Origin of the sequence: Mycolicibacter minnesotensis, from assembly GCF_010731755.1 — a bacterium.
In the GTDB taxonomy this organism is placed as follows: Bacteria; Actinomycetota; Actinomycetes; order Mycobacteriales; family Mycobacteriaceae; genus Mycobacterium; species Mycobacterium minnesotense.
Window position 1 is genome coordinate 1539879 of the sequence record NZ_AP022589.1, and the last position, 57671, is coordinate 1597549.

Consider the following 57671-nt stretch of genomic DNA (forward strand, 5'->3'; position numbering starts at 1 on the left):
GAGTCCGCTCATGTCGGGGAGCATCACGTCGAGCACCACGACATCGGGGCGTTCGGTTTTCGCGGCAGCAATCGCCGAGGCCCCGTCGCCCGCGGTCGCGGTGCTCCAGCCCTCGTAGCGCAGCGCCATCGCCACCATCTCGGCCAAGACCGTTTCGTCGTCGACCACCAATACGGTGATGGGCTTGCCGTCGGCACGCTCCATCACGACACGGTCCACCGATCCTCGTGGCGCAGTCATCGCATTCCAGTATGTCGCCGGCGATGGGTGCTCGCTGTATAGACACTATGCGTGCGCTGTGGACCGGAACCCACCTAGTACCCACACCCAGGCATAGCGAATTCACAGTTCGGAGCTATCTGACGCCCATCCGGCCGCTCTAGCTTCGATTGGGACGGAACCTGATTCGTCAAGAGCGGAAAGGCATCCCAATAATTATGAATTCTGCGTATCTACGTCATCGGCTGCTGTGGTCAGCTGCGCTGAGCGGGGGCATCGCCCTGGCCGGCGTCGGGATTAGTGCAGCTGTCGCAGGCGCCGAACCGCCGCTCCCGCCCCCAGGTCACTGCCAACCATTCCAGCACTGCCCCGGCGGTCCGGGCGGCCCGCACACCGGCGGTCCCGGCGGTCCCGGCGGCCTGGGCGGCCCCGGCGGTCCCGGCGGCCCCGGCGGCCCGCACACCGGCGGTCCCGGCGGTCCCGGCGGTCCGGGCGGTCCCGGCGGCCTGGGCGGCCCCGGCGGTACGCGTCCCTAACCACGCCCATCGCGAGCCCTGGCCGATTCCCCCGCGACCGGGGCTCGCTTGCGGTGTAGCGCCCTCAGCGGCTCATCCCGATATGTTCATCCCATGGCACGCTCACCGCAGGAGATCTTCGACCACCACCTCAAGGCACTGCTCGCCGGCGACGTCGAGGAGTTGCTCGTCGACTACACCGACGAGTCAGAACTGATCACCGCCGCCGGCGTCGCTCGGGGACTGGCCGGCATCCGCGCCGCGTTCAGCCAGCTGTCCGCCGCGCTGGCCGACGCTGAATTCGCGATCAAGTCGCAGACCCACAGCGGTGACGTCCTGCTGTTGGAGTGGACGCTGGACGCAGCGGGTTTCGGCGTCGACGGGGTCGACACCTTCCTGTTCGGCGACGACTCGATCCGGGTCCAGACGATCTCCCAGCAGGCGCGTCCCAAGAACTGACCCGCCCGACGGCCAGGCCCGCCAATCACCGCAACCGACACGGGGTTCGCGGGTAGGTTTCCACCCGTGGACCTCGAAGCGGTGGCGCAGTGGATGTCCGACCAAGGCCTGGGAGAGGGCCCGCTGGATGACGTCACGGAGTTGGCCGGCGGAACACAGAACGTCATGCTGCGGTTCACTCGCGCCGACCGCAGTTACGTGCTGCGGCGCGGCCCGCAGCACCTGCGGCCGCGCAGCAACGCGGTGATGCTGCGGGAAACCCGGCTGCTGGCGGCGCTGGCCGGCACCGACGTGCCGCACCCGGGACTGATCGCGGTCTGCGACAACCCCGCCGTGCTCGGTGACGCGGTGTTCTATCTGATGGAGCCCGTCGACGGGTTCAACGCCAGCGGCGACCTACCCGCCCTGCATGCCAGTGATCCAACGGTGCGCCACGGGATGGGGCTGTCGATGGCCGATGCGCTGGCCAAGCTGGGCGCCGTGGACCACATCGCGGTAGGGCTGGCTGATTACGGCAAGCCCGACGGCTTCCTGGAACGTCAGGTACCGCGGTGGCTTGCCGAACTGGACTCCTATCGCCAGTTCGAGAACTATCCGGGACCCGATCTGCCGGGCCTGCACGACGTCGCCGACTGGCTGCAGCGCAACGTACCGGCATCCTGGAAGCCGGGAATCCTGCACGGCGACTACCACGCCGCCAATGTGATGTTCTCCCCCACCGGCCCCGAGTTGGCGGCCATCGTGGATTGGGAGATGTCGACCATCGGCGATCCACTGCTGGACCTGGGATGGTTGCTGGCCACGTGGCGTCAGGACGACGGATCCAGCGTGTTCAGCCACACCCTGACTGGCATGGATGGGCTGGCCTCCCCCGGCGAACTGGTGGCGCGTTACGCCGCAGGCAGCTCTCGCGATCTGTCCCACATCGGGTGGTACACGGTGATGGCCGGTTTCAAGCTGGCCATCGTGATCGAGGGCACGCTGGCTCGGGCTTCGGCAGGCATGGCGCAGCAGGAAGTCGGCGATCAGTTGCACGAAGCAGCCGTTTGGCTCTTCGAGCGGGCTCAGCTCTGGATGGACAGCGCGGCATGACCGGCCAGGCCGACCGTATCGACGAGATCGTCACCGCGGACGCTCGGCGCCTGGTCGACATCTTCAAGGACCTGCATCGCAACCCCGAGTTGGGGTTTGCCGAAGTACGCACCGCGCGGACGATCGCCCAAGCGCTCGGCAACCTCGGCATGACGGTGACCAGCGGGATCGGCGGTACCGGGGTGGTGGCGGTGCTGGCCAACGGGCCCGGCCCGGTGGTGATGTATCGCGCCGACATGGATGCGCTGCGCGTGCCCGAGGCCACCGGCCTGGACTACGCCAGCAGTAACCCGGCGCTGGGCCACATGTGCGGCCACGACGCGCATGTGACCTGGATGCTGGGGCTGGCCAAGGTGCTCACCGAGACCACCGATTCCTGGTCGGGCACCGCGGTGCTGATCGGCCAGCCCGCCGAGGAACTGATCACCGGCGCGAAGGCCATGGTCGACGCGGGCCTCTACGACGTGGCCCCCCGACCGGATGCATTCCTCGCCATGCACACCGCCCCGGTGCCGGTGGGTATGGTCGCCGCGGTCGGCGGCGAGCGGATGGCCGGCACCGACCAACTCGACATTGTGTTCCACGGCGTCGGCGGGCATGGCTCGATGCCACAACTGACCCGCGATCCGGTGCTCATGGCGGCGCAGGCCGTGATGCAGTTCCAAAGCATCGTCAGTCGCTCCGTCACCCCGGGTGAGATCGCGGTGCTGACGGTCGGTTCCCTGCAGGCCGGCAGCACCTACAACGTGATTCCGGACCGGGCACAGCTCCAGGTCAACCTGCGGTGGTTCAACCCCGAGGTGCGCGACACGCTGTTGACCGGGATTCGGGCGATCTGCGCGGGCATCGCGCGCAGCTTCGGCGTCGACGAGGACCAGCTGCCCGAGATCACCCTGGCCGGCGGTGCGACACCGCTGGTCAACGACACCGCGCTCACCGAGCGAGTGGCCACCGCACTCGGTGACCTGCTCGGGAAGGACAACGTCGTACGCCAGTTGCCCGCCCTCACCGGCTCGGAGGACTGTCACCTGCTCAAGGGGCCGCACCTCGACATGCCGTTGACGTATCTGCTCGTCGGAGTGGCCGACCCGCAGGTGTACGCACAGTCCGCTGAGCGCGGTCAATTGTTCCCCTATACCCCGCACGCTCCCGACTACGTGGTCGACCTTTCCGCCATCCCCCTAGGAACCAAGATTGCAGCCCGTGCAATGCTTGAGTTGCTGACTCCCGGTCGGTTTTAGCGCCATTTACACGCCGCAGAGTTTCTGAAGTACTTGTGCGGTCCACGAAGACGAGCTAAGGTTTATTGCTGTGGACGATCGTCACAAAGATCCAACCGTAGTGCTGCCCTACCTTGTGGGCCGGCCGCTCGGAGCGACCGAGGTCTACGAGGCATTCGGCTACCGTAAATCGGCCTATTACAAGGCAGCGCACGAAGGTCGGCTGATCAGTGCCGACAACCTGATCCGCGTCGCCCGGTACTTCGGGCTCAACCCGGTCGACCTGCAGGTACGGTTCGGATTAATCGAGCACGACGCGGTTGCCGAATACCTGGAGTCGTCCGAGCGCCCCCTGCGTCTGGGTGATCTCAAGGCGGATCTGGGCAAACCGCCCGTCTAAAACCGCCATTAGCAAGTACCGTCGGACGCATGACGCCGGCGTTAATTGGCGCCACCGTGGTGGTCGCGCTCTACAGCCTGTGGGTGCGTCGTGATACCTGGTGGTCGCGGTGGGAGATCGGCATCACCCTGGCCATCGCACTGGAGACCATCGCACTGGTGCTGATGTCGCCGTGGGCGGCCCAGACCCTGGGCCCCTGGGCGCACCGGGCGCTGCGGATATGGAACACGCAGCAGCTGGCCGGGCACATCTGCTTCGTGATCGCCGTCGCCGCCAACATCTACCACGTGCTGGCTCGGCTGGCCGACTTCGACAAAGTCCGTCCGCTGTTCCGCCTGCAGGTGCGATTGCCCATCCAGCTCGGCGTGATGGCGCTGGTGGTGACGTTCGTGATCGCCGACGCGGGCTACCGCCCGGATGGATTCTCGACGCTCGGGGGCGGTGGCGCTTGGGCACGTGCGTACTGGGTGCTGTTGTCCCTGCTGATGATCTACCTCGCCGGCTACGCAACACGCGTGCTGTCGATGCTGCGGTCTGATCCGCGCGCCAAGGAGACCGTCGAGCTCTACACCGCCTCGACGGCTTTCGCGGTAGCGGGCATCATGGCGATGATGAGCAACGCCTGGACCAAAGACGGTGTGAGCCAGCTGATCTGGCTGTGCGCATGCATCTCCGTGACGATCTTCGCCTATGGTTCAGCCCGCTCCTGGCGAGCCAAAGCCGCATGGTTCGCCAGCAGCGCGCGTCCGCTCGCAGAACCCCGTCCCCCGCAAGCGCTGTCGTGAGAACCCTCGATGACCTCAGGAATCATTGTCACCACGCTGGCGGTTGCCGCCGGTAACCGCTGGGCCCACCGGGTCGCAGACGACGAGACGGTGAACGGCGCTCCATGACAACAGCGTTCATCGTGACCACCCTGGTGATGGTCGCCTACTGCTTGTGGGTTCGCCGCGACACCTGGAGGTCACGCTGGGAGGCCGGTGCCACCTTTGCCATCGCCATGGAGGGCCTCGGCCTGCTGCTGCTGTCGCCGTGGGCGGCGACCGAGCTGAGCCCACCCCTGCACACCATCCTGGGACTGTGGAACACCCAGCAGGTGCTCGGCTGGCTGTGCCTGCTGGCGGGAGTGCTGGGCAACATCTACCACATGCTGGTGCGCTTGACCGATCCCGCGCACGTGTGGCCGATCATGCGCAGGCACCTGCTGATACCGGTGGGGCTGAGCCTCACCGTCATCCTGGTGGCCTTCGTCAATGCCGAACGCGGATTCGAACCAGACCTGTTCGCCCGCCTCACCGGCGACCCATGGGTGACCGTCATCGAGGCGACCGCCGCCGCGATCGTGCTCTATCTGAGCGGGTACGTCGCCCGACTGCTGCTGTCACTGCGACACGATCACCGGGCCAGAACCACCCTGGGCATGTACGTGGCGGCGATGGGTTTCGCCGTGGCCGGTTGCGTGGCCGCCGTCTTCTCGATCTGGACCGGGCACTACGTCGGACCGGCGATCTGGGCCTGCGTATGCCTCTCGGTGGCGACCTTCGCCTACGGGCTGGCGAGATCCTGGCGGGCCAAGAACGCCTGGTTCACCGCCGACGGCGGCGAATCGGTGACCGAGGCGCAATGACTGCGGTGTTCATCGCGGTCACCCTGATGATCGTCACCTACAGCCTGTGGGTTCGTCGCGACACCTGGTGGTCGCGCTGGGAGGCCGGCGCCACCCTTGCCATCGCCCTGCAGGGTTGCGCACTGCTGCTGCTGACCCCATGGGCGGGCACGGAGCTGGGCCCACCGCTGCACAGCCTGCTGGGGCTGTGGAACGTCCAGCAGGTACTCGGTTGGTTGTGCCTGATCGCGGCGGTGATCGGGAACATCTACCACATGCTGGTGCGTCTCGCCGATCCCACGCATGTGTGGCCGATCATGCGCAACCATCTCCTGATGCCGGTGGGCGCGGGTGTCGCGGTGGTCGTGGTGGCGTTCGCCAATGCCAAACGCGGTTACGAACCAGATATGTACGCGCGCCTAAGCGGAAACCGTTGGGTGACCGTCGTCGAGGTGACGTCCGTTGCCCTGATGCTCTATCTGGCCGGGTACGTCGGCAGACTGATGGTGTCGCTGCGCCACGATCAGCGGGCCAGGACCACGCTCGCGCTGTATGCGGCGTCCATGGCTTTCGGGGTGACAGCCTGTGTTGTCGCGGTCACCTCAAGCTGGGTGGGCGGTTACGCCGGCCCCGCCATCTGGGCCGGCGTCTGCGCGTCGGTGGCGGTCCTTGCCTATGGGCTGGCACGTTCCTGGCAGGCTAAGAAATCCTGGTTTGCGCCGGACACCTCCGCGCCCCGCAACGGTTGATAGGCGCCGCCTCGCCGTCGGCGATTCACCCGCGCCACCAAGGACTTTGCAGGGCAAGGCGCTTCGTCACGCATCGTTGAGGTCGGCAAGAGCGCGCCGCAGAGCGGTGGCTTCGTCGGCGCCGACACGCTCCACAAAGTGGACCAGCGCAGCCTCCCGGCCGCCGGAATCGGCCACCTGATCGAGCGCATCGGACATGAGCTCAGCGACCAACTCGGCACGGCCACGCCTGGGCACATAGCGGTGCGCGCGATGGTCACGGCGCTGGATCACCAGGTTCTTCTTCGCAAGGCGTTGCAGCACAGTCATGATCGTCGTATAGGCGAGGTTTCGCTTGACCGACACCGATGAGTGCACCTCACGGACGGTCAACGAACCCGACGCCGACCACAGGCACTCCATGACGGTGCGTTCGAGATCGCCCAACCCAACACGCGCAGCCATAGCCGGTTACCTCCTACGGCGTTTCACCGCCGTCCTTGTCAACCACGGGCGGCAACCCAAACGCACCACCCCGTCAGTAGGTAAGGCTAACCTAATTGTGCATGGGGTGGGGTTGTCCGGACCCAGAAAACAGAAAAAGCCCCGGCCTGAGCCGGAGCTTTTCTGTATCCACAGTGCGCCCGAAGGGATTCGAACCCCCAACCTTCTGATCCGTAGTCAGATGCTCTATCCGTTGAGCTACGGGCGCCGGTCTTCAGTTGTCGGTCGAGCAAGCCCGGCCGTTGCGGAGGCGAGAGGATTTGAACCTCCGGTCCCCCGTAAAGGGGACAACTCATTAGCAGTGAGTCCCATTCGGCCGCTCTGGCACGCCTCCCGAACTCGTTGAGGGTACCGGATCACTCCCCCAGTTCTGAAACCGCGGGCCAATAGACCGCACACGCTCCACATATGCTGTGGTCCGTGACCGTGAGACTGCGCCCGGAGATCGCCGCACTGCCGGCATACGTCGAAGGCAAGACGGTCCCGGGATCGATCAAACTCGCCAGCAACGAGACGGTGTTCCCGCCGTTGCCCAGCGTGGTCAAGGCCGTCGATGCCGCCCTGTCCACCACCAACCGCTACCCGGACAACGGCTATGCCGCCCTGCGTGCCCGGCTGGCCGAGCACGTCGGATTCACCCCGGCGCACATAGCAGCGGGGTGCGGATCAGTGAGCCTGTGCCAGCAGCTCATCCAGATCAGCAGCGGCACCGGCGACGAGGTGCTGTTCGGCTGGCGCAGTTTCGAGATCTATCCACTGCAGGTGCGTACCGCCGGTGCCGTGCCCGTGCAGGTTCCGCTTCGCGAGCACACCTACGACCTGGACGCGATGCTGGCGGCTATCACCGACCGCACCCGGCTGATCTTTGTCTGCAACCCGAACAATCCGACCTCCACCGTGGTCGATCCGGATGCCCTGGCGCAGTTCGTGGCCGCGGTGCCACCACACATCCTGATCGCCATCGACGAGGCGTACGTCGAATACATCCGCGAGCCGCTCCTGCCCGACAGTCTGGGACTGGTCCGACGCCATCGGAATGTGGTTGTGCTGCGTACATTTTCGAAGGCATACGGTTTGGCCGGTCTGCGGCTGGGCTATGCGGTCGCAAGTCCGGAGATCATCACCGAACTGGGCAAGGTCTACGTGCCGTTCACCGTGTCCAGCGTGGCGCAGGCCGCCGGAATAGCCTCGTTGGACGCCGCCGATGAGCTGATGGCCCGAACCGACGCCGTGGTGGCCGAGCGGGCCCGCGTCTCGGCGACGCTGCGCGACGCCGGATTCGAGCTACCGGATTCGCAGGCCAACTTCGTCTGGCTACCGCTGGCGGAGCGCACTTCCGACTTCGTGGCGGCCGCCGCCGCGGCCCGCATCGTGGTCCGCCCGTACGGGCAAGACGGGGTCCGGGTGACCATCGGTGCGCCAGAGGAGAACGACGCGCTGTTACGGTTCGCACAGACGTTCCGCTGAGGAGGAAAGCTATGCACGCGACCGCGACCACCACCGTCGCCGCATCCCCGTCTCGGGTGTGGGAGGTGCTCTCGGACTACGAGGGCATGTCCGGCTGGGCCCCCGGACTGAAGATCACCGTGATCCAGCCCGGCGCTCCCGAGCCCAACGGCGTCGGCGCCCAGCGCCGCATCCAGGCGGTGCCGGGAATGGCCCCGCTGGTGGAGGAGATCATCGCTTTCGAGCCGGAACAGCGGCTCAGCTACCGAGGCGTCTCGGGTGTCCCCTTCCGCAACTACGTGGGCAACGTGGCCCTGCGGTCGACGGGATCCGGTACCGAGATCAGCTACACCGTCAGCGCCGACAACCGTCTCCCCGCCGTCGCCTCGGTGCTGGCACACGGCCTGCTCTTCGGCCTCAAGCGGGCCGTGAACAAGGGCGCCTGACTCTTCTCCGACTCCCCCGCCGAGCGTGACGCCAGCTGCACACTCGACCAGCGATCGTGAAGCTAACTTCACGTTCGGCGGATGACACCAAAGGAAATGGCCACCATGAATGACGAACAGGCCCGCGCGACGTTCACCGCACTCAAGGAGCGCACCGGGCAGATCCCCGATGCCGAGATCGACGAGTTCTGGGCGGCGCTGCCGCCGGCCACCCTCGAGCTGATGATCGGCGAGTGGCGTGGCGGAGAGTTCGTCACCGGCCACAAGATGAATGGCCTGTTGGAGAAGGCTCGCTGGTTCGGCAAGACGTTCAACTCGGTCACCGACGTGCAACCGCTGGTATGCCTTGACGAGGACGGCAACAAGTTCTCCAACGTCAAGCTCGGCAAGGGCGAGGCAAGCCTGTGGTCCGAGGAGTTCCGTGGCGAAGTGGTGGCCACCATGGTCTACGACGGCCAGCCGACCCACGATCACTTCAAGCGGATCGACGACAACACCGTGCTGGGCATCATGAACGGCAAGGGCGGAGTCCTGGATTACCAGGACGGGGTGGGCCGCTACTTCTACTTCTACCTGGAGCGGATCTAACCCCTCACGGCCGCAGCACGAGATCGTCCTGACGATCGCGCACCGCGGCAGTCTGGTTTCGACTTTCACCGCTCAGCAACGAGGCGACCACGGTGACGCCGAGCACGCCGACGATCACCAGCAGCGAAAGTCCCGTCCCGATCTCCACCACCGGGACCGGCCTGCCGTCGTTGATGAACGGCAGGTTGTTGTCGTGCAGTCCGTGCAGCACCAGCTTGGCGCCGATAAACGCCAATATCACGAACAGACCGGTCGAGAGATAAACCAACCGGTCCAGCAGGCCGTCGACCAGGAAGTACAGCTGCCGCAGCCCCAGCAGCGCGAACGCAGTCGCGGTGAACACCGTGTAGGTGTCTCGGGTGAGGCCGAAGATCGCCGGCAGTGAGTCCAGCGCGAAGATCACGTCGGTGCCGGCGATGGCGAGCATCACCACCAGCATCGGGGCGCGGGCGACCTTGCGGGCCAGGCGGGTGACGGCGGTGTCGCCCGTGGGAGCCTGATGGTCACTGCCTGAGCGCAGCATCCCGGCGGCACTGAGCAACAGGATCAGGCCCAGCACGTAGAAGGCCCAGCTGAAGGTGTTGATCAACGCCACCCCGACGAAGATGAATCCGGTTCGGGCGATCAACGACAAGATGATGCCGAACAGCAGAATCCTCTGCTGTTCGGCGGCGGGCACCCGGAATCGGGCCATGATGACCAGGAACACGAACAGGTTGTCGACGGAGAGCGCCTTCTCGGTGACGTAGCCGGCGAAATACTCGGAACCGGCATCCACGCCACCGAAGGCGAACATGCCGAACCCGAACGCGACGGCGATGCCGACGTAGCCCGCCGACCACACCGCAGATTCCCTCAGGGTCGGAACGTGGGGCTGACGAACGTGAAAGACGAAGTCGAACACGAGCAATCCGACGAGGCCGACGATAGTCAGCCCCCAGGCCCAACCAGCAACGTTCATGCCCCACCGACGCTACGTGAAGTGAACGACGCCGGGTTGGCGCGCAGGTGGCGGGTCTATGACCGGCCGGTGAAGGCGAGGAGCCTTTCCAGGCTCGATGCCGAATCGTCGACGTCGATCGGGTCATCGAAGCCCGCTCGCACTCGGCCCTCCGGCGTGATGATCGCGCGGACCAGGCCCAGCACGTACTCGGCCAAGGGCTCTGCCACGTTCACGGTGCGACCGGTGGCCGTCGCGTAGTCCCAGGCATGCACCAGGAACTCCAGCGACAGAATCCCCGCCGCCATCCGCGCAGGCAGTTCACTGGGACCGATGGTGACCGTGCCGTCCAGGCCGCGGCCGTGCCAGGCGTCCAAAGCGGGCCGGGCCACGGAGGTGACCTGCCGGGCCACCGCAGCGCCTGCGTCGCGTGGGGGCAACTGCGCGCCCGCTGCGCCTCCGATCACGGTGATGGAGTGCAGCAGATGCTCCGTCAGCTGCGCGACGTCGAACTCCGAGCACGGTGTCTGGTTGGACCATTGGTCGCCGGTGATGCTGTCGAGCACCTGCTCCAGCACCGCCCATCCGGCCTGGGCGGCGGCGAGCTCGTCGACGGGAGGCGCATCAGGGCTGGGTCGCATCTCGGGGGCCATGCGACCACGCTACGGTCTGGGGTATGGCTCAGACCTACGAATCCGTCACCGTCGAGATCAAAGACCACGTCGCGCAGGTCACGCTCATCGGCCCGGGCAAGGGCAATGCGATGGGCCCGGCGTTCTGGGCCGAGCTGCCGGAGGTCTTCGCCGAGCTGGATGCCGACCGCGACGTGCGGGCGATCGTGCTGACCGGCTCCGGCAAGAACTTCAGCTACGGGCTGGATGTGGCCGCCATGGGCGGCACGATGACGCCGATGCTGGCCGACGGGGCGCTGGCCGGGCCGCGCGCGGAATTCCACCGCGAACTGCAGCGCATGCAGGGTGCGATCACCGCGGTGGCCGACTGCCGGACACCGACGATCGCCTCGATCCACGGCTGGTGCATCGGCGGCGGGGTCGACCTGATCTCCGCGGTCGACATCCGCTACGCGTCGGCCGACGCCAAGTTCAGCGTGCGCGAGGTCAGGTTGGCTATCGTCGCCGACGTCGGCAGCCTGGCGCGGCTTCCGCTGATTGTGTCCGACGGACACTTGCGTGAACTGGCGTTGACCGGCAAAGACATCGACGCGGCCCGCGCGGAGAAGATCGGCCTGGTCAACGACGTCTACGCCGACGCCGACGCCAGCCTGGCCGCGGCGCACGCCACTGCCGCCGAGATCGCCGAGAACCCGCCGTTGACCGTGGCCGGTATCAAGGACGTGCTCGATGAGCAGCGCACCGACCGGGTGTCGGCCAGCCTGCGCTACGTGGCGGCCTGGAACTCGGCATTCTTGGCGTCGAAGGATCTGATCGAGGGCATCGGCGCCATGATGGGCAAACGCAAACCCGAGTTCACCGGCGAGTGATGGCCTGGATCCTGCTGCTGGGGGCGATCGGTTTCGAGGTCACCGGAACGCTGTCGATGCGTGCCTCCGACGGCTTCAGCAGATGGCAGTGGGTGATCCCAGTGGCCATCGGCTACGTGGTCTCCTTCGTGTTGCTGGCGATGGTGCTCAAGCGCGGCATTCCGGTCGGCGTGGCGTACGGCGTCTGGTCGGGTATCGGGGTGGCGTTGACTGCGGTGCTGGCCCGATTCCTGTTCCACGATCCCTTCACTCCGGTTATGGCCGGCGGCGTGGTGCTGATCGGAGCCGGGGTGTACCTGATGGAGATGGGTGCGCACGCGTGAGCCACGACATGCCGCACCGCCAGCCGGACCTGGCCGACATCGTCGCCACCCTGGACGTCGACCGCATCGACGACGAGCACTTCGTGGCCACCCAGATGGACAACCCGATCCACCACATCGTCGGCGGGCACATCGCGGGCCAGGCGCTGATCGCGGCGAGCCGCACCGCGCCGGGGCGCGTTCCGCACAGCATGCACGTGTACTACCTGCGGGCCGGAGACGCGCGCCGCCCGGTCGAGATGCATGTGGAGGTGGCCCGCGACGGCGGGACACTGTCGACGCGGCAGGTCACCGCTCGCCAAGACGGCCAGATCCTGCTGGAAGTGCTGTCGTCGTTCACCACCGCGGTAGAGGCACCCGAGTACCAGCAACCGCTGCCGGATGTCCCCGACCCGGATTCGCTGCCGTCCTCTCAGGACCAGCACGCCGCCTACGCCGACGAGCTGGGCGGCTACTGGGTGCAGGCCCACCCGTTCGACGTGCGCTATATCGACGCACCGCCGCGCGTGGCCATGGACTCCAGCGAACCCTCGCCGCGGCTGCGCATGTGGTGGAAGCCGGTGGAGGCGGTGCCCGCGGATCCGGTGATGCATAGTGCGCTGCTGACCTACCTGTCCGGCACGAAGATGGTCGAGGCGGCTCTGGCCATGCGACGCACCAACCAGGCCGCCACCTTCAATGCGCTGATCGACCACGCGCTGTGGTTTCAGCGGCCCGTCGACCTGTCGGACTGGGTGCTTTCGGACCAGTTCAGCCCTAGCGGCATCAGCGGGCGCGGCCTGACCACCTCGACGATGTACAACCGGGCGGGGCAGCTGGTCTGCGTGGCGACCCAGGAACTGTATTTCGGCCGAGGCGCAGCCCGGCGGCCCACGTAACCTGGCGGGCATGACACCTGACGGCACCGTCCGTATCCCCGCTGACCTCGACGCAGTCACCGCGATCGGCGACGAGGACCACTCCGGTATCGACCCGGCGGCCGTGGATCGCATCTGGCAGGCCGCCCGGCACTGGTATTCCGCGGGCCTGCACCCCGCCATTCAGCTGTGCCTGCGGCACAACGGACGGGTGGTGCTCAATCGCGCGATCGGGCACGGCTGGGGCAACGGCCCGGAGGATCCCGACGACGCCGAGCAGATTCTGGTGGGCACTGACACCCCGTTCTGCGTCTACTCGACCGCCAAGGCCATCACCAGCACCGTTATGCACATGTTGGTCGAGCGCGGTGCCTTTTCTCTGGATGATCGGGTCAGCGACTACCTGCCCGACTACGGCCGACACGGCAAGCAGCGCACCACCATTCGGCACGTGATGACTCACAGCGCCGGGGTACCGTTCGCCACCGGCCCCAAACCGGACCTCAATCGCGCCGACGACCCGGAGTACGCCCAGGCCCAGCTGGCCAATCTGCGACTGGTGTATCCGCCGGGATTCATGCACATGTACCACGCCTTGACCTGGGGGCCGCTGACCCGCGAGATCGTGCGCGCAGCCACCGGTAAGGACATCCGGGACGTACTGGCCACCGAGATCCTGGACCCACTCGGATTCCGTTGGACCAATTACGGCGTTGCCCCGCAAGATATTCCCTTGGTGGCACCCAGTCATGCGACCGGCAAGCAGCCGACCGGCGCGGCGGTGGCGGTGTTCCGCAAGGCGATCGGTGGGTCGGTGTACGAGATCATCCCGGTGACCAACAGTCCGTTCTTCCTGACCACGGTGGTGCCGTCGTCGAATACCATCTCGACTGCGTTCGAGCTGTCGCGATTTGCCGAGATCTGGCGCCGCGGAGGTGAACTCGATGGGGTTCGGGTGCTGTCGCCGGAGACGCTGCGGGGCGCCACGGCCCCGTGTCGGCGGCTGCGACCCGATGTCGCCACCGGACTGGCGCCGCTGCGGTGGGGCACCGGTTACATGTTGGGATCCAAGCGTTTCGGCCCGTTCGGCCGCAACGCCCCGGCTGCTTTCGGGCACCTCGGGCTGGTCAACTGCGCCATCTGGACCGACCCGCAGCGCGGCCTGTCCGCGGGGCTGATCTCCAGCGGTAAGCCCGGCCAAGACCCGGAGGCCAAGCGCTACAGCGCGCTGATGAACACCATCGCCGCGGAGATCCCGCTCTCTTAAGCGTTGACTCTGCGCTCACCAGGCAGAAGTGCGAGTGGGATGCCTGGTGAGCGCAGAGTCAACGGGATAGGCACCCGAGCGACCGCGGCCGCCGAGTCCGGTGAGGGACCCGACGGCCGCGCTACGCGCCCTGGCGGCGTCAGCCGGGGCTGCCGTTGGTTCCGTTGGCGCCGGTTGCACCGGTGGTGCCGGGGATCGCCCCGGGACCTCCTGCCGCACCGCCGGTTCCGCCGGTCCCGCCGGTCCCACGGGTGCCGCCGGCACCGCCGGGGCTGCCGCCGTTACCGCCGTTACCACCCTTACCGCCGGCGGGTCCAGCACCGCCGTTGCCGTTAGCACCGTCGGTACCGCTGGTGCTCTCACCACCGGCACCACCCTTGCCACCGGTACCGCTGTTGCCGCCGTTGCCGCCCGCGCCGCCGGCCTGGCCGACACCGGCGTTGACGCCGCCCTTGCCACCGGCGGCACCGATTCCACCGGCGCCACCGGCGCCACCGACGCCGCCTTTGCCACCGGTGCCGGTAACAGACGTGCCGCCGTTACCCGCGGCCCCGCCCGTGCCGCCGGTGCCGCCGTCGGTTCCGTTGCCGCCGACCCCCGTAGTTCCAGCGGTTCCGATCGTGCCCGCCCGGCCGGCGCCACCGGCACCACCGTTACCGCCGATACCTCCATTACCGCTGGTGGATGCGCCACCGACACCACCGAGGCCGCCGTTGCCACCGACACCCCCGGGTCCGCCCGTGGCTGCCAGGGCCCCGATGCCTCCGGCACCACCGATCCCACCGTTCCCGCCGTTGCCAGTTCCAGAGGTCCCACCGGCACCACCGTTGCCGCCGTTTCCGGAGGAAAGGCTGCTGCTTCCGATACCACCGCCACCGCCGGCGCCGCCGACGCCGCCGTTGCCGTCGAGACCGCCGTTGACGCCGGCACCACCGGCCCCGCCGGTGCCACCGTTGCCACCGTTCAGGCCGTTACCAGCGACGTCGACCCCGCCAGCACCGCCGCCGCCACCGGCGCCACCGACGCCGGCTTTGCCGTCGGTTCCAGTGCCGGACAGGCCGGCGACGCCGCCCTTACCGCCGTTGCCGCCATTACCGCCGGCGTTCGTGGTGCCAGTACCGCCATAGCCGCTGCCACCGGTTCCACCGGTGCCACCGTTGCCGGCGGTGCCGCTGGCGGAGGTACCGCCGTCGCCGGCGTTACCGCCGTCACCAGCCGTACCGCCGAGGGCTCCTGTGCCGCCTGTGCCGCCGGTGCCACCGACGCCACCGTTACCGGTGCCTGAGGTGCCACCGGTACCACCGTTGCCACCGTCACCGGAGTTCCCGCCGTTGGCCGCAATGCCGCCGACGCCGCCAGCTCCACCGCCGCCGCCGGTTCCGTCGAGGCCACCGTTACTTCCCGAGCCACCGGCCCCACCGCTACCGCCGTCACCGCCGTTGAGGCCATTGCCTGTGGAGTCGACGCCGCCGACGCCACCAGAACCACCGACGCCACCGGTGCCGGCGTTTCCGTAGCTGCCGGAGGTGGACGCACCTCCGGCTCCACCCTTCCCGCCGTTACCGCCAGCGCCACCAGCGGTTCCTGCGACGGTGCCGCTGGCAACCGCACCGGCAGAGCCGGTGCCGCCACTGCCGCCTGTTCCGCCGACACCACCGTTACCGGTGTCGGAGGTACCGCCAGCACCACCGTTACCGCCATCACCCGAGTTAGCTCCATTGACCCCGACCCCACCGGTTCCGCCGGAACCACCGGCGCCACCGTTGGCGTCGATACCGCCGTTGCCGCCGCTGCCACCGGCACCACCATTACCGCCGTCGCCGCCGTTCAGGCCAATGCCGGCCGCGGTGACACCACCGACACCGCCGACACCGCCCGCGCCACCGACACCGGCGTTGCCCCAGGTGCCAGTGGTGGAGGCACCGCCGACACCGCCCTTACCGCCATTGCCGCCGTCACCGCCTGCGGTTCCCGCGACGGTGCTGGTGCCGACCACACCGGCAGAGCCAGCCCCGCCGGAACCGCCGACACCGCCGACACCGCCGTTGCCGGTTCCTGAGATGCCACCACTCCCACCAGTGCCACCGTCACCGGAGACCCCGCTGGTTCCGGCGCCGCCGGCTCCACCGGCGCCCCCGGCTCCACCGTTGCCATCGAGGGCATCGGTACCGGCAGCACCACTGGTGCCGCTGGTGCTGACGCCGCCGTCGCCACCTTCGCCGCCGGTGCCACCGACACCGCCCGTGCCACCGTTACCGCCCCTGAGGCCGTTGCCGTCGGCGTCGACGCCGCCCTTACCACCGGCCCCGCCGACACCGCCGATACCACCGACGCCACCGTTACCGCCCAGACCTCCAGTACCGGTGACCGCGGTGCCACCGACGCCGCCCTTACCGCCGGCCCCGCCGTTGCCGGCGGTGTAGCCGTCGCCGCCGGCCGCTCGCGGATGCGGTATTCCCGTGGTCCCGGCAAGGGCGCTACCACCGGAACCGCCGGAGCCGGCGTTACCGCCGTTGCCAGTGCCCGTTGCCGCGCCGCCGTTACCCCCATCGCCAGCATCGCCGCCGGTGGTTCCGCCGCCGCCTAAACCGCCGGCGCCGCCGGTACCGCCGTTGACCGCGCCGGCCGCGGTGCCGCCAGCACCGCCGTTACCGCCGTCACCACCCGGTCCGACCGGCATCTTGGAAGTACCGGGGTTACTGACGCCTCCGGAACCGCCAGCACCGCCGTTACCGGCGCGACTGGCGCCGAACGGGTTGCCGACGCTGGTGGCACCGGCACTGTTGCCGCCGGCACCGCCATTGCCGCCGTTACCGCCAGCCAGCTGTGCGGCGCCGCCGGCACCGCCGGCACCGCCATTGCCGCCAGAGGCAGTACCGTCGCCGCCAACACCGCCATTACCGCCGTCACCACCCCAGGCGCCGGCGACGATCAAGGTTGGCGGGGCAGCACCGCCGGCGCCACCGCTACCGCCATTACCGCCGGTGCTGATGACGCCGGCACCGGTTGCCCCGTCGGCGCCGGCTCCGCCGTCACCGCCGACACCTGAGTACCCGTTGGGCAGGGCCTTGCCGCCGGCACCACCGTTACCGCCGTTGCCGCCCTTGCTGAAGAGGGTGCCGTCGCCAGACTTCCAGCCGGTGGCGGCGGCGCCGTCAGCACCCCGGCCGCCGTCACCGGCGATGCTCGTCGCACCACCACCGCCCTGGCCGCCGGCACCACCAGTGCCGCCGTTGCCACCGACGTAGGTGCCGGTGCCGGCCGCGCCGCCGACACCACCGTCACCACCAGTGCCGGTCAAGGTGGGCTGGTTGAGGCCCGCTTTGCCGGCGGCGCCACCGGCACCACCGTTACCGCCGTTACCACCGGTTGTCTTGACGGTGTTGTCACTGGTGGAGGCGTTGCCACCGGCGCCACCGGCGCCACCTTTGCCGGCGACGCCGCCGTTGGCGTCAGTGGATGAACCACCGAGGCCGCCGTTACCGCCGTTGCCGCCCTGGGTCACGCCGGCACCACCGACACCACCGGCATTGCCGTCGCCGGCGACGCCCCCAGCGGTGGCGGTGCCACCGCCACCACCGGTACCACCGTTACCGCCGGTGGTTCCGGCGCCGCCGTCACCGGCTTCGCCGCCGCCCCCGCCTATCGTGCCGGCACCGCCGACACCACCACTGCCGCCAGCGCCGCCGTTGCCGAGGTAGTTACCGCTGACCGAGTCCTGGTATGCGTCACCACCGTCGCTTCCGGCCCCACCATCGGCGGCAGTCCCGGCCTCGCCGGCACTGCCATAGGAACCGTCGAACTTCACGCCCGCGGCACCACCGGCACCACCATTGCCACCATTGGCACCGGCGGCGCCATTCAGGTTGCCTAGGACGCCGTCGGCGGACGTGCCGGCGCCACCAGCCTGGCCACCGTCGCCGCCATTGCCACCATTGCCAAACAGGTAGCCGCTCCGCCCGCCGGCACCGCCGGACCCACCGCTGGCGCCGTTGCCGCCGACACCGTTGCCACCGTTGGCCCAGCTTCCGTTGGCTCCGTCAGTACCGCTGCCGCCGACGCCACCGTTGCCGCCGTTCCCGAAGAACCAGCCGATGGCGTCGCCTCCGACGCCTCCGACGCCACCGCCGTCGCCGAACCCGACGCCGTCGCCTCCGGCGCCACCGTCACCGCCGAGCCCCATGAAGAAGCCGCCGTCGCCGCCGTTTCCGCCTGCACTGCCCTCAAAGCCGTCGCCGCCTGCGCCACCGTTACCGAACCATCCCGCGGTGCCGCCGTCCCCGCCGGCCAGGGCTGCATCGTCACTGTTCCAACCGGCACCGCCGTCGCCGAACCAGAGTCCACCGTCGCCGCCGTTAGGGTCCAGTGCGGTCCCGTCGGCTCCGTCACCGATCAGGAACAGTCCGGAGGATTCGTTGATCCAGCCGTTGACCAGTGCGCCTAGGTCGCTGTCGATCCAGGCCTCCATACCGAAGTGCATTGGCTGGTAGAACCATTGGTCGATGATCGTGCTCATGTCGAAGAAGCCACCGGCAGCGGGGCCCGCAACATCAGCCGCCGCGGCGGGCTCAAACATGTCCAACAACCAGTCCAGGCCATCATCGGCCTGCGCTGACGGCAGGCTGGCCAGTGGCGTCATTCCGAACGCCAAGAACGCAGAGGCCGCACCACTGGCACCGATCACCCGCTTACGGCGCGACTGGCCAGCCTGTTGGTGGCCGCGACGCCAGTTGCTGCTGTGACGACGACTCATTGAGGGAAACCTTTCATCAGATGTAAAGAATTGGGGTAGTTAGGGTTTGCGGTGATGGATCAGCTGAAGAGCCCGTAGAGCACGTCTTCCAACCCGCTGAACACGTCCGAGGCCTGCGCGCTCGCGCCGCCGTCATCGAAGAAGCCGTCGGGGATGATCGGCAATTCGGTTCCCACCCACGGCGGCGTCACGGTAACGGTGTTCTTCCCGTCCCAGCCCGACCCGAGCAGTGCGCTGATGGTCTGGCCCCACATTTCCCAGGCGGCGATCGGGCCGATCCCCTGACCCACGACGTTGATCGTGTTCAGGAACGGGACGCCGACCATTTCCAAACCCAGGCCGTTGAACAGGGAGCCGCCGACGGTGGGAACCGTAGCCAGCACCTCGTCGCCGGCACCAACTACCTGGTAGTTGGCTAGCTGCACGCTGCCAGTGGTGAGCAGTCCACCGAAGGTGTAATCCAAGCGGTCCAAGCTCATGCCAGCGGGCAGGAAGCCTGCGTCGTTGATCATCGGAAGTAGCGAATCCAAATGCAGGACAGCGCCATTGAGGAAGCCGTCCCAGGCACTGGCCATGATCCCGTTAAGGTCATCGCCTTCGCCGATGCTGTTCATCATTGCGATCCACGGGCTGATGCCCGGGCCCAGCGATCCCATCAGCATGGCCGACATCGGCGAGATCATCCAGTTCAACGCCGCGTTGACCCCGTCGACGTCGGTGCCGGGCGGCAGATAGCCCGGCACCTGGGCAATCAGCAGGAGATGGCCTGTCGTGATGGTTCCGTCAATCGTGTGGTGGTTAACCGTGTTGTACGTCGCTTGGTCGACACCCAACGGCAGCGACCAACCGTCGCGGACCGCCACCCAGTGCTCCTGGATGGTCTGGTTGATGTCGGCGAGCGAAGTCGCACTCGGGTCGTCGAGGAACTGCTGCGCATAACCCATCACGTTGGCGTAGAGCTGCTGCCAAGCCACCCCGGGAGCCAGCAAGTAGTTGTTGAGCAGGGTCGTCGCGTTGGCGGCCGAGTTGTTGTACACGTCAATCCAGGGCTCGGCCAGGCTGGGCAGGCCCCCGGCGGTAAGCGCGACGTCAACAACCGTGTGGGCCATGGGCGCCGGTACCGCCACTGGCGTGGCGGCGATCAAGCCGGTCCCGACGACGACGACGCCGGCCGTTGCGTAGGGGCGAAGAATGGCGTGCAAGGGAGCTCCTTCGATGATGTGAATCAGTGCTCGCAACGTAACTGAGGGTGAGCTGAAAATCAGCAGCGCTGGAGCTCAACCCGTCAATCGCTGCGCTACGCCGAAGGCTCGGCTACCGCCACCCCGACAGAAAAGCGTGCTAGAACGTACTGCGATAGGTTTGCAGCAAACGTTTTAGTCAGCATCAATCGTTCAAATGGAAATTACCAGTCGGTAATAACTGGAACACGTTCACCTCGCGCAATTACGCTTCCAGCCGGCGCGTTATATGGATTGACCTGGGATGACATCCAGGAGAGGACAAAGCGCTGGCTGCGCCACAAAAACACGTGTCAAATGATTTGATGCCGTGACGGCGCCGGTATGAGCAAAGTTGCGTTGTCCGCAAATTTGACGCGTGTCGACGCTGGTGACAGATGCTCCTCAACGGATCTTCGGGGCACGCCTCGTCAGCCTCACCCCGAAGGGCACCTACAAGAGGTGTGATCTCCTGAGATTCTGAATAGCGGCTGTCACCCAGACGTCAGCTGCCGATACGGCGTCGATCAGGGCTCGTCGGCCGGAAGTGGCGGCACACCCGCCCTCCGGCAGACGTCCCCGAGTGCGATGGCCTGCTGGCGTGACAGCCGCTCCAGGTAGTGCGCCCGGATTCCACGGGCATAGGTCGACACAGCAGGTTGAAGCTTGGTTCGTCCCGCCCGGGTGATAGTGGCGAGCACTGCTCGCCGATCGCCCGGATGCTTTCGCCTGCACACCAGGCCCTGCTCCTCGAGCCGCGCGATCAGCTGAGTCACCCGGCTAGGTGCCAGCTCGAATGCGTCGGCCAAGTCGCGCATACGGGCAGACCCCGCGACCGACCGGGCGAGCAGATCGAGAACCAGCACCGCGAACAAGCTCAATCCGTGCGCGCCGATCAATCTGTCGTTCAGCGTTGCGAGCAGCCGCGACGACGAATCGGTGAACTGCCGAACGCATGCGCCCTCGGCAGCGTCGAGCTCTGGCAGCTCCAGCACCGCCCGCTCAATCGCCTTCCGGCGTTCCATGACGAGCGATGCTAATGCTCAATGGTGCCGATAATGTATGTATTTGCGATTCTGCGCCGGATCGACGACGACGTCCTCACTCCGGTTCGGCTGAGCTGCCACCGGACTGGGACCGAATCTCGTTCTCTTCCAACGATGAATTGATCTTCTGGCAGCTGGCCCCGAGGGCGAGCATCTGCTGCCTCGACATCTGATTGACGTAGAGCTTTCGGATCTGGTCTGCGTAGGTTCGGTAGGCCTCGCGCACTTTCGCCCGACCGTCGGAGGTGATCTGGGCTCCCACTCCGCGGCCGTCTCCTAGAATTGGACCGCGGCGCAGCAGGCCCTGGGCTTCCAGCCGGCGGGTCAGCCATGTCACCCGACTGCGGCGAAGAGTCAGCGCTTCGGCCAGTTCACTCATCCGCGCCGATCCCGTAGTGGACTTGGCAAGGAGCTCAAGGACACGGAGCTCGGAGAGGTCCAGCATGTGCTGGACCATCAGGCTCCGATTCAGGGCAGTCAAGAGACCGATCGAGGACTCCACGAACTGTTGCCAGGATTGCTGCTCAATCTCATCGAGGCCCGGAAGTCTCATCGCCGGCGGTTTGGCGCCATTGTCCACGGCGGGCGACGGTACCGAATAGCCCAGCCAAGCGGCCAGCCAAAATGGCGGTACTTAGACCGCCGCTGGCTATATGAGTTTCGTTAGGGTGCGCCCCGCAACGCCTGCTTGGCCGACATAGGTGCAGTTCCGCGGCCTTTTCTGGAAGACGGTAGCAACTATTACTACGAGACATAGTTGGTTCAATCGGAAACTAACCCGTGGGTAGTAATGAGAACTCGTTCTAGGACTCCATCGACGTAGCTCAAATCGACGGAGGTAGCCTAAGCAGCTGTTCAATACCGTGGTCGGCGTTTCACTCGGTTAGCGAGACTCTCTATGGATAGAACATGTTGCATTTTTGCCTTCCCGGCTGATCTGGCTACTGGACCAAAGAAGGAGCAAACCAAAAGCGGCTCGTTTGACACATACGGTATCCAGCCAGCTTTTGCAAAGAGGTGCCCCAACAGCTAGTTTTCGGTGCTACCGCATATTGCAGTCCGGGCCACATGGGCACTCATTTGTCGGACCAAATTCAGCCGCTCAAGAACCCGCGAGCGGTGGAAATTCGCGGATTAGGGAGGCGAGCCAACCTGCTCCAGACCCATGTTGATCCGGCGACAGTTCTCCTCAAGCGTGGTGAGTTGACGACGCGAAAGAGAACCCACGAGGTGCGTCTTTACTCCGTGCGCGTAGTCGGCGCTCGCATGCTTTGCCATGCTGCGGCCCTCGGCGGTGATCGTTGCCACGACTCCGCGCCGATCTTCGGAGTTCTGCTCTCTGCGCACCAAGCCGCGGCCCTCAAGTCGACTGATCCGCTTGGTCATGTGATGAGCACTCGCGGCCAGCGCGTCAGCCAAGTCACCCATCCGCGCGGCCCCGTTCTCGGATTTGTCCAAGATATCCAGGACCCGCATGTCGATGACGGACAGATGATGCGAATCAGTGAGGCAATGATCCATCGCCGCATGAAACCGCAAGGCTGCATTCAAATAGTTCTGCCATGACCTCTGCTCCGCGATGTCAAGACCTGGGAGATCACTGGCGGTGCGGCGCCGAGAGGGAGCAACCATGCGACTATGTTAACCAGACTTACCCAAAATACCTGCGTTTTCGCGCCGGTTCCCAAGTTCAGAGCTGCTATGCCAGACCCACTGGCGGCACCGGACAGGACCGTCACATATGGATGGATTACCGCCTCTTTGCCAGTCACCGGCCATCCGGCGCGATCCTGTCTTTGCTTGCGGATGTCTGTATTCTGCTGAGCGCCAACTTGATTCGTAGTTTTCGGCTGGCAGTTTGACGCAGCTAGGCTGCTTGCATGCATTCAGCAGAGCGGGCGGCAAGTCGTCCAACCAACCGTTCGGCCGAGAGCGGTCGTCAATTGCCCTTCAGCACAGGGCTACTCGGCACGTGCCTGGCGCTGAGGCCATAGTCCAAGGGGTGGAATTAGCCATCAGCTGCGGAAATCGAGCTCCTGAGGCTTCGTGATGCTTGTGGCTCGCTCTGGGAACAGCGGCCACCAGATGGCGGTGGCGGAGGGATTTGAACCCCCGGACGGTTTTAGCCGTCTCTCGCTTTCAAGGCGAGTGCATTAGGCCGCTCTGCCACGCCACCGCAGAAAATCGTACCCCGGCCGATCGGACACACGAGGCCCGCCTGGGCCCGGTAGTAGCGTGTCCGACATGCGTGCCATCGTCGCCGAGTCCCCCGAGGTCCTCACGTGGCAGGAGGTCCCTGACCTTGCGCCGGCCCCAGCCGAGGTGCTGATTCGGGTAACCGCAGCCGGTGTGAACCGGGCGGACCTGCTGCAGGCGGCGGGACTGTACCCACCCCCACCGGGGGCCAGCGACACGCTGGGCCTGGAGGTCTCCGGCGTTATCGAGGCGGTGGGCGACGAGGTGGCGGAGTGGACCATCGGACAACCGGTCTGCGCCTTGCTGGCGGGGGGCGGCTACGCCGAGTACGTCACCGTTCCCGCCGCCCAGGTGCTACCGATCCCCGTCGGCGTCGATCTGGTGGACGCCGCCGGCCTGCCCGAGGTGGCCTGCACCGTGTGGTCGAACCTGGTGCTCACAGCCGGGCTCGCAGAGGGCCAGCTCCTGCTGGTGCACGGTGGTGCCAGCGGGGTGGGCAGTCACGCCATTCAGGTGGCGCGTCAATTGGGCGCCTGGGTGGCCGTCACTGCCGGGTCCGAGGCCAAATTGGAGTTCTGCCGCGAGCTGGGCGCCGAGATCGCCGTGAATTACCGCGACGAGGACTTCGTGGCTCGGATCCGCGACGCTGGCGGCGCCGACGTGATTCTGGACATCATGGGGGCCGCCTACCTGGACCGCAATGTCGATGCGCTGGCCAACGACGGGCGGTTGGTCGTCATCGGCATGCAGGGCGGGGTCAAGGGCGAGCTGAACCTGGGCAAACTGATCGCCAAGCGCGCCCGGGTGATCGGCACCGCGTTGCGCGGTCGGCCAGTGGAAGGGCCGCACAGCAAGGGCGCGGTGGTCTCCGCGGTGACCACCGATCTGTGGCCAATGCTCGATGACGGCCGGATCAAGCCGGTGATCGGCGCGCGGCTGCCCATCGAGCAGGCCGCCGAAGCGCACCGGATGCTGTCGTCGGGTGAGGTGACGGGAAAGGTAGTGCTGACGCTCTAGGCAGCTCCCGAGCGGGCACAGAATGCCGGTCTTCGCCGCGCGGTCGCCGCACAAACACGCTCGATCGCGGCAGGGGCGGGATTTCGGCGCTGGCACTCTTGTGTCGACGTAGCATCATTGTCGATACCGATAGGCGACGGCGCTGCCGTCAAAGGATGCCCAGGAGGCGCGTGCAATGACCACTCAAGCCGATTCGGCGACAACGGATTCGGGTGCGCGATGAGTGCGCGCATGCCGCGGCATCGGACTGGTCTCAGCGACTACATCAACTCGGTGCCGGCTCCGCCACTGCCGATACTCGCTGAGCCCTACAGTATTCGTTTCGCAGACCAGCCCGGCGACGCCGCGATGATCTCCGAATGGATGAACCGGCCGCATCTGGCCGACACCTGGGGCTACGCCTATCCGGCCGACCAGTGGCAGCGCCACATGGATGTCCAATTCGCGGATACGTACTCACGCCCGTACGTCTACAGCGTCGACGGGGAACCGCTCGGTTATATGGAGCTGTTCCGGGTGGCAAAGGACGACCTGGCCACCGTGTATGACGCCCTGCCCTACGACGTTGGCCTGCACGGCGCGATGGCCGATCCCTCGATGGTCGAGAAGGGGCACGGCAAGAATATCTTCGGCCCCCTGGTGGCCAGTATTTTCGCGGCCGAGCCAGAATGCCGACGGATCATCGGCGACACCAATGCCGGTGAAGGCTCCTACGGACGCCGGTTCTGGGAGCGCCGCGGCGGCACCTTCCTCGGCGAGCACTACATGGCCAAGTGGGATCAGCACATCGCGTTGTTCGCCTGGCTTCGGAGCCCGGAAGACATGCCGGGGCATCGCAACTAGCCAGAGACGCACCCGGCCGGGGCGGTGACAGATCCCTCTGTCACCGCCCTTTTTGTTCGGCTGAAGTTCGGCTAGCCCTGCAACGAACGAATCCCCGGACCCGACACCGAAGTGTCGGACCGGGGATTCGTACGTTCGCGTTGGGCTACGGCGCGCCCGTGCCGCCAGCGCCACCGGTGCCGCCCACACCGGCCGGGCCCTTGCCCGCACCGGCGGCAGTTCCCTTGCCACCGGCGACTCCGTCGTTACCGGCGACACCGTCGCCGTTGGTTCCGCCGGAACCACCCTTGCCACCGCTGCCGCCACCGCCTGCCCAGCTGGACTTGCTGGGCCGATTAGCACCGTTGACGCCGTTGCCACCCTTGCCGCCGACACCGCCGGCGCCGCCCTGAGCCTGGGTGCCGTCGGCGTTGAGGCCACCTTGGCCACCGGTTCCGCCCTGGCCACCGTTACCGCCGGAGCCACCGGTGCCGCCACCGCCGGTGCCCTGACCGACGAGGCCGTTGTACCCGGCGCCACCGGCTCCACCGTTGCCACCGACGCCGGCCTTACCGCCGACGCCGCCCTTGCCGCCGAAGCCGCCGGCGCCGTGTTCGCCGGACTTGCCGTCGCCCAGCGCGACACCGCCGGCGCCACCCTGGCCGGCCGCGCCGCCGACTCCGCCGTCGCCGCCCTGGCCACCCTCGCCACCGGTGCCACCGGTGCGGCCGGGCAAGCCGAGGCCGCCGGCGCCGCCGGCACCGCCGATACCGCCGTTGCCGCCGGTACCGCCGGTACCGCCGATACCGCCGTTGGCACCGAGACCGCCCTTGCCGCCGTCGCCGGTCAGGGTGCCACCGGCACCACCGACGCCGCCGGTACCGCCTGCGCCACCCGCAAACCCGGTGGCACCCTTGACACCGTCACCACCGGTACCACCGGGCATGGCGTTGCCGTTCGGGTCCTTGGGCATGTTGCCGGTTCCGCCGTTTCCGGCGACCGAGGTGTTGGCACCGGCGTTACCACCGGCGCCGGCGTTACCACCGGTGCCACCGGTGCCGTGCTGGGCAGCGGAGCCACCGTTACCGCCGTTGCCGCCGGCAGCGCCGGCGCCGTTGGCGGCGTTGGTACCCGAGGTGCCACTCGAACCGATTCCACCGTTACCACCGGTGCCACCGTTGCCGTATTCGCCGGTAGCGCTACCGCCGGTACCGCCGTGACCACCGGCCTGCGCCAGGCCGCTGCCCAGCACCGTGCCGTTGCCACCGTTACCGCCGGTGCCACCGACCGCCACCGCGCCGCCCTTGCCCGCGGCGCCGCTGTCGGCCTGGGAGGCGCCATCGCCACCGAGGCCACCGGCCCCGGCCGCGCCGCCCGCACCGGCGGTGCTGCTGCTGTTGCCGCCCTTGCCGCCAGAGCCCGCGACCAGGTTCGAGCCACCGCCCGCACCGTCGCCACCGCGGCCACCGACACCGGCGTTACCGCCGGCACCACCGTCGCCACCGACTCCACCGACGCCGTCCGCACCGCTGTTGCCGAGAGTCGCGGTACCGCCGGCGCCACCGTTACCGCCGGCGCCACCTTCAGCACCGGCGCCAGCCGCGCCAGTGGCGTTGCCACCGACGCCACCATTGCCGCCGGTACCCGCACCCGCGTTGGTGCCCGCGGCGCCGTTGGCCGCGTTGCCGCCACCACCGCCGTGGCCACCGACACCACCGTTACCACCCACACCGCCGTCACCGGAGATCGAACCGCCGACACCACCGAGGCCGCCGTTACCGCCCGCGGTACCGGCCGTGCCGTCAGTGCCGTTGCCGGATCCATCGGTGATACCCGCGACACCGTTGGCACCGGCACCGCCGTCGCCGCCTGCACCGCCGTGACCGATGGTTCCGCCGGCGCCACCGTTACCGCCGTGGCCGCCCAGCTGGCCCAGCGCGGCGTTACCACCGACGCCACCGTTACCACCGTTGGCACCGAGGAGGGCACCGTCCTGACCATTGTCAGCCGCGGTTCCGTCGCCACCGAGGCCACCGGAGCCACCGGAGCCCGCCGTACCGGCAACACCGCCGGCACCACCGTGGCCACCGGACCCAGCGATGGCGTTCACGCCGCCACCAGCACCGCTACCGCCGTTGCCACCGTTGGCACCGTTGCCGGTGTTACCACCGACACCGCCCGCGCCACCGGCACCGGCCGCGCCGGTGTCACCGAGGGTCGCCGAACCACCGACACCGCCGGCGCCACCGTTACCGCCCGCGCCACCGTTTCCGTTGGTGCTGGTCGCGTCGGCGCCGTCGCCACCGTTGCCACCCGTGCCCGCGCCGGCGTTCGCTCCATTGGCTGCGTTGGCACCGGCGCCACCGTGGCCACCCGCGCCACCGACGCCGCCGAGACCGCCCACGCCGCCGTTGCCGGAGGTCGTGCCACCGGCACCACCTCCACCACCGGCACCACCGTTGCCGCCTGCAGTTCCGGAGGTGCCATCGCCGCCACCGTCGGTGATGCCGTTGACTCCGGCCGTACCCGCTCCACCGTTACCGCCGGCACCACCGGTGCCGATCGCTCCGGCCGCGCCGCCCTTACCGCCGGCACCGCCATCTTGTGCGGCATCGCCCGGCAAGAGCACACCGTTGCCACCGTTGCCGCCGGCGCCACCGTCGCCACCGGAACCGTTGGTTCCGGCCTGGCCACTGGCCGCCTGCGTGCTGCCCTGGCCGATGCCGCCAGCTCCACCGATACCGCCGAGGTTGCGGTCACCACCGGTGCCGCCGTCGCCACCGTTTCCGGCGACCAGGCCGCTGCCGCCGTTGCCGCCCGCACCACCGGAGCCACCGTTACCGGCGTTACCGGCGTTACCACCGGCACCACCGACACCACCCGCGCCGTTGGCGGCGTTACCGCCGATACCTCCAGCACCACCGGCGGCTGCGTTACCGCCCTGGCCACCGGTGCCGCCCGAGTTGCCGGCTCCCGCGACGACACCGTTGCCGCCGTTGCCACCGCTGCCGCCCGTGCCGCCGGCACCACCGACACCACCGGCGCCCGAGATGGTGCCGCCAGTGCCGCCGTTACCACCTGCACCACCGAAGCCACCGTTACCGCCGAGGGTCCCGTTGCCGCCACCGTCAGTGAGACCGCCCACGCCGCTGCCGCCGTTACCGCCAGCGCCACCGGCACCACCGGTACCGATGATTCCGGCCGCGCCACCGTTACCGCCGTAGCCACCAGCCTGACCAGTCACACCGTCGGCCAGCATTTGGCCGATACCACCGGCACCACCGTTACCACCGTTACCGCCGCCACCGTCGGCACCGATGGAACCGTTCGTACGGTAGGTCACGCCGTCGCCGTTCAGGCCGCCCTTGCCCGCGGCACCACCGACGCCGCGGTCACCACCGGAACCGCCGTTACCACCGTGGCCAGCGGTGGCATCTGCACCGCCACCGGCACCCGCGCCACCGTGACCGCCGCTACCCGCGACACCGGAGGCACCACCGTTACCGCCGATACCACCGCTTCCGTTGAGCCCTGCGGTGCCGTTGGTCGCGGAGCCACCGGCACCACCGTTACCACCGGCTCCACCGACGCCACCGTTACCGCCGTTGCCACCGTTGGTGCCGTCGCCACCGTTGCCGCCGGAGCCTGCGATTGCGTTGGCGCCCGCCAGGCCCTCGATGCCCGCGCCACCGGCGCCACCGTTGCCGCCCGCGCCACCGACGCCGCCCAGACCACCGTTACCGGAGACCGTGCCGCCCTTACCGCCGCTGCCGGCGTTACCACCGGCTGCGCCGTTGCCGCCGGTTCCGCCGTTTGCCGTGGCGACCGATCCGACGGCACCGGCTGCGCCGGCACCACCGTTGCCGCCCGCGCCACCGGTACCGATGGTTCCGGCGTTGCCGCCGTAGCCACCGGCACCACCGATCTGAGCGGTGCCATCGCCGAGCAGCACACCGGTGCCACCCTTACCGCCGGCGCCGCCGTTGCCGCCAGTCGCTGCGGCACCCGCACTTCCGCCAGCCGCCTGGCTGGTGCTGGAGGCGTTCCAGCCGCCGGTGCCGGCCGTACCCGCGGAGCCACGGTTGCCACCGTTGCCGCCGTTACCGCCGGAGCCTGCCACCGAACCGCTTCCGCCGCCGGCGCCGTCCGAACCGCGGCCACCGTTGCCGGCGTTACCCGCGTTGCCGGCGTTACCGCCGACACCACCGGCACCTTCGGCACCGGCGCCACCGTTGCTGGCGGTGCCACCGGCGCCACCGGTACCACCGGCACCACCGTTACCGCCGATTCCGCCGTTACCACCGTCGGTGCCATCGGTACCAGACCCGCCGCTACCGGGAGTGACCACCACTCCGCTGGTGCCATTGGCACCGTTGCCCGCGTTTCCACCAGCGCCACCAGCGCCACCGACACCACCGGCACCACCGTTACCGGCAGCAGTTCCGCCCTGGCCGCCGATGCCACCGGTACCACCTGCACCACCGTGAGTGCCGTTGGTGCCATTGCCGTTGATGTCGGTAATGCCTTCAGTACCAGCGGCACCTGCGCCACCGACACCGCCGACACCACCGTTGCCGGCGGTCGCCGCGTTACCGCCGTGGCCACCAGCGCCACCGCCCTGACCAATGTCACTGACGCCGATCACACCGGCACCAAGACCACCGGCACCACCGGCACCACCGTCGGTTCCGAGACCGGCCGCACCGCCGTTGCCGGATGCGCCATTGCCGTCGGTACCCGCACCGCCGACGCCTGCCTTACCGGCTACCGCGCCATCTGCACCGTTACCACCGTTGCCGCCGGCACCTGCGGTGGCACCACCGCCACCGCCAAGGCCCGTACCGCCGACACCACCGCCACCACCGGAGCCACCGGCACCGGCGTCACCGCCCACGCCGCCGATTCCAGCAAGCGCCTCGCCACCAGTACCACCGGTACCGCCAGCGCCACCAGCTGAGGCGTTGCCACCGTTGCCACCTGCGGTGTCCGCGATAGTCGCGTCGGCACCGGCGCCACCGGAGCCACCCTTTCCGCCGGCTCCACCAACGCCGCCGGCGCCGCCGTTGCCGGAGGTGGATCCACCGAGACCACCGACGCCACCGTTACCGCCAACACCACCGACGTAGCCGTTGGTGCCGTTGCCGGAGCCGTCGGTGAAGCCGTCCACTGTCGCGCCGACGCCACCGGCACCACCGGCACCGCCGTTGCCGATCGCGGCAGCGCTACCACCGACGCCACCGTTACCGCCGCCCTGGCCGACTCCGCCACTCAGACCCACACCGGCGCCACCCTGGCCGCCGATGCCGCCGTCACTGGCGACGCCGTCGGGCCGCGCGGAGCCGTTGGCCCCGTTAGTGGTGCCCGTACCGCCGAGGCCGACCTGGCCTGCGGAGCCACCGAGTGCGCCGCTACCGCCGTTACCGCCGTTACCCGCGTGGGCAGCGCCGCCGCCGCCGAGGCCGGTGCCGCCGACGCCACCGACGCCACCATTGCCACCGATTCCGGCGTTACCACCGTCGCCACCGGCGCCGTTGGTCGCCGTGCCGCCCTGTCCACCGTTACCGCCCACACCACCGGCGCCGGCGTTGCCACCGTTGCCGCCGTCGGTGTCGGCCACCGTGGCGTTGGCACCCGCGCCACCGGCGCCACCCTGGCCACCGACACCACCGAAGCCGCCGTGACCGCCGTTGCCCGAGATGCTGCCGCCGGTTCCACCCTGGCCGCCGTCGCCACCGATACCGCCGACAGCGCCATCGGTGCCGTTGCCACCGTTGCCGGTGACTCCGTCCACCGTCGCGCCGGCGCCACCGGTACCACCGAAGCCACCGTTGCCGACCGTGCCGGCGTTGCCGCCGTTACCACCGGCGCCACCGCCCTGGCCGATGTTGGTCGCGCTGATCAGGCCGACGCCGTCGCCACCGCGGCCACCATCGGCGCCGTCAGCGTTGACCCCGTCAGTACCCACTGCACCAGCGTTGCCACCGACGACACCGATGCCGCCGACACCGGAAGTACCGGCCTTGCCTCCGGCGGCACCGTCACCGCCGTTACCGCCGGCACCGGCGTTGGATCCGCCCCCGCCGCCACCACCCTGACCGCCGACCGCCGCAATACCGGCGTCACCACCACTGCCGGCCGCACCACCGATGCCACCAGTACCGGTGGCCGAGATGCCACCCGAGCCGCCGTTGCCGCCCGCGCCGCCGGCGCCCGCTGCGCCACCGTTGCCGCCTGAACCATCGAGGAGGTACGCGTCATCGGCTGCGCCGCCGTTACCGCCGTGACCACCCTGGCCACCGGCACCACCGGCACCACCATCGCCGGAGTTCGCGCCACCGGCGCCGCCGGTACCACCGTGACCACCAGAGGCACCGCTACCGCCAGCCGTACCGTCGATGACGACCGTGGTGCCGTTGACGCCCGATGCACCGCTACCGCCGTTGCCGCCGACGCCACCCTGGCCGTCGTTACCGGCGGCACCGCCGTTACCACCGGCGCCACCGGTCTGCGCGACGATGCCGCCGAGCAGCTCGCCCTCGCCGCCGTGGCCGCCATTACCGCCGTTGCCTCCTGCACCCGCCGCACCGGTGTCGCCGGTAGCGGCCTGCGCGGTGTTGTCCGCGTTCCAACCGCCGGCGCCACCAGAGCCTGCCGTGCCGCGGTTACCGCCCTGGCCGCCGTTGCCGCCGGATCCAGCGGTGGCACTGTTGCCGCCGCCCGCGCCCGAACCACCGTTACCGCCGTTGCCGGCGTCACCGGCCGCACCGCCAAGACCACCGGCGCCACCGTCGCCCTGGGCGCCTGCGTTGCCCGCGGCCGCGGTGCCGCCGGCACCGCCCTGACCACCGACGCCACCGGTACCACCGGTTCCGCCGTTACCGGCATTGACACCATCGGTGCCGTTGCCACCGCTGCCCGCTGCGGCGTCGACACCGTTTTCACCGTCGAAGCCCTTGCCGCCGGTACCGCCGGTACCGCCGACGCCGCCGACGCCGCCATTGCCGCCGTTGCCCGAGAGCGCACCACCTGCGCCACCCACGCCACCGGCACCACCGGCCGCACCGGTTCCACCCGACAGGCCGTTGCCACTGAGGTCGGTGGCACCCGCCTTACCGGTTGCACCCTGACCACCGGCACCACCGTTACCGCCATTACCGACGTCACCGGCGTCACCGCCGTTACCACCCGCGCCACCCGCCTGGACGGTGCCATTGCCGAGGATCTCGCCGGCGCCACCTGCGCCACCGTCGCCGGCATTTCCGGTGGAACCCACAGCGCCCGCAGCGCCGTCGGCCGCGTACTTCGAGCCGCCACTGGCGCCACCGGCGCCAGCGTTACCGCCCTGTCCGGCGATCGACGTGGAGCTTCCGCCCTTGCCGCCGGCGCCTGCCGTTGCTGCAGATCCGCCGCCGGCACCGGCACCACCGTTGCCACCCGAGCCTGCTGCGCCACCGGCACCGCCGTCGCCACCGATACCACCGACGCCGTGCACACCGGCGTTTCCGAGCACCGAGGTACCACCGACGCCTCCGGCGCCACCGGCGCCGCCGTCACCACCAACGCCGGCGATACCGCTCGCGTCGCCACCGTCACCACCGTTGTTACCGCTGCCCGCAGCGGCATCCGCACCGTTGACACCGTTGGCCGCGTCGCCACCGGCACCACCTGCGGCACCCGCGCCACCGGCGCCACCGGCGCCACCGTTACCAGCGATAGCCGAACCACCAGCGCCGCCGATACCACCGGCGCCACCAGCGAGACCTATGGTGCCGTCGCCATTGCCATCGGTCTCACCAGCGGTGCCAGCGGCGCCGGCGCCGCCGTTGCCGCCCGCGCCACCATTACCCAGGTTTCCAGCGTCACCACCAGCACCACCAGCACCACCAGTGCCACCCGCCACCACAGCGTCAGCACCGTCACCACCAGCACCACCAGCACCACCCGTGGTCGCCGCAGCACCCACAGAACCGGCAACCACACCCGCGCCACCATTACCCGCAACACCCGCGTTACCGCCAGCACCACCAGCGCCACCATCAAGCGTCGAGGAGTCACCATCAGCACCCGCGCCACCATTACCACCAGCACCAGCAGCACCACCATTGCCGCCATTGCCACCGATACCAGCAAGACCCGCCGCACCGATCAGACCACCGGAACCACCAGCGCCACCAGCGCCAGCCGCACCACCAAGACCACCGTTGCCACCATTACCGGCATCAGTACCCGCAGCACCGGCCAGGATCGCATCGATCCCATCGCCACCAGAACCACCAGCACCACCAGCAGCACCCTCGCCACCAGCGCCACCCTTACCGCCGGAACCGATCAGCCACGAACCCCGACCACCGGCACCACCGTTACCACCGGCACCACCGTTATCACCATTACCGCCATCAAGACCGGCAAGACCAGCCACACCGGCAGCACCCAACGCACCGTCGCCACCGAAGCCGCCATTACCACCAACGCCATAGAACAAACCGGCACCAGCACCACCGGCACCACCATTACCACCGACGCCACCATCGATGCCCTCACCACCAGCGCCGCCGTCACCACCGACACCCATCCACCAGCCGCCAGCACCACCAGCGCCACCATCGCCGCCATCGAAGCCGTCACCACCGGCACCACCATTACCGAACGAACCCGCCGAACCACCGACACCACCGATGCCATCCAGCGACGTACCCGCGTCACCACCATCACCGAACCACAAACCACCAGCACCACCAGCAGCCTGCGCCAACGTCCCACCATCAATACCGTCGGCACCATTACCGATCAGAATCTGACCGAAACCGAACAGGTTGATAACCGAGTTGACCTGCTCACCGATCGGGCTCAAGATCCACGCCTGACCCAAGTCATACAACGGCGTGTAGAACAACGAACCGAACCAGTCATCAGCAGCCGCCACACCCGGCAGATCCGCCACCGACGCATCAAACGACACACCCAAGTTCGACAACAGCGGCTCCCACGCCCCCTGATCGAACAACGTGTCCCACGACGACGCCTGACTCAGATCCGCAAACGCAGTCGCCAAATCCGCACCGAGCAGATCAACCACCCAGTCCAACTCATCAGCATGCGCAGCAGGCGCCGCCGACAACGGCGACATCCCAAACGTCAAAAACGCACCAACCGCACTCCCGGCAGCGGCCACCCGGCCACCCCGGCGGCCTAAGGCGCCAGCGGACCCACGACGCCCTTTGCCGTGCTGCTTGTCAGTCATGCGGGACTCCCTATTCTGCGACGAACCCATGTCGGTGATGTTGTGTCTGATCGAGTTGTTATCGGTGCCGAGGTCTCGGTACCGCTGGAGGTTCTTCGGTTACCTGGCTAGGCAGCCGCGGGGTGTTCGGTGAGGCCATTAGCCGGTGGCTCCCGTGGTGCCGGCGCCACCGGCACCGCCCGTGCCACCCGTGCGGCTACCGGTGCCCGACGGGTTACCACCCGCGGTCCCGGCCGCGCCCGGGGCCGGGACGTTGCCACCACCGCTGGTGCCGCCCTGGCCACCCTGACCACCCGTTCCGCCCTTGCCGCCGGGGAAGGCGGTGCCGGAGCCGCTGGCCGTGCCACCGTTACCGCCGGTGCCACCCTTGCCAGCGTTACCGCCGGCGGCGTTGGTGCCGGTGGTGCCGCTGGTGCCGGATGTGCCGGTGCCGTTGTTCTGGGCGCCTGCCGCACCGGCCGTGCCGCCGGTGCCGCCGTTGCCGCCGTTGCCGCCCTTACCGCCGTCGCCGCCCTCACCGCCGGCCGTCGTGGTGCTGGTACCGGCCGCACCGGTACCGCCCTTGCCGCCCGCGCCACCGGCCGAACCCGTAGCACCGTTGCCGCCGTTGCCGCCAGAACCGGAGTTGCCCGAGTTGGTGCCGCTGGCGCCACCGGCACCACCCGCACCGCCGTTGCCGCCGTTCTTGCCCGCGCCACCATCGACGCCGGTTCCACCCTTCAAGCCGGAGTTGGCTGCCGGCTGGGTTCCCGTTCCACCCGCCGCGCCGGCTGTAGTACCTGCACCACCGGCACCACCGTTGCCGCCCTTGCCGCCGTTGCCGTCGAGCAGGGCGCTACCGCCGGCACCGCCGGCGCCACCGGACTGGCCGTTGTTCGAGGCGTTGCCCGCGGCGCCCGTGGCGCCGTTACCGCCGTTACCGCCGTTACCCGCCGCACCGGCCGAGCCGTTGGCCCCGCCGCCGGCCTGAACGGTGTTGTTGCCGTTCCAGCCGCCCGCGCCGCCGACACCCACCGCGCCTGCGTTGCTGTTGCTGTTGCCGCCATTACCGCCGGCACCCGCGACTGTGCCGTTTCCGACGGTGAGCGTGGCACCGTTGCCGCCGTTGCCGCCGCTACCGGCGCTGCCGGCGTTGCCACCTCGGGCACCGGCACCACCGACGCCGTTGGCACCCGTGGAGCCGACGGTCGCAGTGCCACCGATGCCGCCGTTGCCGCCCTTGCCGCCGGCGCCACCGTTACCACCGTTGCCGTTGGCGTCGCCACCGTTACCACCGGCAGCACCGGTTCCTGCGGTGGCGTTGGCGCCATTGGCGCCGCTGGCCGCGTTGCCACCGTTACCGCCGGTACCACCGGCGCCACCGTTACCGGCCGCACCGCCGTTACCAGACGTCAGGCCGCCCTTGCCGCCGGCGCCACCGTTACCGCCGAAGCCGCCGCTGACACCGTTCGAGCCCTCGCCGGACACCTGCGTGGTGCCGTTGGCGCCCGCCGCGCCTGCGCCGCCGTTACCACCGGCGCCACCGGTGCCCACCGCGCCTGCGCCACCGCCGGCACCGCCGTTACCGCCGGACTGGGCAATACCGCTGCCGAGCATCTGGCCGGCGCCACCGGCGCCACCGTTACCGCCGTTACCGGTGGCCGCGCTTCCGGCCGCGCCGAAGGTGCCGCCGGCCGCGATCGTGCCGTTGGCGCCGACACCACCGGCGCCCCCAGCCGCACCGACACCGGCGAAGCCACCTCGCCCACCGTTACCACCGTCACCTGCGACGTTGTTGATGCCGCCGCCGGCACCGGCACCGCCGTTGCCGCCGCGACCGGCCTGGCCACCGGCCCCACCGTCGCCGCCCTTGCCGCCGAGACCGACCGCGCCTTGCGCTCCGTTGGTCGCGGTGCCACCAAGCGCACCGGCACCACCTTGGCCGCCGAGGCCGCCGTTGCCGCTGACGCCGGCGTCGCCGCCGTTGCCGCCGTTGAGGCCGCTGCCCGCAGTCGCATTGGTGCCGTCGGCGCCGTTGGCCACGCCACCGATACCACCGTTACCGCCGAAGCCGCCGCGTCCACCTGCGCCACCGTTACCAAGCTGGCTACCGCCTGCACCACCCACGCCACCGTTACCGCCGACACCGCCGGCGGTTCCGTTGGTGCCGTTGCCGCTGCCGTCGATGATGCCGTTGGCGCCAGTCGCGCCGACTCCGCCGTTACCACCGGCGCCGCCGTTGCCGATGATGCCGGCCGCGCCACCGATGCCGCCGTTTCCGCCGTTCTGCGACGCGCCGCTGCCGAGGATCTGGCCGGCGCCACCGTTTCCGGCGTTACCGCCGTTGCCGCCGCCGCCCAGCGCCCCATCGGTTCCGTTGGCCGCCTGGCCGCCCACACCGAGGCCGCCCGCGCCACCGATGCCGGCGGCACCGAGCCGGTCGCCACCTGCACCACCGTTACCGCCGTTACCGGCCACGGCGTTGAGGCCGCCGCCGCCACCGACGCCACCGACGCCACCGTTGCCCGCGTTGCCGGCGTTACCACCGTTGCCGCCCACACCGGCGTTGCCGGCGACAGCGTTGCCGCCCTGACCGCCGGCCGCGCCGCTGGCGGAGTTGCCCGCCGCGCCACCGTTGCCACCGTTGCCGCCGCCGGTGCCGGCCGCGCCGTTGCCACCGTTGCCACCGCTACCGCCCGCGCCACCGTGGCCGCCCGCGCCACCGTTTCCGGAGAGTGCTCCACCGGCACCGCCGTTGCCGCCGATACCGGCCGCCGCACCGTTGCCACCGTTGGTGCCGTTGCCGTCACCACCGGTGATTCCAGCCGTTCCGCTGGCGCCGTCACCACCGTTGCCGCCCGCACCACCGTTACCGACGTTGCCACCGGCTCCACCGTTACCGGCCTTGCCGCCGGCCTGTCCGGTTCCGAAGGCTCCGTTGCCGCCGTTGCCACCGTTACCACCGTTACCGCCGTGCGCGGCCGCGGCCCCGTCGGCGCCGTCGGCCCGCTGGGTGCCGCTGGCATCGAAGCCACCGTCGCCGCCGGTGCCGGCCACCCCGATGTTGCCACCGGTACCGCCGTTGCCACCGGTACCGGCGATCGGGTTGACGCCGCCGCCGGCGCCGTTACCACCGCGGCCACCGTCGGCGCCGGTTCCGGCGTTACCGCCGCTACCACCGACGCTGCCGAAGCCGTCCAGGCCTGCCACGCCGTTGGTCGCGGATCCGCCGGCGCCGCCGTTACCGCCGTTACCGCCGTTTCCACCGATGCCGCCGTTTCCGCCGGCAGAGCCGTTGCTGCCGACGCCGCCCGTGCCGGCGACCGCGTCCAGGCCCGCCTTGCCAACCGCACCGTTGCCGCCGTTGCCGCCGGTGCCGGCCACGCCGGCACCGCCGCCTGCGCCACCGTTACCGGAGATCGAGCCGCCCTTGCCGCCCGCGCCGCCGTCGCCAGCGTTGCCGCCGGAGAGACCGTTTCCACCGTGGACCACGCCGCCGGTGTTGCCGTTCGCGCCGTTGCCGCCGATGCTGCCGGAGCCGCCGGCGCCACCGGCGCCACCGTTACCGATGGTCCCGGCGTCACCGCCGGCGCCGCCTGCGCCACCCTCTTGCGGGATGCCGCCGGCCAGCACTGAACCGTTGCCACCGCGGCCACCGGCTCCACCGTTACCGCCTGTTCCGATGCCGCCGTTGCCGCCGTTGACGGCCTGCTGACCGGAACCGCTCAGGCCGCCCTGGCCGCCGAGTCCGAACTGACCACGGTCGCCGCCGTCGCCGCCGTTACCGCCGTTACCGGCCACCAGGTTCACGCCGCCGCCAGCGCCGTTGGCACCGGTGCCGCCGTTGCCGGAGTTGCCTGCGGCACCACCCTGACCACCGGCACCACCGGCACCGGCCGCGCCGTTGTTGCCGACCGTGGCGGTGCCGCCGAGGCCGCCGACGCCGCCGTTACCGCCCAGGCCACCGTTGCCGCCGCTGCCGCCATCGCCGCCGTCTGCACCGGAGAGGCCGCTGCCGAACACCGCGTTGACCGCGTTGGCACCGTTCGCACCGTGGCCACCACGGCCACCGGCACCGCCGGCACCCGCGGCGCCACCGGCACCGGCGTCGCCCGACTCGCTACCGCCGGCGCCACCGTTACCGCCGTTGCCGCCGAGGCCACCGACACCACCGTTGGTGCCGCCGGTGCCATTGCCGAATCCGTCGACGACACCGTCGGTACCGGCCTTGCCGGTGGAGCCAACACCACCGTTACCGCCCGCACCACCGACGCCGACCGTGCCGGCCGCGCCACCGCTACCGCCATCGCCACCGGCCTGCGGGGTGCCGTTGCCGTGCACCAGACCGACGCCACCGTTACCGCCGGCGCCACCGTTGCCGCCGATCGCCGCAGCGCCCGCCGCACCGTCACTGGCCTGCTGCGTCGCGCTGGCGTTCCAGCCGCCCTGGCCGGCAGACGCGCCGGCCGTACCGCGGACACCGCCCTGGCCGCCGTCGCCGCCGTTGCCCGCCTTGACACCAACGCCGCCGCCTGCACCGTTACCGCCCTGGCCGCCGTTTCCGGCGTTACCCGCGTCACCGGCGTTACCGCCCACGCCGCCGAGGCCTTCAGCACCGACCGCACCGTTGGTGGCGCTACCGCCGGCGCCACCGTTGCCGCCGGTACCGCCGTTACCGCCGACACCACCGTTGCCGGCGTCGCCACCGTCGGTTCCGTTGCCACCGCTGCCCGCGATGGCGTTGACACCCGCCGTGCCATTGGCGCCGTGGCCACCGTGGCCACCGTTGCCGGCCGCGCCACCGTTACCGCCCGCGCCACCGTTGCCCGAAACGGAGCCACCGGCGCCGCCAACGCCGCCCTGGCCACCAAATCCACCGTCGGCACCATTGGTGCCGTTTCCGGAACCGTTGGTAATTCCGTCGACGGTCGCACCGGCGCCACCCTGGCCACCGGCACCGCCGTTGCCCACCAGGGCCGCGGCGCCACCGGCACCACCGGCACCACCACCCTGGCCGGTGTTCGTCGCACTGATCAGGCCCGCACCTGCGCCACCGTTACCGCCGGCACCGCCGTCGCTCCCGGCACCCGCGCTGCCCGCGGCGCCCTGGGCGCCGGCTTGGCTCCCGGCGCCGCCGACGCCTGCGGCACCCGCGGCCCCGCCGACCGAACCCGCACCACCGTGACCACCGGCACCGGCGTTCGTGGCACCGCCACCGCCGAGACCCGAGCCACCGGCACCCGCGATGCCCGCGTCACCACCGTCACCGGCGTTACCACCGTCGCCACCTTCGCCGCTGGTGGCCGAACCACCGGCACCGCCGATACCGCCCTGGCCGCCGGCTCCGGCGTTGCCGCCGTTACCGCCCGCGGCGTCGGCAACGGTCGCGTTGGCACCGGCGCCACCGGCGCCACCGTTACCACCATTGCCCGCGTTGCCACCGGCGCCACCGTTACCGGAGGTGGAGCCACCCGCACCACCGGCACCACCGTTACCACCGGTGCCGCCGAGGAAGCCCGCGGTGCCGTTGCCGGCGAGGTCCGTGATTCCCGCGACGGTGGCACCCAGGCCACCAACACCGCCAGCGCCGCCGTTGCCGACGGTTGCGGCGTTACCACCGGCACCGCCGACACCACCGGCCTGGCCCGTCAGACCATTGCTGGCCAGTCCGCTGCCGTTACCACCGGCACCACCGTTGGCGCCGTCACTGCTCACGCCGGCCTCGCCCGCGGCTCCGCCTGCACCCGCGCCGGCGGAGCCTGCCCCGCCAGTACCAGCGATACCCGCAGCGCCACCGTTGGCGCCATTGCCGCCGGTACCACCGTTGCCGGCCGCATCCTGGCCGTTGCCACCGAGTCCGGCGCCACCGTTGGCGGCCACACCGGCCGCACCACCGTTACCGGCATCGCCGCCCGCACCACCGGTGCCCTGGGCTGCGCTACCACCGGTACCGCCCTTGCCGCCGGCACCACCGGCTCCGGCGTTGCCGCCGTTGCCGCCGGCAGCCCCGGCGACCGTTGCGTCGGCTGCGGCACCGCCGCTTCCGCCGATACCGCCCTCGCCACCGGTGCCACCGGTGCCACCATCACCAGAGAGGGATCCGCCCGCGCCGCCGAGGCCGCCCTGACCACCGGCTCCGGCGTTGCCGCCCGCGGTTCCGTTGCCGCTGCCGTCTGTCGTTCCGTCTGTTCCGTCGGCACCCCGGCCACCGGCGCCACCAGCGCCACCATTGCCGTCGACTGCCGCGTTTCCGCCGTGGCCACCAGCGCCACCAGCTTGGCCGGTCACACCATCGCTGGCCAGACCGACCCCGTCGCCACCGGCACCGCCGACACCACCGTTGCTACCAGCACCGTCGTCACCAGCGGCGCCCGTGGCACCGCCATCGGTGCCCGTACCGCCCTGACCGGCAGCGCCACCAACGCCGCCGGCGCCACCAACGCCACCGGCGCCGGCCGCGTTCAGGCCGCCACCACCGAGACCCTTACCACCGGCCGCGGCCTGACCCGCGTCACCACCGTTACCCGCGACACCGCCGGCGCCGCCCAGGCCCCCATTGGCAGAGGCGCCGCCGGCGCCACCGTCGCCGCCGATGCCACCAGTGCCGGCACCGCCGCCGTTGTGGCCGGCGCCGCCAGCAACCGTGGCGGCCGCCGCCGCACCGCCGTTGCCACCGGTACCACCGGTACCACCGGCGCCACCTACGCCGCCGATGCCAGAGTTCGAACCGCTGATGCCACCGGTACCGCCGGCGCCACCCGTACCACCGGTGACGCCAACCGTGCCATTGCCGAGGCCGTCGGTGAATCCGTTCTCGCCAGTCGCGCCCTGACCACCAGCACCACCGGCGCCACCATTGCCGTCGACATCGGCGTTACCACCGGTGCCACCGACGCCACCGGCCTGGACCGTGCCGTCGCCGAGGAGCTCGCCGGCGCCACCGACACCGCCGGTACCACCGTTTCCTGTGCTGCCAACCGCACCGTCTGCACCATCGGCCGCGTACTTCGAGCCACCGCTGGAGCCACCGGCACCACCGGCACCGCCTTGCCCCGCAACCGAACTCGAGTTACCACCGTTGCCACCATTACCAGCTGCGGCGCCCAGGCCGCCGCCGGCACCGGCACCACCGGTGCCGCCCACGCCTGCGGCGCCACCAACGCCACCGTCGCCACCGATACCACCGACGCCGTGCACACCGGCGTTTCCGAGCACAGAGGTACCACCGACGCCTCCGGCGCCACCGGCGCCGCCGTCACCACCAACGCCGGCGATGCCGCTCGCGTCGCCACCGTCACCACCGTTGTTACCACTACCGGCAATCGCATCCACACCGGCTGTGCCATCCGCCGCGGAGCCACCGACACCACCGGAACCGCCCCGGCCACCGGTACCACCAGCGCCACCGTTACCGGCAACCGCCGCACCACCAGCGCCACCTACGCCACCGAGGCCACCGACGAGGCCGCTGGTGCCGTCGCCGCTGCCGTCGGTCTGGCCGGCCTCACCGACACCGCCGGCGCCGCCGTTGCCGCCCGCGCCACCATTACCCAGGTTTCCAGCGTCACCACCAGCACCACCAGCACCACCCGTGCCACCCGCCACCACAGCGTCAGCACCGTCACCACCAGCACCACCAGCACCACCCGTGGTCGCCGCAGCACCCACAGAACCGGCAACCACACCCGCGCCACCATTACCCGCAACACCCGCGTTACCGCCAGCACCACCAGCGCCACCATCAAGCGTCGAGGAGTCACCATCAGCACCCGCGCCACCATTACCACCAGCACCAGCAGCACCACCATTGCCGCCATTGCCACCGATACCAGCAAGACCCGCCGCACCGATCAGACCACCGGAACCACCAGCGCCACCAGCGCCAGCCGCACCACCAAGACCACCGTTGCCACCATTACCGGCATCAGTACCCGCAGCACCGGCCAGGATCGCATCGATCCCATCGCCACCAGAACCACCAGCACCACCAGCAGCACCCTCGCCACCAGCGCCACCCTTACCGCCGGAACCGATCAGCCACGAACCCCGACCACCGGCACCACCGTTACCACCGGCACCACCGTTATCACCATTACCGCCATCAAGACCGGCAAGACCAGCCACACCGGCAGCACCCAACGCACCGTCGCCACCGAAGCCGCCATTACCACCAACGCCATAGAACAAACCGGCACCAGCACCACCGGCACCACCATTACCACCGACGCCACCATCGATGCCCTCACCACCAGCGCCGCCGTCACCACCGACACCCATCCACCAGCCGCCAGCACCACCAGCGCCACCATCGCCGCCATCGAAGCCGTCACCACCGGCACCACCATTACCGAACGAACCCGCCGAACCACCGACACCACCGATGCCATCCAGCGACGTACCCGCGTCACCACCATCACCGAACCACAAACCACCAGCACCACCAGCAGCCTGCGCCAACGTCCCACCATCAATACCGTCGGCACCATTACCGATCAGAATCTGACCGAAACCGAACAGGTTGATAACCGAGTTGACCTGCTCACCGATCGGGCTCAAGATCCACGCCTGACCCAAGTCATACAACGGCGTGTAGAACAACGAACCGAACCAGTCATCAGCAGCCGCCACACCCGGCAGATCCGCCACCGACGCATCAAAAGACACACCCAAGTTCGACAACAGCGGCTCCCACGCCCCCTGATCGAACAACGTGTCCCACGACGACGCCTGACTCAGATCCGCAAACGCAGTCGCCAAATCCGCACCGAGCAGATCAACCACCCAGTCCAACTCATCAGCATGCGCAGCAGGCGCCGCCGACAACGGCGCCATCCCAAACGTCAAAAACGCACCAACGGCACTGCTGGCCCCCAACAGTCGCCGGCTACGCCGACCCTGCTGACCGATGCCCGAAGTGTTACGCCCTACCGCCATTTGGGATTTCCTATCTGTGTGGCCCACAGTTGTGCTGTCTCTGTCTGTCATGAAGTTTGGATCTGGTGACCTGCCGGTCAGCAGGGCTTAGCCGTAGTACCCCAACGCCGCGGCGATCTGCTGCGGGATGTCATTGAGCCATTCCGACGCCACACCGAAGAAGTTGCCGGTGACGCTCAGCAGGCCGATGTCGGACAGACCCAAGCCGTCGATCAGTCCGTTGATGTCCAGGCTGCCCAGGCCCAGGTCGGTCAGCAGCGAGTTGATCGTGGCGTCGAGACCGAGGTTGGAAACGATGGTGTCCAGGTCGAAGTTGTCCAGACCGATCCAACCCAGGAGGGTGCCCAGGGTCGGGTCGCCCAGCACGCTGGTCATCACGTCGGTGATGAACTGGTCCAGGTGCACCTCGTCCAGACCCAGGCCGTTGAGGATGCTCTCGATCGAGACACCGCCCAACAGGCTGTCGATGAATCCGTAGAGGGTCTGGTCTCCCAAGCCCAGGCCGTCGAGGATGCCGGCGATCGAGATGCTGCTCAGCCCAAGGCGGTCGACCAACATATCGATCGAGATGTTGTTGAAGCCGAGGTTGTTGAACATCTGCTGGATGTAGAGGTCGTTCAATCCCAGGCTGTCGATCAGGCCGGACAGGCTTTGGCTGCCCATACCCCAGGACGTGAACAGTTCGTTGAACGTGGTATCGGTCAACCCCAGACCGGCGACCACACTCGTGAAGAGTTCGGTCACCGTCGGGTCGAAGCCCCAGGCGGTGAAGAACTGGCCCAGAGTCACATTGCCGGTCAGATCGCCCAGGCCGTCGAACAGGTCCTCGAGCGTGTAATTGCCGATGCCCATGGCGTCGATGCCCTGGATCACGGTGACGTTGTACAGGTTCAGGTTCTGGAGAGTTACGCCAACGGTGTTGGTGCCCATCACCGCGCCGAGGGTGGGGTTGCCGGCCTTTTCGAGGAGGCTGGCCTGGTCGGGGGCGAGAATGCCCAACGGTGTGTCACCCAGGTTGGGGTAGGCCGGGTTCGGGCTAGGCAGGGTGTAGAGCAAGGCCTGAACCGGGATGTCATTTACCGGAGTGTCGGGAGGGTAGCCCATGGTGTTCTCGCCGATCGGCATCTCCTGGAAGATGTCGCCGAGCGTCGTGTTGCCGTAGTCGCCGATGAAGTCGGACAAGGTGGCACCCGGCGGGAACAGGGAGAGCAGCATGTCCGTCAACGGAGTGCTGGCGTTGATGTCTGGTCCGAGGAAACCCTGGTTGAGCAGATCGATCAGGGTCTGGTCGCCGTAGTCGCCCAACATTGCGGGGAGCGCGCCGATGGTGATGGCGCCGATCCCCATCTGGTCGAAGAAATCGGTCAGCGACGGGTCGCCGAATGAATCGGTCAGCAATCCGCCGACAGTCCAGTTCGGGTCGATAAAGCTGGACAGCGACTCGCCGCCCGTCGCGCCGAGCAGGTCCTTGATCAGGCCACCGACGGTGGCATCGTCGCCGCCGACAAAGCTCAAAACGAGCTCGGTCAAAGTGGGGTTGCCGATGTCGGTCTGGTTGAGCAGTGCGATCAGCAGGCTGGCGACGGAGTCGCCGGGCTCGATTCCACCAAGGCTCTCCAACAGCTCAGCGATGGTGGGGTTGCCGATACCGGCCTCGTTGAAGAGGCCGATCAGCAGGTCGGAGAGCGGCTGGGTGCCGATTCCCATGTCGTTGAGGACGTCCACCGGCGTCAGGTGACCAAGGCCGAGACCGTCGAGCAGGTCGATGATCAGCGTCTCCAGCGGAACATCGCCGATACCGGCCTGCGAGAGCAGCCCGGTGATGGTGGTGTCACCCAAGCCCGACAATTCGACGACGTCACCGATGTTGAAGTTGGCGTCGATCGGCTGCCCGGGGGTCAATACGCCGTTGAACAACGGGAAGTAGGCGCCCCCGACGTCGACACCGCCGCTGCCATTGAGGAAGGCATCCAACAACGTCGCCGGCATGCCGAACAGCGCCGAGAACGCCTGCACCGGGTCGGTGAAGAGGTTACTGAAGATTTGGTTCAGCACCTCGCCGAACGCGGTGCCCATGGTCACCCACGGACCGATTCCGGCCAGCAGCGAATTCAGCCACAGCGGCATCTCCACGCCGATGTTGACGGGGAAGGGCAACGCCTGGACGTCGATGGTGGGCATCGAGTTGGTGAAGATGTTGACGACATCCGGGATGCCGCTGATCGCCTCTTGCGGGTTCGTGAGGATGTGCTGCAGCAGACCCCACATGTCGACCGAGTTCTGGTTCAACGCCTGCAGACTGGCGATGGTGTTCTCGAACAGGTCGGTATAGGGCGAGAAGAAGTCCGCCGTCAGCGCAACGCCGCGCTGCTCGGCCAGCCCCAGCTGATGCTGAAGCTGCGGCAGATTCGAGGCCACGGCCGGAACCGCGACCAGCCCCACCCCGGCAACAGCCAGACCAGAGGTGACGTAGGGACGAAGTGTTTGCTGCATGACGCCCTCCCGGACGGAAGTTCCGAAGTTTCCCTGTCGCTTAGCCACTGAGCACCGCCGTGATCTGGTCCCCCAGGCCGTCAAGCCAGTAGGACATAGAGCCCCAGAATTCACCGATCTGCGCGTTGATCACGGTCATGTCGGCGATACCCATAGACGTCAGCAGCTCGTCGACGGTCTGAAGGCCGAAGTCGCCGAGCAGTGAGCTGACCGTCGAAGCGCCGAACAGCGAGTCGATCAGCTCGTTGAGGGTCTGATCACCCAGGCCCAGGGCGATCATCTGGTCGGCGATGGTCGAGACACCGAAGAACTGGTCGAAGAGGTCACTGAGCGACTGGCCGCCGAGGCCGAAGTCGTTGAGCATCTCGTTGACGGTCTGCGGCCCCAGCGCCTGACGGATGATGTCGTCGATCTGCAGGCTGCCCAGGCCACCGTCATCCAGAGCGTTGGCGACGGTCTGGTCACCGAAGGTCTGGGTGAGCAGCTCGCTCATGGTCTGGTTGCCCAGACCAGAGGCGGCGAGCATGTCGATGATGGTCTGGTCCGCGGGCACCAGCTGGTCGATCAGCGCCGACAGCGGGGTACTGCCCATTACGCCCAGCAGCGACGAGAGCGGTGCGTCGGGCAGACCCGCCAGCACCAGGTCGGTCAGGGTCTGGTCGGCCATGCCCGACTGTTCGAGCATCTGTCCCAACGTCATCGAGAAGTTCGTCGAGATCAATTCGTTGAGGCTCATCTCGCCCATCGGGCCGAGCATCGAAACGAGTGGAGCGTTCAACTGGTCGCCCAAGAAGCTGGCGATGGTCGTACCCGCCAGGGAAGTCGACAGGAGCGCGTCACCACCCTTGTCCAGCGGGGTCATGCCGGTGGCCTTGAGCATGTCGTTGACCGTGAGATTGCCGGTGATGTAGGACAGGTTGCCGAGAATGGTTCCCACCGACAGGTTGGTGATACCCAACAGGTCAGTGATGTTGCCGACGGTCACCGTGCCGAAGCCCGCGTAACCCATGATCTCGGCCACCGTGTCGTCGCCGTAGGAGCCGAGTACCACCGAGGCCAACTGGCCGATGTCCGCGTCGGCAATACCGGCCGAACTGAGCAGGTCCATGATTGTCTGGTTGCCCAGGCCCAGCCCGCCGAGCAGCTCGGTGACGAACTCGTGGGTGGTCTGAGCGCCGAGGCCGGTGGCGTCAAGGATGTCCGCCGCGGTTTGGCCGCCGAGGCCCACCGCGTCTACCGCTGTCTGGAGCAGGCCGTTGAGCGTCAGGCTGCCGGCGCCGATGTCGGTGAGGAGCTCGTTGACCGTCGGGTCGCCGATACCCATCGCCTCAAGCACGTCCATGCCCAGGTCGGCCAGCTTGAGGTCGGCCAGGCCGATGTCGTCGGCGATGTCGATGACCGTGGTGTTTTCGAAGCCCAGCGCGTTGGTGATGTCGATGGCGATGTCGGCGACCGCAACGTTGCCGATTCCCAGCATGTCCATGATCTCGGCGATGGTGGGGTTGCCGATGCCCACCGCGTTGAAGACGGTGCTCAGCACATTGGCGACCTCGAGGTTGCCCAGGCCGAGAGCATTGACGACGTCGACGGGGGTGTCGTCACCCAGACCGACGCTGTCCAGCAGGCCGGTCAGCATGCCCGCAACCTGAAGCGTGCCGATCCCGGTCTGGTCCAGCAGGCTGGCGATGGTCTGGTCACCGATGCCGAGGTTGTTGGCCCACTCGCTGGCGGTCTCGTCGATGATCAGGTTCTGGTCAGGGACCAGGATCCCGTTGAAGGCCGGGATGCTCAGGCCGACCACATCGATGGTACTGGTGCCGTTCAGCCACGCGTCCAGCAGTTGCGGGACCGCGGTGAACAGGGCCGCAAACGGGTCCAGCGGGTCACTGGGGTTGAAGATCTGGTTGAGAATGTCCTGCATCGCGTCATTCACCGTGACCAGCGGGCCGATGACCCCCATGCCGATAGTCAGGATCGGCGAGAGCAGGACCATCAGCGGGTCGGAACCACTGATCGACGGCATGATCGAGGTCAGGAACTCAAAGACCTCCGGTAGCCGCGTCAGCGAGCTCGGGTCGGAGAAGATCTGCTCGAGAAGGTTTCCCCAGCCGTTGTCCGTCCCCATCGCCACCAGGTTGGTGGCGGTGTTGTTGAACAGATCCTGCCAAGGTCCGAAGAAGTCGGCCGTGAGCTTGACGCCCTGGTCCTGGATCAGTTGAAGAGCCCGTTGAGGCTCGGCGTGGGGCCGCAGTACCGCCGCGGGAACGGCCCCAGTAACCGCGATCAACGCGGCACCCGCGATGGCGACACCGGGGGTGACGTAAGGGCGAAGCGCCAGCTGCATCATGCTCTCCTACGGACACTGACTACGGACGTTGCTTAAACTTACATGAGTTTCCCGTTTTGTCTAACCGAAATCTTTTAAGCAGCAGCTTCATCAAAACCGTGCCCAGTCACACGTGGAGCGATGCACTTCGCTCGCGTTAAAGCGCGAATTGCCATGTCGCCAACGCGATACATGTGATAGGGGTCGCAACGCCTAAGCGTTCGTGACCTGAAGCGGCTGGTGCCTCAACTGAGGACGATCCTCTTAAGGCGTCTCAGGAAGCTCAGCTCTGGCCCTGCTGGCCCTTTGATTCGCGCAGTCGCCGTGCCAGGCCCGTAGCGGCGAGCTGCGCCAGGCCGCCGAGCAAGGTGTTCTTGACCTCCGGAGCGCGTTTTTCCGGCAGCGGCTCCGTCCACTGGGCCATCGCCGCCAGCTCGCCGGCGACGTACTGGTCGCGGCACGCACTGCGCTGAATCTTGCCGCTGGTGGTGGTCGGTATCCGCATCGGCTTGAGCAGCGCGACAGCCTGCACGTCGATCCCGTGGTGCGCGCGGATGGCTGCCCGGATGGATTCGATCAGCTCGTTGAGGTCGACCCCGACGGCTGTGTGGTGGTGTACCTCTTGGACCACCACCACGTATTCCGGGGCATAGCGCTCGGTCGGCAACTGGAACACCGCACCTCGGCTGGGCATCAGGGCCGGATGGCAGGCCTGCACGGTCAGCTCGATGTCGTTCGGGTAGTGACTGAATCCGTTGATCGTCATCAAGTCCTTACACCGGCCCGTGACAAACAGCTCGCCGTCGCGGAAGAACCCCAAGTCGCCACTGCGCAGGTAAGGACCTTCGCCGGTGTCGGCCAGGTGCGCCTGGAAGGCATGCTCGGTCTCTTCGGGACGTTGCCAGTAGCCCACGCCGACACACGGCCCGGACACCCAGATCTCGCCCACTTCCTCAGGGGCGCGAAGTTCCCGTGTCTCGGCATCGACGATGCGGACGTCCAGGAGCTCCGACTTCTTGCCGCAGCCCACCAGCGGCAGCGCGGTCTCCGGGTCGGCACCTTCGATTGGCACCTCGACGACGCGGTCCTCGGTGAGCGCGGGCCGGTCGAAGTACCGGACCACCGGCACCGGTGAATCCGACATGCCCGTCACACCCAGGGTGGCCTCGGCCAGCCCATAGGCCGGGAGAAAGGCTTCCGGCCGGAAACCGGCGGGCGCGAAGGCGTCGGTGAAGGACTGCAGCGTCTCGGAACTAATAGGTCCCGCACCGACCACGGCGATCGAGAGACTCGACAGATCCAAGGCGGCGCGCTCCGCCGCGGTGCTGCGCTTGACGCAGGCCTCATAGGCGAAATTCGGCGCAGCGGTGATGGTCGCCTGATAGCGCGATATCGCCTGCAACCAGCGCATCGGGCGCATCAGGAAGGCACTCGGCGACATCAGCACCGTGCTGCGGCCGCCATAGATAGTGCCGACGATGCCCCCGACGAACCCCATGTCGTGGTACTGCGGCAGCCAGGACACCCCGCTGATCGGGCTGTTCATCACGGGTGCGTCATCGGCCGGGTTCAGGGCCCACCGCATGACCTCCAGGTTGGCCAGGTAGTTGCGGTGAGTCAGCACGCAACCCTTCGGCACCCCGGTGGAGCCCGAGGTGTACTGAATCATGGCGAGGCTGTCGGCGCCGACGTTCTGCGGCTCCCAGGCCGCTCCATCGTCGAAATCATCGTCCATGTCCAGCCACGTCAACTTCGGCCCGGAGCTGAGACCGTCCACCGCAGCCTTCATCTTGGCCTGGGTCTTGGCCGTCGCCAGCGCGAAGCGCGCATCCGACTCAGGGACCACGGTCTCGATGCGCCGGATCGGCCAGTGCTCGTCGACAGGAACCGCGACGGCGCCGGCATAGAAGCAGCCGAACAGGCCGGCGACGCTGTCCACACCGGGGCGGCACAGCACCAGCACCCGCTCTCCGGAGGCACCGTAAGCCTGCAAGCGTGCCGCGATCGCGCGTGCCCGCCGGTCCAGGTCGCGATAGGTGACCCGGGCCTCTTCCACATCTCCTTCTGGGCAGAAGATGAAGGCAGGTGTGTCCTGAAAACGCGCGGCTTGCTGCTGCAGCAGGTCAACCAAGGTGTCCAGGGCCAAAGGGGCCAAGGAACTTGTCAGTTCTGCCATCGTCTGATCTGCCTTCGGTGAGACGTCGGTCACGGCCCATAGCGTAGCGGGCCCTACGACACAGGTGGTCCTAACCCAGCGACGCCAGCGCCCGAACCAGCTGGTCCACCTCGGCCATCGTCGAATAGTGGCTCAGCCCGATGGTGACCGCTCCCCCGATGTCATTGACCCCGATGGCGTCCAGCACCCGGGAGCCGGCGTTGGCGATCGCCAGCACACCGTTGTCGGCCAACCGCTGTACCACTCGCTCCGCCGGTACCTTCTGTACCGCGAAACTGACCACCGGGATACGCACCTCGGGCTGACCGATCAGCATCACCAAGGGCAGTGACCGCAGCGAGCTCAGCAGGTAATCGAACAGCCGATTCAAGTACGTCGCCGCCGAGCGCATGGAGACCGCCAGGCGCTCGGGCCGCGTACCCCGGGCCGACTCGTCCAGTGACGCCAGGTACTCGACGCTGGCCACCAGTCCGGCGAGCAGACCGAACTGGTGCAGACCCACCTCCAAGCGGGCCGGGCCCGCTGCGTGGGGGCTCAGCGATACCGAGCTGAAGGTGTCGATCAGCGCAGGGTCACGAAAGACCAGCGCCCCGACCGGAGGCCCGCCCCACGAGGCCGCATTGACGGCCACCACATCCGCCTCGACCTCGTTGATGTCGATCAGCTGATAGGGCGCAGCGGCGGAGTGGTCCACCACGGCCACGCCACCCACATCGTGGATCAGCTTGGTGACGGGCCGCAGGTCGGTGACGGTGCCCAGCACACCCGACGCTGACGTGAGCGCCACCAGACGCGTGGACGGCGTGATCAGGTTCTCCCACTGCCAGCTGGGCAGCTCGCCGGTCTCGATGTCGACCTCGGCCCATTTGAGCTTGGCGCCGTAGCGGTTGGCGGCCCGCACCCAGGGCGCGATGTTGGCCTCATCGTCGAGACGGCTGACCACCGTCTCGTAACCCAGGCTCACCCGCGACGAGGCGGCATCGGCCAGCGCACTCAACAACACGGCGCGATCAGGACCGAGCACCACCGCGGACGGATCGGCCCCCACCAGATCGGCCACCGCCTGACGCGCCGCCACCAGTACCGCGGCACTGCGCCGGGCCGCCGGGTGTGGACCGCTCGCCTTGGCCAGGGATCCTCGGAACGCCGTCGACACCGTCGTCGCCACCGAGTCCGGGATCAACATGCCGGACGGCGAATCCAAGTGCACCCATCCGTCACCGAGCGTCGGGTGCAACCCACGCACTCGAGCGACGTCATAGGCCATGCCAGTCACCTTCGAACTCAAGATCGGCGATCGGTGAACGTCTCGGATAACGAGGTAGCTCGCCGCATTACCGAGCTATGTCACCTTGGCAGACATACTAGTGCAGTGGTTCTCGGGTTCGGAATGGTCGCAGCGCTTTTGCTGCTGGTGCTGCCAGGTGCGCTAGCCGCCGTCGGCGCGGGGTTGACATGGCCCTTAGCCGTGGCGGTGGGACCGGTGCTGACCTACGGGGTAGTCGGCCTGGCGATTGTCCCCTTCGGCGCGCTCGGAATCCCTTGGAACGCAATCACTGGACTGGCCGCGCTGGTGGTAGCCGCGGCACTGACCGGCGCCCTGGCCAGGGGCCTGAGAACTTTGCTGGAGCGCCGCGCCCGCATCCATGTCGCAGCGCCTGCACCCGCCGGTTGGCCCATCCTCACGGTGGCTGCGGGAGCCCTGCTCGGGGTATTGCTGATCGGCTGGGCGGCCGTGCGCGGGATACCGGATTGGCAGAGCATTCCCAGCACCTGGGACGCGGTGTGGCACGCCAACACCGTCCGCTACATCCTCGACACCGGCCAGGCTTCGCCGACCCACATGGGTGAGCTGCGCAATGTCGAAACCCACGCCTCGCTGTATTACCCGTCGGCGTTTCATGCGCTCACCGCGGTGCTGTGCCAGCTGACCGGTGCCGCACCCACCACCGCGTACACCCTGGCCGGCCTGGCCGCCTCGGTCTGGCTGTTCCCGGTCAGCGCCGCGCTGATCACCTGGAATCTGCTGCAGCGGGTGACCAGCACCGCCGTGACCGCGGTGGCCGCGGGTGCTGCCGCAGCACTGTCGGCATCGTTCACCGCCCTTCCCTATGTCGAGTTCGGCACCGCGGCCATGCCCAACCTGGTGGCCTACGGGCTGGTGGCGCCGGCGTTCGCGCTGATCACCGCGGTCCGTACGCTGCGCGACCGCATCCCGGTGGCGGTGCTGGCGCTCATCGGGGTGTTCTCGGTGCACCCGACCGGCGGTGTGGTGACGTTCCTGCTGGTGGCGGCCTGGTGGCTGAGCCCCTTCGACGGCGCGTTGTGGCGGCCGGTGCGCGGCAAGCGACGCGACACCCTCGCCCTCGCCGGGGTCCTGGTTCCGACGGCCGTACTGCTGTTGCCGCAACTGCTGAGCGTGCGCAGGCAGGCCGAGATCATCGCCGGCCACGCGTTTGTGACTCACGAGGGACGCAAGGAAGGTCTGCATGACGCACTGCTGATGCACACCCGCCACCTCAATGACTTTTCGGTTCAATACGCGCTGGTGGCGTTGGCCGCGACCGGCGCGGTGGTACTGATGACACGCAAGGTGTGGTGGCCGCTGCTGCTCTGGGCCGTGCTGGCGGTGGCGGTGGTGCAGTCCTCGGCTCCCACGGGAGGTCCCCTGGGCACCGCGGTGGGCACCTTCACCGAGCTGTTCTACAACGATCCACGCCGGATCATGGCGGCGATGACCGTGCTGCTGGTTCCGATCGCCGGGGTGGGGCTGGCGGCCCTGGCCGGGCTGGTGGTCACGCCGCTCGGCGCGCGGGCACGCCCAGCGCTGACCGGGCTGCTGCTGGTGACGGCGGCGGTGGGGCTGGCCTGGCACTACCTGCCTCGGCACGCGTTCCTGTTCGGCGACAAGTACGACTCGGTGATGGTCGATCAGCGCGATCTGCAGGCGTACGCCTACCTGGCCGGGCTTCCCGGTGCCCACGACACCGTGATCGGCAACGCCAACGTTGACGGCAGCGCCTGGATGTACGCGGTCGCCGACCTGCATCCACTCTGGACGCACTACGACTATCCACAACAGCAGGGCCCCGGCCCGGAGCGGTTCATCTTCTGGGCCTTTGCCGACGACGCCGACACCGATCCCCGGGTGGCGGCCGCCGTGCACGACCTCAACATCCGCTACGTGCTGATCAGCACCCCGACAGTGCGCGGGTTCACGCTGCCCGACGGGCTAGTCTCACTGGAGAAATCGCGGTCGTGGGCCACGGTCTACGACAACGGCGAGGCCCGCATCTACGAATGGCAAGGAGACGCAGCGCGTTGAGCACCGACGGGAGCGGCGCATACGGCCGGGACATCGACGGCGTCGAGATCATCAGCGGTGCAGACCCGCGACTGCTGGCCACCGGGCTCAACGGTGCCGCAGACGCCGACGCCGATTCCGATGACGAGCGGTCGGTGACCGACCTGATCGAGCAGCCGGCGAAGGTGATGCGGATCGGCACCATGATCAAGCAGCTGCTTGAGGAGGTGCGAGCAGCACCGCTCGACGAGGCCAGTCGGGTCCGGCTGCGCGAGCTCCACTCCGCCAGCATTCGCGAACTCGAGGACGGCCTAGCCCCGGAGCTGCGTGAGGAGCTGGACCGGCTGACACTGCCGCTGCGCGAGGACGCCGCGCCGTCGGACGCCGAACTGCGCATCGCCCAAGCCCAACTGGTCGGCTGGCTAGAAGGTCTGTTCCACGGCATCCAGACCGCGCTGTTCGCCCAGCAGATGGCTGCTCGAGCGCAGTTGGAGCAGATGCGCCACGGCGCACTGCCGCCCGGCACTGTCGGCGGCGGACACGGCCAGGGCCACACCGGCTCGGGCCAATACCTGTAGGCCTACAGGCGGAATTGCTGTGTCTGCCAACGAACCCCGCATCGAGACCCGCGACGCCTGGGTCGAGTTCCCCATCTTCGACGCCAAATCGCGCTCGCTCAAGAAGGCTTTCCTCGGCAAGGCCGGCGGCGCGATCGGACGTAACAACTCCAACGTGGTGGTCATCGAGGCACTGCGCGACATCACCATGTCGCTGTCGCTGGGCGACCGCGTGGGCCTAGTCGGTCACAACGGTGCCGGCAAATCGACGCTGCTGCGGCTGCTTTCGGGAATCTACGAGCCGACCCGAGGCTCGGCATCGGTGGTCGGGCGGGTGGCGCCGGTGTTCGACCTGGGCGTGGGCATGGACCCGGAGATCTCCGGTTTCGAGAACATCATCATCCGCGGACTGTTCCTCGGCCAGACCCGCAAGCAGATGGCCGCCAAGGTGGATGAGATCGCCGAGTTCACCGAGCTGGGCGATTACCTGGCCATGCCGCTGCGCACCTACTCCACCGGCATGCGGGTGCGGTTGGCCATGGGTGTGGTCACCAGCATCGACCCGGAGATCCTGCTACTCGACGAGGGTATCGGCGCCGTGGACGCCGAGTTCTTGAAGAAGGCGCAGAGCCGCCTGCAGAAGCTGGTGGAGCGATCCGGAATCCTGGTCTTTGCCAGCCACTCCAACGAATTCCTCGCCCGGCTGTGCAAAACGGCGATGTGGATCGATCACGGCACCATCCGGATGACCGGTGGCATCGAGGAAGTGGTCGGCGCCTACGAGGGCCCAGACGCGGCCCGGCACGTGCGTGAGGTGCTGGCCGAGACCCAAGCCGGGGAACAGGCGTGACGGAAACCGTTTACGCCGTCGTCGTAACTCACCGACGGCCGCAGTTGCTGGCCGAGTCGCTCACGGCACTGACGGGCCAGACCCGGACACCCGACCACCTGATCGTGGTGGACAACGACAACGATCCCACGGTAGCCGAATTGGTTGCCGCGCAACCGATACCGTCGACATACCTCGGATCGCGGCGAAACCTCGGCGGCGGAGGCGGTTTCGCACTGGGCATCCTGCACGCCTTGGCCGCGGGCGCGGACTGGGTGTGGCTGGCCGACGACGACGGCCGCCCGGCGGACTCGCGGGTGCTGTCAACGCTGCTGGACTGCGCCGCCAAGCACCAGCTGGCGGAGGTCTCGCCGATGGTGTGCAACATCGATGACCCGTCGCGACTGGCATTCCCCTTGCGGCGTGGGCTGGTGTGGCGGCGCGAGGTGAGCGAATTGCGCACCGGCGCAAGCGGGGAGGACCTTCTGCCCGGTATCGCATCCCTGTTCAACGGCGCGCTGTTCAGCGCTGACGCGCTGGACGCGGTCGGCGTTCCCGACCTCCGGTTGTTCATGCGCGGCGACGAGGTGGAGGTGCACCGCCGACTGGCCCGGTCCGGTCTGGCGTTCGGCACGTGCTTGAACGCCGCCTACCTACACCCGTGCGGGTCCGAGGAGTTCAAGCCGATCCTGGGCGGCCGGATGCACGCGCAATACCCGGACAGCCCCGTCAAACGCTTCTACACCTACCGCAACCGCGGCTACCTGATGGCGCAGCCCGGCATGCGCCGACTGTTGGTCCAGGAATGGCTGCGATTCGGGTGGTTCTTCCTGGTGTCGCGCCGGGATCCAGCTGGGTTGATCGCGTGGGCCCGGCTGCGCCGGCAGGGACGTCGAGAGCAGTTCGCCAAACCAGAGGGGCAGCAATGAGTTTCGACGACGTTGCCACGCAGTCCAAGACATTTGCGCGGGCGAGGGCCGATCTGGTGGACGGTTTCCGGCGCCATGAGCTGTGGCTGCACCTGGGCTGGCAAGACATCAAACAGCGCTACCGACGCAGCGTGCTGGGACCGTTCTGGATCACCATCGGCACGGCCACCACGGCGGTGGCGATGGGTGGGCTGTACTCGAAGTTGTTCCACCTGGACCTGGCGGTGCACCTGCCCTACGTGACGCTGGGGCTGATCGTGTGGAACCTACTCAACGCCGCGATCCTGGAGGGCGCCGACGTGTTCGTCGCCAACGAGGGATTGATTAAGCAGCTTCCGACACCGCTGAGCGTGCACGTCTACCGACTGGTGTGGCGCCAGATGATTCTGTTCGCGCACAACATCGTGATCTATCTTCCGATTGCACTGATCTTCCCCAAACACTGGTCGTGGGCTGATCTTTCGGTGATTCCGGCATTGCTCCTGATCGCACTGAACTGCGTCTGGGTGTCGCTGTGCTTCGGGATTCTGTCCACTCGCTACCGCGACATCGCCCCATTGCTGTTCTCGGTGGTGCAGCTGCTGTTTCTGATGACGCCGATCATCTGGAACTACGACACCCTGAGCGCGCAGGGGGCCTCACGCTGGACGGCGGTGGTGGAGTTCAACCCGCTGATGCATTACCTGGACATCGTGCGCGCCCCGCTGCTGGGGGCACACCAGGAGCTGCGGCACTGGGCCGTGGTGCTGGTGCTGACCGTGGTCGGCTGGGTAGTGGCCGCCCTGGTGCTGCGCCAGTACCGGGCGCGGGTCGCGTACTGGGTGTAGGGGCGGCGATCAGGCGACGAGGTCGGCCAGGCCGAAATCGGCCAGCACGGCCTCGAAGCCGTCCACAACGGCCCCGGTATCGACACTGTCGACGGAAAGCACCGCATCAAGACCGGCCGGCGGGACGAGGTCCTGCGCACCAGCGCCAAGGAACGTCTCGGCCCAGCCCGCCAGATCGACTGCCACACTGGAGCCGGGGTCAAGCAATTCGCCGGTGAACCAGTTCCGGGTCTCGTACCAATTCACCAAGTCGTCGAACATGCTCTGTACCGCGCCCGCGGCCGTGCCCAGCAGGGTAAAGGTGTCCTCAATCCCTTGCAGCCCTTCCGTGAGCAGCAACAGCGGCGTTCCGACGAGCACCGTCAGCGGGATGATCACGAACAACTCGCCGAGCGCCTCAAGGGAGATGACGAACGGAAACCACGGATAGTCCGGGTTGTCCAGAATGGGAATGATCCAGTTCAGTCCGGTCAACGTACCGATGATGTCCATCAGGCTGGAGTCAGCGTTCAGGGCGGTCAGCTCAACCGGCGCGGACACTGTGGCGGCCTGCAGGACCACGGGTGCCGCCGCGGCGGGTAGCGGTGCCACACCACCTGCCGTGAACGCCACCGCACCCGCGGTCGCAACGCTGGCGAAAGCCCGGGAATAACCGATCGACGTCATCCACATAGTCACTGATTGTATTGCAGGGCTGGCGCTTTTCGAACCAGGAACGGACGTCTGGCATGAGTTCTTCTGGGTGCCTGGGGAATGCTGCGCAGCGCAGGCTCGGCCGGGTTCACCGGTAGCGGCTAGGCGCGAAATACGTTCCATGGAAAGGCTTTTGAGACAAGAAACGCCCCGCACGGTGTGCGGGGCGTTTCTTGTGATTTGTCCGACGGCTACGGCTGCCCGACGGGCGGCTCCGG

38 protein-coding genes, 3 tRNA genes and 1 pseudogene (2 of these 42 cut by a window edge) are annotated in these 57671 nt (G+C 68.3%); 21 read left to right on the plus strand and 21 right to left on the minus strand.

The genetic code is table 11. The annotated features are described in order from the left end of the window. Together G6N09_RS07360 and G6N09_RS07365 are read right to left on the minus strand one after the other, a co-directional pair. A protein-coding gene (locus tag G6N09_RS07360; RefSeq protein ID WP_170309976.1) for a response regulator transcription factor crosses the window boundary here: on the minus strand, nucleotides 1-204 show its beginning. It extends 501 nt beyond the left edge of the window; the window shows 204 of its 705 coding nt (coding positions 1-204); it begins with the start codon at nucleotides 202-204; its stop codon lies off the left edge, out of view. Nucleotides 205-473: 269 nt separating this feature from the next. After that, complete coding sequence (locus G6N09_RS07365) at nucleotides 474-680, minus strand: hypothetical protein (protein ID WP_163752700.1); 207 nt, start codon at nucleotides 678-680, stop codon at nucleotides 474-476. Nucleotides 681-848: 168 nt separating this feature from the next. Here G6N09_RS07365 and G6N09_RS07370 point away from each other — a divergent pair, with 168 nt between their 5' ends. From G6N09_RS07370 to G6N09_RS07400, 7 genes are all read left to right on the plus strand, one after another. Further along, nucleotides 849-1193 (plus strand): nuclear transport factor 2 family protein, encoded by a 345-nt coding sequence (locus tag G6N09_RS07370; RefSeq protein ID WP_083025368.1) that lies wholly within the window; start codon nucleotides 849-851, stop codon nucleotides 1191-1193. Nucleotides 1194-1286: 93 nt separating this feature from the next. Next, nucleotides 1287-2285: a phosphotransferase family protein gene (locus G6N09_RS07375; protein WP_083025591.1), complete on the plus strand. Its 999-nt coding sequence runs from the start codon at nucleotides 1287-1289 to the stop codon at nucleotides 2283-2285. Then, a complete protein-coding gene (locus G6N09_RS07380; RefSeq protein ID WP_083025366.1) occupies nucleotides 2282-3526 on the plus strand; it encodes an amidohydrolase in 1245 nt (414 codons plus the stop codon). The genes G6N09_RS07375 and G6N09_RS07380 overlap by 4 nt, the downstream gene beginning before the upstream one ends. A 70-nt stretch (nucleotides 3527-3596) precedes the next feature. Next, nucleotides 3597-3905: a hypothetical protein gene (locus G6N09_RS07385; RefSeq protein ID WP_083025364.1), complete on the plus strand. Its 309-nt coding sequence runs from the start codon at nucleotides 3597-3599 to the stop codon at nucleotides 3903-3905. A gap of 29 nt (nucleotides 3906-3934) precedes the next feature. Next, a complete protein-coding gene (locus G6N09_RS07390) occupies nucleotides 3935-4690 on the plus strand; it encodes a hypothetical protein (RefSeq protein WP_083025361.1) in 756 nt (251 codons plus the stop codon). Nucleotides 4691-4794: 104 nt separating this feature from the next. Beyond that, entirely contained in the window at nucleotides 4795-5532 is a 738-nt protein-coding gene (locus G6N09_RS07395; RefSeq protein ID WP_083025359.1) for a hypothetical protein, read from the plus strand. Next, nucleotides 5529-6260, plus strand: coding sequence for a hypothetical protein (locus tag G6N09_RS07400; RefSeq protein WP_083025357.1), 732 nt, complete (start codon nucleotides 5529-5531; stop codon nucleotides 6258-6260). The genes G6N09_RS07395 and G6N09_RS07400 overlap by 4 nt, the downstream gene beginning before the upstream one ends. A gap of 66 nt (nucleotides 6261-6326) precedes the next feature. Here the strand turns inward: G6N09_RS07400 and G6N09_RS07405 are convergent, their stop codons facing one another. The 3 genes from G6N09_RS07405 to G6N09_RS07415 all read right to left on the minus strand — a co-directional run bounded on the left by G6N09_RS07405 (nucleotide 6327) and on the right by G6N09_RS07415 (nucleotide 7077). Continuing rightward, a complete protein-coding gene (locus G6N09_RS07405; protein ID WP_083025355.1) occupies nucleotides 6327-6704 on the minus strand; it encodes a BlaI/MecI/CopY family transcriptional regulator in 378 nt (125 codons plus the stop codon). Nucleotides 6705-6878: 174 nt separating this feature from the next. Beyond that, a tRNA-Arg gene (locus G6N09_RS07410) sits at nucleotides 6879-6951 on the minus strand. 37 nt (nucleotides 6952-6988) lie between these two features. Next, a tRNA-Ser gene (locus G6N09_RS07415) sits at nucleotides 6989-7077 on the minus strand. Between the two features lie 86 nt (nucleotides 7078-7163). Here G6N09_RS07415 and hisC point away from each other — a divergent pair. The 3 genes from hisC (at nucleotide 7164) to G6N09_RS07430 (ending at nucleotide 9223) form a co-directional block, all read left to right on the plus strand. Beyond that, nucleotides 7164-8210: a histidinol-phosphate transaminase gene (gene hisC / locus G6N09_RS07420; protein ID WP_083025588.1), complete on the plus strand. Its 1047-nt coding sequence runs from the start codon at nucleotides 7164-7166 to the stop codon at nucleotides 8208-8210. 11 nt (nucleotides 8211-8221) lie between these two features. Beyond that, entirely contained in the window at nucleotides 8222-8635 is a 414-nt protein-coding gene (locus tag G6N09_RS07425; protein ID WP_083025354.1) for an SRPBCC family protein, read from the plus strand. A 105-nt stretch (nucleotides 8636-8740) separates the two neighbouring features. Then, nucleotides 8741-9223, plus strand: a complete 483-nt coding sequence (locus tag G6N09_RS07430) for a DUF4334 domain-containing protein (protein WP_083025586.1) — start codon at nucleotides 8741-8743, stop codon at nucleotides 9221-9223. Between the two features lie 37 nt (nucleotides 9224-9260). Here G6N09_RS07430 and G6N09_RS07435 read toward each other — a convergent pair. Beyond that, nucleotides 9261-10184: pseudogene (locus tag G6N09_RS07435) on the minus strand (TerC family protein); the annotation flags it as partial. A 56-nt stretch (nucleotides 10185-10240) separates the two neighbouring features. Then, entirely contained in the window at nucleotides 10241-10816 is a 576-nt protein-coding gene (locus G6N09_RS07440) for a TIGR03086 family metal-binding protein (RefSeq protein WP_083025352.1), read from the minus strand. Between the two features lie 23 nt (nucleotides 10817-10839). Here G6N09_RS07440 and G6N09_RS07445 point away from each other — a divergent pair, with 23 nt between their 5' ends. The 4 genes from G6N09_RS07445 to lipE are packed head-to-tail and all read left to right on the plus strand — an operon-like array spanning nucleotide 10840 to nucleotide 14111. Beyond that, nucleotides 10840-11664: a crotonase/enoyl-CoA hydratase family protein gene (locus G6N09_RS07445; protein ID WP_083025351.1), complete on the plus strand. Its 825-nt coding sequence runs from the start codon at nucleotides 10840-10842 to the stop codon at nucleotides 11662-11664. Then, a complete protein-coding gene (locus G6N09_RS07450; RefSeq protein WP_083025350.1) occupies nucleotides 11664-11987 on the plus strand; it encodes a DMT family transporter in 324 nt (107 codons plus the stop codon). Before G6N09_RS07445 ends, G6N09_RS07450 begins: the two co-directional genes overlap by 1 nt. A gap of 8 nt (nucleotides 11988-11995) precedes the next feature. Continuing rightward, on the plus strand, nucleotides 11996-12865 hold the full coding sequence (locus tag G6N09_RS07455) for an acyl-CoA thioesterase (RefSeq protein WP_083025583.1): 870 nt from the start codon (nucleotides 11996-11998) through the stop codon (nucleotides 12863-12865). A gap of 10 nt (nucleotides 12866-12875) precedes the next feature. Continuing rightward, nucleotides 12876-14111 carry a lipase LipE gene (gene lipE, locus G6N09_RS07460; protein WP_083025349.1) on the plus strand — a complete coding sequence of 412 codons (1236 nt, stop codon included), beginning with the start codon at nucleotides 12876-12878 and terminating at the stop codon, nucleotides 14109-14111. A 139-nt stretch (nucleotides 14112-14250) separates the two neighbouring features. Here the strand turns inward: lipE and G6N09_RS20265 are convergent, their stop codons facing one another. The 6 genes from G6N09_RS20265 to G6N09_RS07490 form a co-directional block, all read right to left on the minus strand. Beyond that, on the minus strand, nucleotides 14251-18864 hold the full coding sequence (locus G6N09_RS20265) for a PGRS repeat-containing protein (protein ID WP_163752702.1): 4614 nt from the start codon (nucleotides 18862-18864) through the stop codon (nucleotides 14251-14253). A gap of 59 nt (nucleotides 18865-18923) precedes the next feature. Then, nucleotides 18924-20066 carry an outer membrane porin GjpA gene (gene gjpA, locus G6N09_RS07470; RefSeq protein ID WP_083025581.1) on the minus strand — a complete coding sequence of 381 codons (1143 nt, stop codon included), beginning with the start codon at nucleotides 20064-20066 and terminating at the stop codon, nucleotides 18924-18926. 545 nt (nucleotides 20067-20611) lie between these two features. Further along, nucleotides 20612-21109 (minus strand): MarR family winged helix-turn-helix transcriptional regulator, encoded by a 498-nt coding sequence (locus G6N09_RS07475; protein ID WP_083025348.1) that lies wholly within the window; start codon nucleotides 21107-21109, stop codon nucleotides 20612-20614. A 76-nt stretch (nucleotides 21110-21185) separates the two neighbouring features. Further along, complete coding sequence (locus tag G6N09_RS07480; RefSeq protein ID WP_234806991.1) at nucleotides 21186-21710, minus strand: MarR family winged helix-turn-helix transcriptional regulator; 525 nt, start codon at nucleotides 21708-21710, stop codon at nucleotides 21186-21188. Nucleotides 21711-22264: 554 nt separating this feature from the next. Then, nucleotides 22265-22762 carry a MarR family winged helix-turn-helix transcriptional regulator gene (locus G6N09_RS07485; RefSeq protein WP_083025346.1) on the minus strand — a complete coding sequence of 166 codons (498 nt, stop codon included), beginning with the start codon at nucleotides 22760-22762 and terminating at the stop codon, nucleotides 22265-22267. Nucleotides 22763-23216: 454 nt separating this feature from the next. Next, nucleotides 23217-23306: transfer RNA gene (locus G6N09_RS07490), tRNA-Ser, on the minus strand. A 68-nt stretch (nucleotides 23307-23374) separates the two neighbouring features. Between G6N09_RS07490 and G6N09_RS07495 the strand changes: the two genes are divergently transcribed. Together G6N09_RS07495 and G6N09_RS07500 are read left to right on the plus strand one after the other, a co-directional pair. Beyond that, nucleotides 23375-24343 carry an NAD(P)H-quinone oxidoreductase gene (locus G6N09_RS07495; protein WP_197745912.1) on the plus strand — a complete coding sequence of 323 codons (969 nt, stop codon included), beginning with the start codon at nucleotides 23375-23377 and terminating at the stop codon, nucleotides 24341-24343. A 219-nt stretch (nucleotides 24344-24562) separates the two neighbouring features. After that, nucleotides 24563-25186 carry a GNAT family N-acetyltransferase gene (locus G6N09_RS07500; RefSeq protein ID WP_109558907.1) on the plus strand — a complete coding sequence of 208 codons (624 nt, stop codon included), beginning with the start codon at nucleotides 24563-24565 and terminating at the stop codon, nucleotides 25184-25186. 145 nt (nucleotides 25187-25331) lie between these two features. Here G6N09_RS07500 and G6N09_RS07505 read toward each other — a convergent pair whose 3' ends face one another. From G6N09_RS07505 to G6N09_RS07530, 6 genes are all read right to left on the minus strand, one after another. After that, nucleotides 25332-34406 (minus strand): hypothetical protein, encoded by a 9075-nt coding sequence (locus tag G6N09_RS07505; protein WP_163752704.1) that lies wholly within the window; start codon nucleotides 34404-34406, stop codon nucleotides 25332-25334. A gap of 138 nt (nucleotides 34407-34544) precedes the next feature. Then, entirely contained in the window at nucleotides 34545-43319 is an 8775-nt protein-coding gene (locus G6N09_RS20270) for a PE family protein (protein ID WP_220096734.1), read from the minus strand. Nucleotides 43320-43406: 87 nt separating this feature from the next. Continuing rightward, on the minus strand, nucleotides 43407-45812 hold the full coding sequence (locus G6N09_RS07515) for a hypothetical protein (protein ID WP_083025344.1): 2406 nt from the start codon (nucleotides 45810-45812) through the stop codon (nucleotides 43407-43409). A 40-nt stretch (nucleotides 45813-45852) separates the two neighbouring features. After that, on the minus strand, nucleotides 45853-48159 hold the full coding sequence (locus G6N09_RS07520; RefSeq protein ID WP_234806990.1) for an autotransporter outer membrane beta-barrel domain-containing protein: 2307 nt from the start codon (nucleotides 48157-48159) through the stop codon (nucleotides 45853-45855). A gap of 262 nt (nucleotides 48160-48421) precedes the next feature. Beyond that, the gene (locus G6N09_RS07525) at nucleotides 48422-50347 is read right to left on the minus strand and encodes a fatty acyl-AMP ligase (protein WP_308214847.1); all 1926 of its coding nucleotides are present in this window, start codon (nucleotides 50345-50347) and stop codon (nucleotides 48422-48424) included. Between the two features lie 37 nt (nucleotides 50348-50384). Beyond that, nucleotides 50385-51581 (minus strand): cysteine desulfurase-like protein, encoded by a 1197-nt coding sequence (locus tag G6N09_RS07530; RefSeq protein WP_083025343.1) that lies wholly within the window; start codon nucleotides 51579-51581, stop codon nucleotides 50385-50387. 123 nt (nucleotides 51582-51704) lie between these two features. Between G6N09_RS07530 and G6N09_RS07535 the strand changes: the two genes are divergently transcribed. From G6N09_RS07535 to wzm, 5 genes are read left to right on the plus strand one after another with little or no spacing between them, the layout of a single operon-like run. Beyond that, complete coding sequence (locus G6N09_RS07535; protein WP_083025570.1) at nucleotides 51705-53639, plus strand: DUF6541 family protein; 1935 nt, start codon at nucleotides 51705-51707, stop codon at nucleotides 53637-53639. Beyond that, nucleotides 53615-54196 carry a bacterial proteasome activator family protein gene (locus tag G6N09_RS07540; RefSeq protein ID WP_083025342.1) on the plus strand — a complete coding sequence of 194 codons (582 nt, stop codon included), beginning with the start codon at nucleotides 53615-53617 and terminating at the stop codon, nucleotides 54194-54196. The genes G6N09_RS07535 and G6N09_RS07540 overlap by 25 nt, the downstream gene beginning before the upstream one ends. Before the next feature lie 19 nt (nucleotides 54197-54215). Next, entirely contained in the window at nucleotides 54216-55025 is an 810-nt protein-coding gene (gene wzt / locus G6N09_RS07545) for a galactan export ABC transporter ATP-binding subunit Wzt/RfbE (protein WP_083025341.1), read from the plus strand. Then, nucleotides 55022-55933: a galactofuranosyltransferase GlfT1 gene (gene glfT1 / locus G6N09_RS07550; RefSeq protein WP_083025340.1), complete on the plus strand. Its 912-nt coding sequence runs from the start codon at nucleotides 55022-55024 to the stop codon at nucleotides 55931-55933. Before wzt ends, glfT1 begins: the two co-directional genes overlap by 4 nt. Continuing rightward, nucleotides 55930-56760: a galactan export ABC transporter permease subunit Wzm/RfbD gene (wzm, locus tag G6N09_RS07555; RefSeq protein WP_083025339.1), complete on the plus strand. Its 831-nt coding sequence runs from the start codon at nucleotides 55930-55932 to the stop codon at nucleotides 56758-56760. The genes glfT1 and wzm overlap by 4 nt, the downstream gene beginning before the upstream one ends. Before the next feature lie 9 nt (nucleotides 56761-56769). Here wzm and G6N09_RS07560 read toward each other — a convergent pair whose 3' ends face one another. Further along, a complete protein-coding gene (locus G6N09_RS07560; protein ID WP_165756580.1) occupies nucleotides 56770-57321 on the minus strand; it encodes a hypothetical protein in 552 nt (183 codons plus the stop codon). 323 nt (nucleotides 57322-57644) lie between these two features. Continuing rightward, a protein-coding gene (locus G6N09_RS20275) for a PE family protein (RefSeq protein WP_163752706.1) crosses the window boundary here: on the minus strand, nucleotides 57645-57671 show its 3' end. 2523 nt of this gene lie beyond the right edge of the window; only the last 27 of its 2550 coding nucleotides appear in the window; its start codon lies beyond the right edge, outside the window; the stop codon is at nucleotides 57645-57647.

Coding starts and splice junctions, on each gene's coding strand:
- G6N09_RS07370 (WP_083025368.1), top strand. CDS start 849: ATGGCACGCTCACCGCAGGAGATCTTCGACCACCACCTCAAGGCACTG.
- G6N09_RS07375 (WP_083025591.1), top strand. CDS start 1,287: ATGTCCGACCAAGGCCTGGGAGAGGGCCCGCTGGATGACGTCACGGAG.
- G6N09_RS07380 (WP_083025366.1), top strand. CDS start 2,282: ATGACCGGCCAGGCCGACCGTATCGACGAGATCGTCACCGCGGACGCT.
- G6N09_RS07390 (WP_083025361.1), top strand. CDS start 3,935: ATGACGCCGGCGTTAATTGGCGCCACCGTGGTGGTCGCGCTCTACAGC.
- G6N09_RS07395 (WP_083025359.1), top strand. CDS start 4,795: ATGACAACAGCGTTCATCGTGACCACCCTGGTGATGGTCGCCTACTGC.
- G6N09_RS07400 (WP_083025357.1), top strand. CDS start 5,529: ATGACTGCGGTGTTCATCGCGGTCACCCTGATGATCGTCACCTACAGC.
- G6N09_RS07405 (WP_083025355.1), bottom strand. CDS start 6,704: ATGGCTGCGCGTGTTGGGTTGGGCGATCTCGAACGCACCGTCATGGAG.
- G6N09_RS07425 (WP_083025354.1), top strand. CDS start 8,222: ATGCACGCGACCGCGACCACCACCGTCGCCGCATCCCCGTCTCGGGTG.
- G6N09_RS07430 (WP_083025586.1), top strand. CDS start 8,741: ATGAATGACGAACAGGCCCGCGCGACGTTCACCGCACTCAAGGAGCGC.
- G6N09_RS07440 (WP_083025352.1), bottom strand. CDS start 10,816: ATGGCCCCCGAGATGCGACCCAGCCCTGATGCGCCTCCCGTCGACGAG.
- G6N09_RS07445 (WP_083025351.1), top strand. CDS start 10,840: ATGGCTCAGACCTACGAATCCGTCACCGTCGAGATCAAAGACCACGTC.
- G6N09_RS07450 (WP_083025350.1), top strand. CDS start 11,664: ATGGCCTGGATCCTGCTGCTGGGGGCGATCGGTTTCGAGGTCACCGGA.
- G6N09_RS07455 (WP_083025583.1), top strand. CDS start 11,996: ATGCCGCACCGCCAGCCGGACCTGGCCGACATCGTCGCCACCCTGGAC.
- lipE (WP_083025349.1), top strand. CDS start 12,876: ATGACACCTGACGGCACCGTCCGTATCCCCGCTGACCTCGACGCAGTC.
- G6N09_RS20265 (WP_163752702.1), bottom strand. CDS start 18,864: ATGAGTCGTCGTCACAGCAGCAACTGGCGTCGCGGCCACCAACAGGCT.
- G6N09_RS07475 (WP_083025348.1), bottom strand. CDS start 21,109: ATGGAACGCCGGAAGGCGATTGAGCGGGCGGTGCTGGAGCTGCCAGAG.
- G6N09_RS07485 (WP_083025346.1), bottom strand. CDS start 22,762: ATGGTTGCTCCCTCTCGGCGCCGCACCGCCAGTGATCTCCCAGGTCTT.
- G6N09_RS07495 (WP_197745912.1), top strand. CDS start 23,375: ATGCGTGCCATCGTCGCCGAGTCCCCCGAGGTCCTCACGTGGCAGGAG.
- G6N09_RS07500 (WP_109558907.1), top strand. CDS start 24,563: ATGAGTGCGCGCATGCCGCGGCATCGGACTGGTCTCAGCGACTACATC.
- G6N09_RS07505 (WP_163752704.1), bottom strand. CDS start 34,406: ATGACTGACAAGCAGCACGGCAAAGGGCGTCGTGGGTCCGCTGGCGCC.
- G6N09_RS20270 (WP_220096734.1), bottom strand. CDS start 43,319: ATGGCGGTAGGGCGTAACACTTCGGGCATCGGTCAGCAGGGTCGGCGT.
- G6N09_RS07515 (WP_083025344.1), bottom strand. CDS start 45,812: ATGCAGCAAACACTTCGTCCCTACGTCACCTCTGGTCTGGCTGTTGCC.
- G6N09_RS07520 (WP_234806990.1), bottom strand. CDS start 48,159: ATGATGCAGCTGGCGCTTCGCCCTTACGTCACCCCCGGTGTCGCCATC.
- G6N09_RS07530 (WP_083025343.1), bottom strand. CDS start 51,581: ATGGCCTATGACGTCGCTCGAGTGCGTGGGTTGCACCCGACGCTCGGT.
- G6N09_RS07535 (WP_083025570.1), top strand. CDS start 51,705: ATGGTCGCAGCGCTTTTGCTGCTGGTGCTGCCAGGTGCGCTAGCCGCC.
- G6N09_RS07540 (WP_083025342.1), top strand. CDS start 53,615: ATGGCAAGGAGACGCAGCGCGTTGAGCACCGACGGGAGCGGCGCATAC.
- wzm (WP_083025339.1), top strand. CDS start 55,930: ATGAGTTTCGACGACGTTGCCACGCAGTCCAAGACATTTGCGCGGGCG.